We start from the raw sequence: 57,671 nt of genomic DNA on the forward strand, positions 1-57,671 counted from the left end.
AAAGTTGATAGTAATTGTCCTTAAAGAACAAATAAGGTTTACATATTTGTGATTTTACCTTATTTGAACTTCCTATTCTCAAAGCTTTAAGCTTACAAAACTTTTGTGGCTTTTGTGGTTGAATTTTAACTGAAACAGTTGTAACCGCAAAAGAAACAAAAGCTTTATTTCTAAATTTAAAGTTGATAGTAATTGTCCTTAAAGAACAAATAAGGTTTACATATTTGTGATTTTACCTTATTTGAACTTCCTATTCTCAAAGCTTTAAGCTTACAAAACTTTTGTGGCTTTTGTGGTTGAATTTTCAAATCAAAGAGTTTTTGTAAATTCAAATCAGCAAAAACCTTATCCTCAACCTACTTTAAAAGCTTGTCAATCGTCAGCTGAATTTCCGGATCTTCAGGAGAAATTGCGTAATATTTTGCAATACCAGATTTTTGATCGATTACCATATATCTCGGAATCCAATTCAAATCAATGTAATTGTTGAAATCATTTTTCCAGCCTGAAGCAAACCAGTAATTTTCTTTTTCTTTCATGTTGAATCTTTCCAGACTGCTGTCGAATTTCTCTTTTGATCTTTCTAAAGAAAAAAAGACAAAATCAATATTGGGATTATTTTTCTCCAGTTCTTCAGCTTTGGGCAAAGCTTTCAGACAATCTCTGCACCATCCTGCCCAAAAATCAATCACCAAAATTTTACCTTTATGTTGGTCTAATATTTCCTGAACGCTGATGTTTTTACCTTTTTCATCTTCCAATTTCTGATGTAATGCCTCTTTTGAAAACTGAGTTTTTAAAACTTTAGGTGTTTCCTGCGCGCAGCCTAAAGTAAAAATACTCAACATCATGATCATCATACTCTGCTTCATATCTAAATTTTTTACAAATCTAAACAATGAAACGTGAAATTTGAACAAAATAATATGAATTAGCAGAAATTTAAAAAATTGAAATAATCTATATTGGAATTTTCAAGCTAAGAGCGCAAAAGGATTTTAAATGATAGATAATATTTTCCGTTCGCAATGGCGTTTGAATTCGTCGAATCATCGATTTCACTCAGCAATAAAAAACTGTCATTTGTTAAACGAAGTGCCTTTGTGAACGGAAAAATATGCTGGATTTAGGAAAATATTTGCGATCATAGCGTTTAATTAAGCAATATATCAAAGCAAAAAAATCTGCAACAACTGCTGCAGATTTTCTTACTTTTTGTTGACATAGTTCATAATCACCTGATTAAACTCTTCCTTCTTATCAAGAATGACATTGATTGGCCAATAATAAACCAAATCACGCAAATAATCGAAAGTTTTTAATCGAACGTAATCTTTTTCTGTGGTAAGAATTAATTTGTATTCACCGAGTTTTTTATATTCTGCAATGATGTTTTTAATGTCTGCATCAGAAAAGTTATGATGATCTCTGAATTTCAAATGTTTTACGCGCTGAGAAAATTTAGCCAAATGATTTAGCAGTGGTTTCGGATTGGCAATTCCTGTAATTAAAAGAATGTCGTAATAATTCAAGTTGTTATCAGGAAGCATCTTGTCTCTTGTACCGTAAATATTTTCATCATAACCGATTGATGAGAAAAAAACTTTCTGAGTTCTCGTCGGTCTTATTCTTGAAATATAATATTGTTTTGTTTCTTCAGTCAGTTCATCCGGACATTTGCTGACCATAATAATGTCTGCTCTCTGAGATCCCGCTCTGGATTCTCTTAAATCTCCCGCCGGAAGAAGATGATCTTTAAAATAAGGATCGTTAAAATCTGTCATCAGAATATTGAATCCAGGTTTGATCGCTCTGTGCTGCATCGCATCATCAAGAATCAAAACATCAAGATCCATATCATCAATCACTTTTCTGGCTCCTGGAACCCGATCTTCAGAAACGGCAATCACAAAACGGTTTTTGAAACGTTCGAAAAGCTGCATCGCTTCGTCGCCCACAGTTTTATAATTACTGTCGTAATTGGTGACATCATATCCTTTCGTTAATCTTCCGTAACCTCTGGAAAGTACGCCGGTTCGGTAATGCTTAGACAGAGATTTTGCGAGATACATCACCATTGGCGATTTTCCGCTTCCACCCACAGAAAGATTACCGACATTGATAATCGGAGTCTTGAATTTCGTAGATTTAAACATTCCCAGATCATACAATGTATTTCGGACACCCGTAACCATGTGATAACCTAAAGAAAAAGGATAGAGATACCATCTTTTCATATGTTGGCAAAAATAATAATTTTAAAACCTTAAAAGGATGTTTTTAGTCAGTTTTCAAAATAAATCTGTAATTTTTTTGTCATAAATTAAAGTATTTTTGCAGGAACGTTTAAGAACTGAAATTAAAGGATCATTTTTCTTGAAATTCAGAGTTTGTTGTTTTTAAATAAACATTTATTTACATTGAGATATTTTATTGAATTTTCATACAACGGAAAGAATTATTTTGGCTATCAGATTCAGCCAAAAGATATTTCTGTGCAGGAAGTACTGGAAAAAGCACTGTCAACAATTTTAAGAGAAAAGATTAAAACAACAGGAGCGGGAAGAACCGATACCGGAGTTCATGCAAAAAAAATGTTTGCCCATTTTGAAACCGAACAGGAGTTGAACAACCAATTTCCTCGTAAACTCAACAGTTTTCTTCCGGCAGATATTTCAGTTAAGAGAATATTTAAAGTAAAAGATGATTTTCACGCCCGTTTTAATGCGACTTTCAGAACGTATGAATATTATATTTCTTTAGAGAAAAATCCGTTTTCGCAGGATTCTGCTTGGCAACACTGGAGAAAACCTTTAGATATCCATAAAATGAATGATGCCTGTAAGATTTTATTTGAATATGAAGATTTTACAAGTTTTGCAAAACTCCACACCGACAACAAAACCAATTTGTGCAAAATATACAAAGCAGAATGGGAGCAAAACGGAACTGAGTTGAAATTCACCGTTTCGGCCAATCGATTTTTAAGAAATATGGTCCGGGCAATTGTCGGAACGATGGTTGAAGTGGGTTTAGGGAAAATTCAGCCTGAAGATGTAAGGAAAGTAATAGAAAATAAAAACCGAAATTCTGCCGGAACTTCCGCTCCGGCTCATGCGCTTTATTTGGTGGATGTTGGCTATGAATTTGATTGATATTTAAACACAAATTTTACGAATATCAACACCAATCTTCACAAATAATTTCGTGCTTTTGTGCCAGTTTGTGAAAAATATTTGTGTAATTTGTCTTTAATTCAAAAAATATTAAAAAACTAAAAACTATGATGTCAATTATTATTCTTGTAGGAGCTTATCGTTATTATGCTGGTTTAGCCGAAAGATTTGGTAAAATAAAATGGCAGCTCGGGCTTTTGGCGATTGGTATTTATTTAGGTTTTCAGGTTTTATTTATCTTTTCTTATGGGTTTTACGTAGCGTTGACAAATCCAAATGCTTTAAATGACAACAATTATGCGGGTTTTTCAGGCATCAACATCATCAGTTGGATATTTGCAATCGGTGCAGTCTATGGAGTATACAGAATTCTTGAAAATAGATTTGAAAAAGAAGCTTCTAAAACTCCCATTTTGGAAATTGAAGAAATAGGAGTTGAGCAGGATAAAAATATTCACCTTTAACCTGTTGTGCATTTAAGGGGGAAGTAATAAAGTAAAAATCAATCACTTGTATTTCTTTGATAAACGAAGTGCCCTTATTTTACTTAGTTCAGCATAGTTTTGGAGTTTCTTTCGTTTAACCTCGCGTTTATTTTATCGCAAAAGAAAACAAAGAATTTAAATCAAAAAAGCTTTTTAAAGATAAACAAAGGCGTTTCACTTACTGCAGTAAAACAAATTTGTAAATACACAACAGGTATCTTTAAATAATAGATATCTGAAATATTCTGTCTTAGTTTTTCAGTCTCTAAAATTATAAAGCCGTATTTTTGCAGAGAATTTTTTAAAAATTAATTCTTTACGTCAATTTCTATAATGAAAAAGCAAGATACGTGGGCAATTGTAAAGAGGCTGTTCTTCATTGGAATGAAGTTTCGCAGCTGGTTTATTTTTACTCTTATTATTTCCGTTTTACTTTCCGTTGTTTCTACTTACCGACCTTATCTTACGATGCAGATTGTGGATAATGATATCACAAAGCTGAAAGACAAAGCCTTAATGATGAAGCATATTTATGCTTTGGTAGGATTGGTTTTTGCGGAAACGATTTTAAATTTCTTTTTGGTTTATTTTTCCAATTATATTTCGCAGAATGTCATCAGAGATATTCGAGAAAGGCTGTATAATAAGCTTATTTATTTCAGAACTTCTTTTTTCGATAAAACTCCGCTTGGTCAGTTGGTGACAAGAGCGGTTGGTGATGTGGAAACCATTGCCACCGTTTATACAGATGGTTTTTTAATGGTTTTCGGAGATGTTCTTAGGATTATTTTCGTGCTTTTTATGATGTTTCAGGTTGATGTACATCTCAGTTACATTTCTCTTGCGATTTTGCCTTTAATGGTTGTTATTACCAGGTTTTTTCAGAAAAGATTAAAAAAAGCTTTTGGCGATGAGAGAGCATGGACTTCCAATCAAAACTCATTTGTACAGGAAAGATTGGCAGGAATGCCGATTATTCAGGTGTTTAACAGACAGAAAGCTGAGTTTGAAAAATTTGATGAAATTAATATCACCCTTAAAGCAGCTTTACTAAGAACTGTTTTTATTTTCTCACTGTTTTTTCCTGTTGTGGAACTGATTTCCTCCTTGTTTATAGGATTTGTCCTTTTCTATGGAGGTTATATCACGATTAGTGCGGGTGTTGTGATTGCGTTTATTCAGTTTATTTCAATGTTGATTCGTCCTTTGAGACAGATTGCAGACCGTTTTAATAATATTCAGCGTGGAATTGTCGGTGCTGAAAGAGTTTTAGGCGTAATGGATGAAGATTACGCGATGCCAAATACAGGAATTGTAAAAAAAGATCATTTCGAAGGGAAAATAGAATTTAAAAATGTACGCTTTGCTTATGACGAAAAGCAGGAAGTTTTAAAAGGAATCAATTTTAAAGTAAATCCGGGAGAAACTGTAGCCATTGTCGGTGCAACCGGAGCGGGAAAATCTACTATTATCAGTTTAATTACGAGACTGTATGATATTAATTCAGGTGAAATATTTATTGACGATGTTGAATTAAAAGAGTACGAACTTTATAATCTTAGAAGTCATATTGGTGTTGTTTTACAGGATGTTTTTCTGTTCCATGGAAGTATTTATGAAAACCTGGCTTTTGGTGACGAAGATGTGACTTTAGAAAAAATAAAAGCAGGAGCAAAAGAAATTGAAGTTGATGAATTTATTGAGCAACTCCCGGGAGGTTATGAATATGTGGTGAGAGAAAGAGGATCGTCTATTTCGCTTGGACAAAGGCAGTTGTTATCGTTTTTAAGAGCTTATTTATCTGATCCGAAAATTCTTATTCTGGATGAAGCCACCTCATCAATTGACCATGAAAGTGAAAAATTAATTCAGAGAGCAACCGAAAAAATTACCAAAAACAGAACCTCTATTATCATCGCACACCGACTTTCAACCATCGAAAAGGCTGATAAAATCATCGTAATGGAGCATGGTAAAATCGTGGAAGAAGGAAAACATCTTGAACTTCTTGATAAAAACGGTTATTACTCTACATTATACAAAGCTCAGGTGAGACATGAAGTTGAGGTGGACGAAAAGCAGAATTCATAATCCGAAAGGAGTAATTTCTAAATCTTTTTTCCAGCTTTCACCGTATTTATTTGTTAAATATAGGGCAACTTCCTGATTGTTCTTTTTTGCTTTTTCAGACATATAAGCAGTAATTACACAGTTTTCGTATGCGACATAAACTCCATATTTTTCTTTAAAACTTTCATGAGTTCGAGACATAATTCCAAACTGTATAAAATGCCTTACTTTTTCATTTTTATCTGAAATACGCTTATTGTCATTTTCCTTTTTAGCTTCGATAATTATCGGCTCATTATTCTGGGCATAATTGAATGTTGAAAATGTAATTAATCCTAAAATAAAAGTAGTTTTGAAGAATTTCATGGTTTTTATTTTTCTTTTGATGCTTTAAATAGTTTTAGGTTAAAAAAAACATTTTGGACTTATCTGATTTTTCTTTCATACCAATCAAATATGTTCATCGTTTTCTTAAATGATTCAAAGAGAATCAATTATTTAAAGTGCCTCTAAATCCGTATTTGTTAACATTTGGTTAATATTAAATTCACTTTTAGTTCACAATTATTGAGTTAGGTATAGTTTTTGCAAGTTGTTGTAAATGCAAATTATTCCCAAAACCCTGTTGTTAATTCAGATATAATTGCTAAATTTATTAAAAATTTAACCAATCGTTGTTTTTAATGGGGGTTGATCGAGTAAAAGTTGCTGTTTTTTTAACTTAACAAAAAATATAAAGATGAATAATATTCAAGACGAATTTCAGGTCTTAAAAGATGAATTGAAAAAATTGAACATAGACGTTCAAAAAATTGTAAAAGTTGGTAACGGAAGTATGGATTTCCATGAAGTATTTTATAAATCTCCGAGATATGAAGATATAAAGACTGTTTTTGTACAGCGTCACACAATGGATAATTTGATTTCCAGATTCAAAGAATGCTACACTAGCTAACAATAAAAATCGCCTCAGAAAACTCTGAGGCGATTTTGTTTATATTTTTAAAAAAAATCAGAATCTATAACCCAGAGAAAATCCACTTCTGAATCCTGCCCATGGTCCGTCCACTTTTATTTTTGCACCATTTGAATTGGTTTCTACAGTATAATCTACGAATGGAATGTCAAGATTTTCGATTTCCTTTTTCAACTGAGCCTGCATTTCCGGAGTTAAAATAACATTTCCCGTTAAATTGAAATCTCCTTTTCCTGATCCATAATGTGCACCCGCAATCCAAAAATCTAGAACAAAACTGTGTTGCTTATTCAGGAAAAACTGCGCACCAATCATTAAACCACCGCTATTTCCGTTGGCGTCGCCGTTTCCTTTCAGCGGAATCGGGATAGTCGTGTTTAATGCCGTGTAATCATATGTAAAATCGAAAGTGTTTGAAGAAACTTTTGAATACCTGTAATAAGGAGCAAAATAAAATCCTTTACCATAACCTTCCCCAATATAAAATCTGGGCTCGATGGTAAAATTAGTGGCTTTAATTCTCAGATTCTGAAATCTTCTTTCATCTTCCTCATTTAAAAAAGCATTCATAAAAGGAACTTTGCCTTCTGCAACAGTTCCAAAACCGATATTCACGGCAAACCAGCGGTTGATCGATCTTTCGTATGACAGATTGATATTTCTGAAGGCATAACCTGTAACATTGGTTTTAATAATATTCATTTTTTCTACATGGAATGTTTGGTCAGTAGAAGAAATATTTTGCTGAGCATAAGCCTCCGAAAGCAAAATACACGGAGCTAATAAAAGTAGTTTTTTCATGGCTGTAAATTTTAGTCTAAAATAAATATAAATGTGATTGGCAAACGTAACCAATAAAAGAACATTTGATTACAAAAACGTTAAATCAAAAACCGTTCTAAAATCTCAGAACGGTTGTAAATTTTATAAAAATAATTTTATTTCTTTATGAATTTAATAGTTTCTTTTGGTTTATCTGAATTTAAAACCTCAATAAAATAAGCTGAAGGGGGTAATTCGGAAATTTCAACCTTTCCTGAATTTAAATCAGTAGCTTTAATTAATTTTCCGTCTAATCCGTAAATCTTAACTTTTGAATTATCGGAGATTTCGCCTTTGATGTGAATAAAATCCTGAGCCGGATTAGGATAAAGACTTAGTTTTTCTTTTAATTTTATATCTGAAACCGCTAAAAATGCTTCGTTTAAAGCAGTCGCTCCGCCTGTAGATTGATTGATGCTTAAAAGAGGAACGCTGATGTTTCCGCTTGTAGAAGTTAAAACGGCAAATTTATTTGTAGCACTGTAATAACTGTAAGAAGTGTTGGTTACAGTTCCGATAGAAAAGATGAAAAATGTATCTGTAGATTGATAAAGATTAAAATTCTGTACCGATTTTATTCTTAAAACATTCGTGTAGACTTTGTTTCCGATAAGAAGAGTTCCTGCTGCATCTGCGGTATTTACAATAGTACCTTTAAATAATCCGGAAGCAGCTGTTGAAGTAAAAGTTCCCTGTGCCTGATCTGTCTCATTATATCCGAAACTTGCAGGATAGGTGATGATTGTACCGTTGTTTGCCGAAAAATTTAATGTTGCATCGGGAGTTATCAAGCCTGTGATTTCAAGTTTTGTTGCTGTCTGTTTATAAAGAGCAGTATTTCCGTCACCTATCATTTTTATGGTTGATCCCGGAAAAATAGAAATTTCGGAAGTGGTGGGTGCAGAATATGTTGTTAAAGTTGCTGCCCCTGCTGTTAAACTCGTATTTGTGAAAGTTGCACTGTTTCCTGTTGCAGAATTATTCACAGTTCCGTTAACGGTTACATTATTCACAGTTTCACCAATTACAGGGTCATTAAAAGCTTTTGTAATGGTTTGGGCAGACAAAAATCCTGTCGCTGAAATTAAAATTAGTAGAGTTTTTTTCATTTTTTATTTTTTATAAAGATATATCATTTATGAAAATCTTTTCATAATTATTTGATTGTAAATGAAAAAATGTTACATCAAGTTATTGAGTTCTGATATTGATATATTTTCTATTTTAAATTCAATCAATCTTTGTTTTCATCAAAGGTGTTGCCATTACATTGATTTTGCCTTTTCGGGTTGGATAGTATAAATTTCTACCTTTTAAAATGAAGAATTCATCTTTAATGGTCTGTCCGTCATCAGGAATATTTTCAATTTCAAATTCGAAAAAATTAGAATCGTTATTTTTCTTTGTGAAAACAATATAATCTTTCAGGTGATACGTCATAAAACCTATTTGCGAAAAATCTTTTTTTGAAATGGTGACAGAGTTATTGCTATTAAGAATATGCTGTTTTCGGATCCGCGGAGCCCAGCCGCAAGTTCTGACGTAAGGGTTTTTTAGGATATTAATGTAATTTTTCTTTTGATCAAAATAAACGGTTGCCATTCTGAATTCCTGATTTTTAGATGAATCAGAAACTGTATTTGCAGGAATGAAATTGATTTTAATGGTAATTGAATCTGATTTAATCATTGATTCCTTCATCGTAATCTTTGCAAACTCTTTTTTAATCTTTGGATTTAGCAATACTTTACCATCTGAAAACTCCCAATTTCCATGATTTATTTTTCCGTAGTTGTGGAAAGTAAATGTAGAATCAGATTTTAATTCGAGGTAATTTGCATTAGGATTTAATTTTACATTTTCACTGTAAATTCCTGTAATGTCTTTATTCTGAGCGCAAAGAACAGAAGTAATTGAAATCAGTATAATTAGAAAAAACTTTTTCATCAATACAAATTAAATTATTGTGATTATTTTAGAGGAAATGAAAGTTTAATTAATAATTTCCGCATCCGGATTTTCCCGAAGCTTCGCTATTCTTTCTCTCCAGTTTTGAAGTTCTTCATCGGTAAGTCTAACCCAATCTGTTAGTTCTCCGACAATTTTCAACGGTTCTGTACTTCGGTAAGATCGGGTAGGATTTCCCGGAAATTTTTTGTCGGTTACGTTGGGGTCATTTTCAAATGCGCCGGTCGGTTCTACAATGTAAATTCGGTCATGACCATCACCTTCCGCCAATGCAGCAGCCAATCCTGCTCCGTTTTGTAAAGCTGTAAAGTAAATGTGATTCATAATAATTTCAGATTTATAGTTTGAATTGAAACCTGCTTTAAGCAAATCTCCAATCTTCAAATCAGCTTTTGTACCGTGATAGAATGGGCCGTTATCCAGAATTTGTTCGTCTTTTTTGTTTTCCATTGGGGGAAGTGTTTTGAGGTTGAAAGTACTTGTAAACTTAGGAATTTGTTTTGATTTTATTTAGCGGAAAGCACTTCTTCGCTAATATCCGCAACCTGAACGCTCTTAATCGCTGATTTGGTGGAGGATGCTGTACTTCCACCTATGATGTATAACTTGTTGTTATGTATTTCCGCAGCAGCATGTCTTCTGGGAATCATATTGGATGATAACTTATGTAACGTATTGGTTTCTGTATCAAAATAGGCCAGAAAATTTTGATTATTATAACCGCCTGCGATAAAGATCTTAGTTCCGGATACCGCTAATGAATGACCCGATATCGCAGCCGGCATCGTATATTGCTCAGTCCAGAGATTTTTTTTGAGATCGAAAACATTGACCAGACGCGATGATGTACCGTTAAAACCACCGATGACATAGAGCTTATCATTCACGATTTTGCCTCTTGCTTCTCTGGCTGTCGGCATATCGGGTAAAGTATTCCAGGTATTTAAAGCTATGTCGTAATATTGAAATCTATTAGAAAATACGGTCGTTGCAGTATTGTTTAATCCACTTCCGCCGAACGTATAAATTCTTCCGTTATGAATGGCAGAACCTGCATTTCCTGTATAGGCACGGTTAACAGCGCCCTTCGTTTTTTGATGAGTGTCAAGGTCTATAATTTCCAGATGGCTGTTTCCCCAACCGTTAAAAATATAAATTTTATTACCATAAGTCTCCGAATTGGCAAATCTTTTAGGAACCAGACTGGAGTTGATGATACTCCAACGGTTGTCTTTAATGCTGTACTTCTCAATAATAGTAGCATTGCCATCCGAATCTTTATACCCATTGCTTAAATAAATATTGTCACCTGCAATGGCACTGGTTACAGCTCCTCTGCGAACAGACATATCCGAAAGATGTTTAAAATTCAGGGTCTGTGCATTCGCTAAACATAAACCGAAAAGTGAAAGGAGGAATGATTTTGTTTTCAAGGTGCGGAGGTTTGGGTTGAAAAATATGTTTTAAATATAGGGAAAAGTTGTGGATTGGAAATAGAGGACGTTGGGCTAAAGATATTTTTTAACAAAAAGCCACACGAAGGGATTCGTGGGGCAGCGGTGGGTTTTTAATTATAGATTTATTGAAATGTCAAAACCGATCGGATGCGAGCGGTTTTTTATGTTTTAGGGTACGAGAGGCGGAGAATTATATCACGAATTTAAGTTGTTAAGATTTATAAATTTTATCGATAGTCCGTAATTTTACGTTTTTATTTTTTAAACGATACTTTTGATATTGGTCAGATGTTCTTTTTTTATCGATTAGTACAATAATTATATTATCAATATTTGGATTATTTGATAAAACATAGAAATCAAGAAGTTTCTCAAAACTACCATCACGAACAAAAAAATAGACGCGATTGTTTTTTAGGTGATCTAATATCTCTTTTTCAGTTACACCATTTTCAATAATTTTATCATAAACCTCAACAAAATTTTCGTAACCAGCCGATTCAATACAATTAATCAAAAATATATTAAAGGCATCAATTCTAGTTACATTTGTGCGATGATGAAATTTTTGTTCAATAAAAATACTTTTGACTCCAAAGTATTTAATTTGATTAATAATTACTTCTGGATGGCTTATTTTTAAATCTTTCTTTACTGTCAATTCAAGTAAACTATATAAGAATAAATTTTGAGTAGAAAGTTCTTTAGTTTTTAAAATATTTTTAAGGTGAAGTGGATGTTCATTTGCCTTGGAAAAAGTTCCCATTTCGAAGAATAAGATATAAAGTTCTACTAAATCCTTTTTTAAAGTAATACTATTCTCTAAGTCATTAAAAACCTGCTGAATAATGATTTTGGTGTTAGTAATTTCAGTTAATTTATAAAGTTTTGATAGTAAACTGTCTTCCTCAAAAGTAAATTTGTTTTTCTTCCCAATAATTTTTTCACCTTTAACACATAATAAAATTGTTTTTTTTATAATTTCATATTTAATTGATTCGCTTACATTTGTCAGGCGTGGTATATTAGATACTAAAAAAAAGAATACATTCATTGAATCCGTTTCAATTTGTTTTGTTAATATCTCATCAAGTAGTTCTTCATCTGCCTGTTCGCTGTCAACTCTCAGTAATAATAGTTCGAAAACAATATACCAGAAGGGATTTGGTAAATACTGTGTAATTATAGAAATCACGTGTAGTCGTGCAGAGTCGCTAGCTTTCGTAAAGTAATTTATATATAGATAGTCTGCTGTGTAGTATTCTAAGAACGTTTTATGAGTGAAGTTATCTTCGAAATATATTGATCTTTTCTCGGCATATTCTAAGAATTTCTTGGCTATTTCTTCTGCATCCTCATACTCTTTCACTTCATCTTTTTAAAGCAAAAAATCTGCAAGTGATTTCACAGTTTTATCGTAACTGATTATTTGATTTTTAGTTAACTCTTTATATTGCCAATAAGCTAGATGAGCAAAAGTTAATCGCTTATGTTTTACTGGCATTTCAAATTTTAATTCTTTTTCTCTTAAATCAATTGTTTCAACTAAGGTTTTAGTACATGCTTCGTATATTTCTAACTTTGAATCTGGGATTACGATATTGTTACTAGATAGAATTAAAATAAGAGTCATTATTAAAGGATTGCTTTTTAAATCACTATCTACATCATTTTCAATTTGAGTAAGACATTGATTAATACTCGATTTCCTTTTTTCAATATTTATAATTTGTGTGCTATAAAATTTATTTACTAACTCGTTAATTTGTTTGTTCTCAAATTTTTGTATGGCAAATTCTTCAAAATTGCTTGAATTGAACTTTATATCGTGATAACCTATAAAACGAGATGTAACAATACATTTAGATTTTGTGAAATTTGTCGAAAAAGCTTCAATCATTTCCTTAATTTTTATCTTGTGAGAAATGTCAAAAATTTCATCTAACCCGTCGAAAAAAATTATTGATTCTTTTGTTTTCAAAATTTCATATAAAATTTCACGAGATGCATTTATTTGCATTTCTCTGCTAATTAAATCGCAGACATAATCAATGATACTTTTAGTTTCTCTCACTTCATTGTATTTTCTTAATTCCACTCTGAATGGAATATGCTTTACATATTTTCTCAGTCCTTGAGAGAATACTTCTCCATTACAAATTGTTGTAATAAGATATTTTACAAGCAATGATTTACCAGCTCCAGGATCTCCAAGAATAATCAAATTTTTGTCCGATTTAAAGATATCTTGTATTTTTAGGTCAGTCTGTCTAGCATTCTCAATTTTTCTACTTTTATCATTATGAATTTTGTAAAAAAAAAGTTTAACAAACAAATCAGTTAATCTAATGTCAGTAGGTCGCTGTCTATATTTGTGCAAATCGAACCCTATGAAATTTATAGTGTTTAATTTTTCCACTGAAACATTTCTATATTGAATTAAAAATGTTTCAATTAAGTTATTGAAATCAATATTATTCTTAGTTTCCATTTTTGCTAAGATTTCATTTGTTCTTTTTTCAATTAAAGAATTGTCAGTGACTTTTTTAATTGAAAAAAAAGTGGAAATTATTTCTGGAAACTTATTAATCCAAAGATTATAGTCACTGGGCGTAATTAGTTTATAAGAAAAATTGTTAATAATGTTTTGAATTTCTATCTCAATATCACCTGAGTCCAGACCATTAAATTCCACATATTTATTTATATTTTGTTCTATGTAATGCTTGAGATCTATCTGTTTAATAAGCGTTTTATCTACAAGCTTATCAAAAAGGTTTAGTGCTTTTGATGTAAAACCAGTAGATGTAGCTGTAAAATATGTAAATTTTGTAGAACTGTTATAGATATTTTTATTTAGATAGAAATGTAAGGAGAACTTGGTGAGTTCTAAAAGAATTTGCGAGTCTGACAAATTTTTCGAATATTTTTTACATTGAATAAATGCTGAAAATTTATTTTCTTTAGTTAATACAGAATCCACACCTTTATCTCCAACACCTTGCATAAGAAGTACATCGTCGTAGATTGGATAAATTTCTGTATCTTTTTCTGATATTCTCTTTTTAAAAATAGAATAAGTTAGTATTTCAAATACTCTGTCATCCAAGGAATTAAGTGGATAAGGACTGTTTGATATTGCTATAGGTTTATTCGCAGTTAAAATAGTAGTTTCAATTGTGTCTTGATTAATTTGGATCATTTATTAGTTTTTTATAAATGTAGTATAATTTTTTTTAAACAAAAAACCGCTCAGAAAAATCTGAACGGTTTTAAATTTATATTGTCTCAGCGTCGCAATACTACATCATTCCCGGCATTCCACCACCCATTGGCATAGCTGGTTCTGCACTCTTCACTTCAGTGATTACACATTCAGTTGTTAAAAGCATTCCAGAAACAGAAGCTGCATTTTCAAGGGCAACTCTAGTTACTTTTGTAGGGTCGATGATACCCGCTTCAAGCATATTTACATACTCGTCAGTTTTTGCGTTGTAACCGAAATCTTCAGTTCCTTCTGCCACTTTAGCAACGATTACAGAACCTTCACCTCCTGCGTTGGCAACGATTTGTCTTAATGGCTCTTCGATCGCTCTTTTTACGATTTTAATCCCTGTAGTTTCGTCAGCATTGATTCCTGTTAGGTTTTGTAAAGCGTCAACTGCTCTTACCAAAGCAACACCACCACCTGCAACGATACCTTCTTCAACCGCTGCTCTCGTAGCGTTTAATGCATCGTCAACTCTGTCTTTTTTCTCTTTCATTTCAACTTCAGAAGCTGCACCTACGTAAAGTACGGCAACACCACCCGCTAATTTAGCCAGTCTTTCCTGAAGTTTTTCTCTGTCGTAGTCAGAAGTAGTAGTTTCCATCTGAGCTTTGATCTGGTTTACTCTACCTTTGATTTTAGATTCTTCACCACCACCATTTACTACAGTCGTGTTGTCTTTATCGATAGATACTTTCTCAGCAGTTCCCAACATATCCAGAGAGATATTTTCCATTGTGAAACCTTGCTCTTCAGAGATTACCTGTCCGCCAGTTAAGATAGCGATATCTTCCAACATTGCTTTTCTTCTGTCACCAAACCCAGGAGCTTTTACAGCAGCAATTTTAAGAGAACCTCTTAATTTATTTACTACTAAAGTTGCCAAAGCTTCACCTTCAACTTCCTCAGAAATGATCAATAGAGATTTTCCACCCTGTGCGATAGGTTCAAGAACCGGAAGGATTTCTTTCATAGAAGAGATTTTTTTCTCTACTAATAAGATATATGGATTTTCAAGTTCAGTTAACATTTTCTCAGGATTCGTCACAAAATACGGCGACTGGTATCCTCTGTCAAACTGCATCCCTTCTACAACGTCAACTGTTGTATCGATACCTTTTGCTTCTTCTACAGTGATAACCCCTTCTTTACCAACTTTTCCGAAAGCCTCAGCGATAAGAGAACCGATCGTTTCGTCGTTATTTGCAGAAACTGAAGCTACCTGCTGTACCATTTCTGTAGAATCACCTACTTCTTTAGATTGTTCTTTAAGGTTAGCAACAACAGCACTTACCGCTTTGTCGATTCCTCTCTTAAGATCCATTGGATTTGCACCTGCAGCTACGTTTTTAAGGCCTTCTCTTACGATAGCCTGAGCCAAAACAGTTGCGGTAGTAGTACCGTCACCTGCAATATCATTGGTTTTGGAAGCAACTTCTTTTACCATCTGTGCTCCCATGTTTTCTACTCTGTCTTCAAGTTCGATTTCTTTAGCTACAGAAACACCGTCTTTAGTAACGTGAGGTGCACCGAAAGATTTTTCGATGACAACGTTTCTACCTTTTGGTCCTAAAGTTACTTTTACTGCATTAGCCAATGCGTCAACACCTCTTTTTAAAGCGTCTCTTGACTCGATATCGAATTTTATTTCTTTTGCCATAATGTTTAGCTTTTGGCGAATTGCTTTTGGCTTTTGGCTTTAGCGATTCGCTGTTTTATTTTATAATTTGATTTTTAATTTCCGTTGAGCCTGTTCCAAAGGGTTACAAGCTTCTTTTTTAGTATTATTAATTCTTCTGAAAGTTGTTGAAAATCGTTTTCAGAAAGATATCCTAAATCTTTAGAAAGAATTAACTGGTTTTCAGCTTCGTTGGATGACCCTAGTGCGATGTTAATGAAATTAGCAAATTCTTTATCTGAATTTCTACCGCTTCCCTCGGAAATATTATATCCGATCGAGGCAAATGATCTTCTGATTTGAGAGGTTATACCGAACAGTTCTTCTTTTGGGAAATCTCTGGTCGATTTATAAATTTTTAAAGTCAGTTGATGACTCAATTGCCAGACTTCAAACTTTTTAAAATCTCTCATTTTGCTATTTTCAACGTTGGAAAGCCATCTGCCAGAAGCAAATAGCTATTAGCCAATTACTCCCAATAAATCTCCTTCTTTTACAATTAAGAAATCTTTTCCGTCTAATTTTAATTCAGAACCTGAATATTTTCCGTAAAGAACTTTGTCACCTACTTTTACAGTTGTTGGCTCATCTACTTTACCAGGACCAACTGCTACTACAGTACCTTCTTGTGGTTTTTCTTTTGCGGTGTCTGGAATAATAATACCTGAAGCTGTTTTAGTTTCTGCAGCAATCGGTTCGATCAAAACTCTGTCTGCTAATGGTTTAAAGTTTACTGACATAATATTTTTATTTTTTAATTATTTCTGTGTTGTAGCTCTCTAAATTTATGCCATTGCTATTAATTGACTGAAATGGCAGATTTTTATTCATAATATGAAATTTTGACACTTTTTTAATTGAGTTCAACATATTTGTAAGTTAAGGTTAAAATATTTAATGATAAATATAAAGTGTTACAACTGGTGTTCAGGTTAAGGTTTTGTAAGAGATATATCAATAATAAAATGTACTATAGTATTAATAGAGCTGGAAAAAATCAATTGCTGTATTTAAATCTACACATATTGAAGCAACGGTAAGATAGTTTTGGTAAGAAAAAAGAACTTGAGAGACGAAATTTGCTTCATTTACGAGTATAATAATTTAATTTTTGAATATAATAATTTGTGAGACTTTCATCTAATGTTCAATTGTTATTATTCTAAAATTAAAAATTAATTTTGGCAGATTTATTTTTATCAGACAGTTTTTATTTGGCAGATTTTATTCTAGATTTTGATTCATCTTAGAAATAATCGCTCCAGAAACCGAAATGCCTATAAAGTTGGTAACGGCTCTGGCTTCATTCATAAAACGGTCGACGCTGTATAGTAACGCAAGATCTGTTAATGGAATTTTTCCAAATCTATTTAACGTGAATATTAAAGCAAGAAATCCTGATCCGGGAACTCCTGAAGCGGTTTTAGATGTTAAGGATATAATAATAAATAGCCAAATATAATCATAAGTTTCCAGATGAATGTTATAAAACTGGATCAAAAAAACAGTGGATACAGAAATATAAATACATGCTCCCGCAAGATTAAACGTGTAGCCCAAAGGAATAATAAAGGTAAGCAGTTTTTTATCGTAACCCTGGCTTTCCATCTTGTCAAAAATCATTGGGAAAGAGGTTTTTGATGCAGATGTTGTGATGACGAGTAAAATTTCTTCTTTTATTTTTATCAGAAAATCCCAAAGATTGATCTTAAAAAAGTGGCATAAACTTCCTAAAATCCCAAAGATAAAAACCAAATCTGCAAGATAAACCGTAGCAACAATTTTGCTCAGCGGTAAAAGTGTGTTGATGCCATACATAGAAATCCCGAACGAGATATTGCAAAAAATAATAACAGGTAAGAGAATGTAAATGTATTTTATTGCTTTATAAAAAAAATTGATTCCTGTGTTTATGGTCTTTAAAAACACCAATCGCTTTGGAGATAAATTCATAAAAACCCCGGTAACTATAGATAACACCAGAAGAATTCCGTGTTTGTTGAAAAGCAAATCTGATGTCCAGGAATGTTCCTCAACCTTGAAATGAGAAGGGAGCTTACTCACTTTAGAAATTTCAATTCCAGTACTGGATCCGGGTTTGAGGACTAGTGCAAATGCAAATCCTAAAATAATGCAAATACTCGTAATGATTAAAAAATACAGAATGGTTTGAAGAACAATTCGGTTAGAGTTTTTGATGTCGGAAATACTGCAGATCCCATAAATTATTGCCCCAAAAATAACCGGAAAAATAAGAATTTCAATGATAGAGAAAAAATACTGACTTACATGACCGAGTTGCAAACCTGTCTGCGGAAAATAATTACCCACCAAAACTCCCGCAATAATCGATACGAAAATATAGAGGGTGAGATTCCTAAGATAGGCATTGGTGAAGGTTTTTTTGTCTTCGGAAACTGTCATTACAATGAAGAGTGTTTTTGTAAAAATACAATTATTTATTGTACTTGAATGCCATAAATTTTGATATACAAATTTTGCTTTTATTAGAAGTGTTTTTACTGATATTTCTGCTGAATTTTATCTTCAAAATTATAATTGGCTTTTTGTATATTTTGGAAGCTCACACTTCTGAAATAAATAAAATCAAAGACTTGATAGAATCAAAATACACTTTTTAGCTTGTTTCTAAACAAAATAAACAACAGCAATCCCATTTTAAAAAAATAAGAAAAAAGTGTAAGTGTTGAACATTCAAAGTATTGCAGAAATTATATACAAAAAACCCTTTAAGGAAGACCTGAAAGGGTTTGAAAGAATGCATGGTATACGTGCGATAACACTCTTTAAATAGTTTTTGTAGCATCAATTTTTAACCACATCAATCCGCTGCATATTGTTATTATACCTATGAAAAATATTGGCAAATTCCAATCTCCGGTTGTTTGAACTAAATATCCGAATCCTAAAGACATTACAGTAGAGCCAATTTGTCCGAACATATGCATACTTCCGCTTATTGCACCTGCATGTTTTCCTCCGATATCTCCTGCAACCGTCCAAGAAACCGGCAATGTGAAATCTTTGAAAAATAATCCGAAAGAAAGTAACACAATGCAAATGATATTACTGTCTGCATAAGAAGCAAAAATCAAACAAATTCCAGCTGTAATAAGCCCTGTAAGAGCAACAGCTCTCCGTCCCCATTTTACACCAATTCGTTTTGAAAGATAATCGGTGAGCCATCCTCCGATTAAACATCCTAAAGCACCTAAAATGAAAGGTAAGGAAATAAGTCCCGCTTGCTTCAAATCAAAATCTCGTCCCTGTCTAAGGAATTTTGGCATCCACGAAAGATAAAAATAGGCGCCGAACATATAAAGAAAATACATAATCATCAATGCCCAAAGATTACTGTTTTTTGCTAATTCTTTGAATGACAATAAAGAATGTGAAGTTTTTATTTTTCTGTTGGCTTCTATTTCCTCGACTTCTTTTTTAGAAATTCCAGGCATTTCTGACGGGTTTTCTCTGAAAAACTTATACCAAACAATTGCCCAAACAAAACCTAGCCCACCGAACGAATAAAATACCCATCTCCAACCGTGGTGTTCCATAATCGGAAGAATAATTAATGGAGCAAGTGCGCCACCTAATCTTGTACACATCCAAACGAAAGATTGTGCTCTGGCTCTACTTTCTGCGGGAAACCATTTGGATAAGGCAATTGCGATATTCGGGAATGCTCCGGCTTCTCCGGAAGCAAAAAGGAAGCGAACGACTAGCAAAATGGTAAATGTTTCTGATAATCCTGTGAAGATTGTGAAAACACTCCACCAGATTACGATGAACAGCAAAACCTTTTTAGCTCCAAATCTGTCACCTAATGTTCCTGCCGGAATTTGAAAAATCCCATACGCTATTGAAAACACTGCATGAAGCCACCCAAATTGAGATTCGGTAAGGTTGAATGTATGGGTAATTCCTTCTTCTGCTACTGAGGCAGCGGTTCTGTCAAGATAAGTGATTATCGCAAGAAAGCATAGAATAAGTAAAACCTGATATCGCTTCTTGAACCAACCGCCTGGTTCTAGCGTTTCTATTTGTGCATTCATAATTTTAATTTTTTAAAAATGCAGATTTTACCTGGCTTTAATAATTATAAGCTCATTGTAAATCTGCATTTTAAACATTTATTTTACTTAGAAGTTCACCTTTACAGAAGTATAATAATAGCTTCCCATAAAACCGAATTGATTTGTAAATCTTGTGTAAGGAGTTTGCCCAACACTTGTAAGTGCAGGTAAATCAATTCTGTCAGGATAGGTATTGAAAACATTGTTTGCCCCAAAAGACCAGCTGATTTTAGAATTTACATTCCAGGTAAGAGATGCATCTGCAATAGTTTTTCCTGCAAATGTTTGATCTTGGATCTCGGTATTTTGTCTCGCAGTTACCGATCCAAATTTGGTAGCTCTTATCATTGCTTCAAACATTTTGAATTTGTAGTTGGCAGATAAAATTAGCTTTTGTCTCGGTTGCGCCACCTCGATAAGACCAATCATATTTCTGTCAATAAAAGTACTTTTATCCCCTGTAAATCCTGCCGGAACTCTGGTTTCTCCTTTCTGTTTAGTCTCGTTGTACATAAATGCTGCTGATAGAGTAAGGGCATTATTGTCATTAAATTTTTCGTTGTAATTTGCTACTATGTCTACACCTTTTGTTCTGGTATCAATCGCATTAGAGAAAAACTGAACGAGCGGATATTGAGATAATCCCAAAACACTACCTCTAAGCTGAGAAGAGATGACAATACGATTTTTAATATCAATCTGGTACGCATCTACAGTCATTAAGAATTTTTTGTTGAAGAGTTGTAATGTAGCCCCCAAATTAAAATCCCAAGAAGTTTCAGCTTTTAAGTTTCCAACCAAATTATTAATTGTAGGATTATCATTTCTTAGGTGAGCGATTGGATAAGCGTCAAAAACATTATTTATAGTTAGCCATTGTGCATCTACATCACTGCTGTAATACAATTGATGTAAAGAAGGTGCTCTAAAGCCTCTGTTGATAGATCCTCTTAAAGAAAATTCTTCGATGACTTTATATCTCGTAGATAATTTCCCGGATAAGTTAGACCCAAAACCGGAATAATTTTCAAATCTACCTGCTAAACCTACCAAAAATTTATCGCTGAAATCTGTTTCTGTATCTACATAAACTCCAACGTTGTTTCTTGTTTTATTAACCTCATTCCCGGGATTGAAACCTTCTCTTCCATTTGCGCCAACATCTGTATTCTGAAGAGATCCTTTTGCCCATGAAGCGTAATCTCCCTGCAGAATTTGGTAACCATCTGTTCTGTATTCTGCACCCATTGCAAGATTTATAGATTTTGCAAAACTTAAATCATCAAAAGTTTTATCAACATCCACATTTATAGAATTTTGCCAGAAAGAAAGTGTTCCTCCGTAGAAGCTTGTTGGTGAGGCTATTCCAAAAGAGGGGTTGACTGTATTATTAGAGAATAGATTTATTTTATTTTTTCCGTACGTATTACTGAAGTCAAGAGACCAGCCTTCTTTATTTGTTTTCTTGATACCTGCTGTCACAGAGCCATCATATAAATTGGCAGGGAAAACCGGCGAATAACCATTTGGATAAATACCAAGTACGGCTCTTTTGGAGTTTACCGGCGGTCTGAAAAACCCATAGGCTGTAATTGCCTTGTAAGTGTACCCTCCGTTTCCGTAAAGTGCCCAGTCGTCTCCCAAAGGAATTTCGGAGTTCAAAAATAAAGTTCCGTTGGTGTTTTTAGCGATCCCGTATTTCGTACCTTTTATTTGTCGGTTAAAATTATGTTCGGCAATCATTTGATTATCTATCGCTTCGTTTGAGTTATAAACTCTTCCGGTAAAAGGCTCTGATCTATCGGTAGGATCATTGTGGTGCATTTGAAGTGTAGTATTCAAAAAACCTCCTTTTTTACCTAAAGGTAAACCAAAGTTTATGCTTTGCTCATAAGTTTTTCCGTCGCCTTCTTTGGTAAGACCAACATGTGCAGAATAAGAACCGCCTTTCGAATTACGTTTTAACTGTACATTGATAACGCCGGCAATTGCATCAGACCCATATTGCGCAGCAGCTCCATCTCTCAAAATTTCTACTCTTTCTATTGCTGCCGTCGGGATAATGTTCAGATCGGTACCTACCGTACCTCTTCCTACCACATTATTTACATTAAGCGCAGCAGATTGATGGCGTCTTTTTCCATTAACCAAAACCAAAGTCTGGTCAGGACCAAGCCCTCTCAAAGTTGCAGGATCTACATAAGAACTCACATTACTAATTCCGAATTTTACAGAATTAAATGAAGGTGCAGAGAAGTGAATCATTTGCCCAAGTTCAGTTTGCCCTGTTTTTTGAATGTCTTTTGCGGAAAACACATCGATAGGAACCGGTCTTTCTACATCAGTTCTGGGTTTTCCTCTAGAGCCAATTACCGTTACAGTTTCTATTTTGTTTTCTCTGACATCGTTGGACTTAAGTGTAAAATTAATAACGGAATCATCTTCAACTATAATGGTTTCATCTGCGAATTCGGATGATTTTACAAGTAATGTTTGTCCTTTGGATGCTTGTATAGAGAATTTTCCTTCAGCATCAGTTGTCGTCGTTGCGCCAGTTTCTTTTACCGTTACCGTTGCACCGGCAACAGGATTTCCGGAACTGTCTGAAACAACACCTGTAACAGGATTTTCTTGAAAATAAACCGAAGAAATTATTGAATTGCTGTGTGGAAACAAAGATTCTGCGTACAAATTTTCAGAAGCGGTTGCAGTGATAAAACAAATTACTGCAACTGAAAGAAGTTTGCGTCTCAAAAAAATAGATTCTTTTTTCATAGTATTTTTCTGTTAATAAAATTATTATATAGTAGATTAATTGTTTAACATTTGGTTAACATTTCAAATATAAAAATTAACAATGCTGGGTATGAAGATTTTCAATCAATTGCAGTTTTTATCAGTAAATGACATTTCGGCATAGAAAAGTTGTTATATTTACAAACGCGAAAAATATATTTTAAGGATGTTTTTGATCATCAATATTGTTGTTATATTATTGATTTTCAGGATTTTATTTGTAGATAAAATTTTGAAAAGGCTAATGAAATACCCTTGGAAGGTCTTATTGTTCAGTCAGCACATTTTATTCTTTATTATCTTCTTTTTCCTTGTTTTTTTTACCCAAAATTTCTATCTGGACTTCCCGGAATTGATTTGGAATATGATTTTTGTCATATTTTTAAGTTTTGGAATCTATTATTTGGTGTACTATTATCTCGTCCCGCTGTTTTATTTATCCAATAAATATCCTGAGTTCATATTATATGCATTAATCTGTTTTTTGGTTTCAACATTATTGAGGATTTTAGTAGAACCGCAGATTTTTAAGATGAATTTTAATGAGGTTTTATCCAACAAGAAGTTTATATATAATGTTTATACCACGCAGGGAATCGTAATTTTGGTTGCCACATTTTTAGGAATTACGAAAGATAAATTCTTAAAAGAACAGGATTTAAAAGAACTCGGGGAAGAAAAAGACCAAATGTATATTGATCTTTTAAAATCCAAATTGAGTCCGCATTTTTTACTTAATACGCTGAATAATATATATGTTAACAGTTTTGTGTCGTCCGATAAAACCTCCAATTCTATTCTTCAGCTTTCCAAGCTGTTGCAGTATATTATCTATGATAGTGGAAAAGAAAAAATAACCGTCAATCAGGAATTTTCTTCTATAAAATCTCTTGCAGAGCTGTATCAATTAAAATACAACAATCAACTCAATATAATTTTTGAAATTGAGAATACCGATGTTTGGGATGTTATCGAGATTCCGCCCTCTGTTTTTCTCACACTTTTCGAGAATTCTTTGAAACATTCATCCATTGGGATTGCTGATAAAAGTTTTGTAAAACTATCTTGCAAACTGCAGGATTATGAGATGATTCTGGAAATTGATAATTCGGTTGCAGAAAACAAGAATTTTACTTTGGATGAAGCCTATCACGGACTTGGAAACGTCGCTATCAAAGGGATTTTAGACAAATTTTATCCCAAAAGATATAATTTATTTTCCGGAAATCAAGCAGACGAAAAATATAAAACCATTTTGAAAATAAAATATTATGAGTAATCTCACGATTGTAAGTATTGATGATGAATTTCCGGCTTTGCAGCTGGTGAAACATTACTGCACGAAAATTGAAGGTATTGAGCTCTTAAAAACATTTCAAAATCCCAAAGAAGCATTAGAATATTTGAAAAAAAACGAAGTAGATCTTGTGATTTTGGATATCAATATGCCTTTTATTAACGGGATTGAGCTTTTGCAGAGTCTTCCGCACAAACCGTTGTGCATTTTTCTTACATTAGAAACGCAGCATGCTGTAAAAGCCTTTGAATTAGATGTTCTTCATTATATGGTAAAACCAGTTGATTTTGAAACTTTTGAGAAGGCGATCAATAAAGCCAAAGACTTTTTCAGATTCAAAAATTCTGCACAGGAAAAAGCGCAGGAAGATTTTATTATGTTCAAATCCAATTACGTGATCAATAAAGTGTTGTTGAAAGACATTCTTTGGGTAGAAGGTTTTGGCGAATATATTGTTTTGGTGACGACTTTTAAAAAATATATGATTCTTGATAGAATGACCAATTTTGAAAAGAAATTTCAGAATTTTGGCTTCATCAGAATTCATAAATCTTACATAGTTTTAAAAGATAAAATTGAATCTTATGATGCTAATAACGTTTTTCTTTCAGATTCTAATAAACTTCCGTTAGGAAGAACGTATAAAAAAATATTAAGCCAGAATTTTCTTAATCAAAATTAGTTTCATAAAAAAATCAGTTCAAAAAAAATTGAACTGATTTTTTAAAAATGTTGAACGTATTAATAAGAACAAATTTTTATTTTTTCATTTCTGATGCCTGCATCGGATTCACTTTTCCGTTCGCACCGCCCCTTACTGCTGCTTTTTGTTTCTCTTTAAACACCTGAAATTTCGAAGTTTCAGATGAGCCAGAATCACTGCTCCAAAAGTTATTTGAAGTGTCAATATCTGCCGTTTCTTTCATCGGATCGAGCTGAATAGATTTTAATTTTTTGTCGAAATAAAAAGTTTTAGACACTTTCTTTTCATTTTGTCTCCAGATTTGTGCAGAAGATTTATCTTTTAATTTTGAACCGTCTTCGAAGGTAAATTCTAAAATAACCGGCATTGCCAAACCTCCTTTATTCACGAAATCGATTTGATAAGCATTGATATTTTTCAGTTTTTCCTGGTCTTTTTTGTCTAAAGCAGAGTTTGCTTCTGCATTCAAAGTATATTCTTTATCGGTATCAATTTTCTCCTGACCTCTGTCGTAACGGTAATAAAAATCCTGAAGGTTTTTATCTTTTTCTACCTCAAAAGTAATGGTTTTATCTTCTTTGTTTCTGATTTTCGATATATCTACAAACTCATTCTGCAGAGGTTTATCAACTTTATATTTTGTGTCGTTTGAAGAAGCTGTAACCTCAAAATCAGGATTTGCAACGGTTACTTTATCGATGGCAATATCTACAGGATCTGTTCCGTAAAACCAGCCTCTCCAAAACCAGTCAAGATCTTCTCCGCTTGCATCTTCCATAGTTCTGAAAAAATCTGCCGGTTCGGGATGCTTAAATGCCCATCTTTTAGAATATGTTTTAAAAGCTTTGTCGAAAAGCTCTCTTCCCATAATGGTTTCACGGAGAATGTTTAATCCTGTTGCAGGTTTTGCATATGCATTCGGGCCAAACTGAATAATATTTTCAGAATTACTCATAATCGGTTCCAACTGGTCTTTCGGAAGTTTCATATAATCAACAATCGTCCAGGCAGGGCCACGTTTTGAGGGGAATTTATTATCCCATTTTTCTTCCGTTAAATATTCTGTAAATGTATTTAAACCTTCGTCCATCCAGCTCCATTGCCTTTCGTCTGAATTGATAATCATCGGGAAAAAATTGTGTCCCACTTCATGAATAATTACTCCGATCATTCCGTTTTTTACACCTTCAGAATAGGTTCCGTCTTTTTCTGTTCTTCCAAAATTAAAACAAATCATCGGATATTCCATTCCGTTGGAAGCTTCCACAGACTGCGCCACAGGATAAGGATAAGGAATTGTAAATTCTGAGTACGTTTTTATTGTATGTGCAACGGCTTTTGTAGAGAATTTTCTATATAAACCATAGGCTTCTTTAGGATAGAAACTCATCGCCATTACTTTATTGTTGTTTTCAGGAATGGTAACGCCCATTGCATCCCAAACGAATTTTCTTGAAGCCGTCCATGCAAAATCTCTTACATCTTTTGCTTCAAAAACCCACGTCTTTCTCTGTTTTGAATGATTTTTTTCTGCTTTTTTAGCTTCATCCAACGTCACGATTTCTACAGGCTCACTTGAAGTCTGTGCTTTTTTATACCGTGCAAATTGGTCTGAACTTAAAACCTGCTCGTAATTTTTACATTCGCCGGTTCCGCCAATGATATGATCTGCCGGAACGTTCATCGAAACTTTATAATTTCCGAAAACCAAAGCAAATTCACCTCTTCCCGTAAACTGATGATTCTGCCATCCCTGAAAGTCGCTGTAAACACACATTCTAGGAAACCATTGTGTAATTGTATACAGATCGTTTCCGTCTTCTGCAAAATTTTCATAACCACCACGACCACCCATCTTTATACGATTTGGAATATTGTAATTCCAATCGATTTTAAAAATGAATTTTTCACCTTTTTTTAAGACTTTAGGCAAATCTATACGCATCATTGTTTTGTTGACGGTGTATTTCAAAGGATTTCCTGAAATGTCGGTTACTTTTTCTAAATTAACTCCGTAACCGTTGTCTTTCACAGGCAGTTCTGAAACTTTTAATTGCTGATCATTCAAAGATTTGGGCAGGGTAGAAGAGAACTGATAATCTGCTTTTTTTACCGTTGACTGCTGGTTTTCATCCAACTGAAGCCAGATATAATCCAGATCATCCGGAGAATTATTGTGATAAGTTACGGTTTCCGATCCTTTTAAATTTCTTTTATCTTCATCTAAATAAGCGGTAATATCATAATCGGCTCTGTTTTGCCAGTACGCCTGTCCCGGAGCACCCGAAGCTGTTCTGTAAACATTTGGTGTAGGCAAAATTGTTCCCAACTGCTCAAATCTGTTTCCGTGGTTACTCCCCGGATTGTTCTGAATGTTTTGGGCAAAAGCACTGGTGAAGAATACTATTGAAAGTGCAGAAATTGTAAATTTCATTTCGGATATTTTAATAATGTTCAAAGATAATAATAAGATGCTGAAAAATAGATAAAAACGGCTAGAAAGGTAAACGCTCTAAAGTCATTTTTAAAGCCAACGCAAAAACTCCCGATGATACAAAGAGAATCCAGTCTTTTTTGTTGACTTTAAATATATTTAAAAGAATAAATAATAAAACTAAAATAATGATAACAATTACAATCTGGCCGACTTCCAAACCAATATTAAAACCTAAAAGCGGAACGGCGATGCTCTGGCTTTTCGCAATCATGACTCTTGCAGTATTGGCAAAACCTAATCCGTGAATCAATCCGAAAAATAAGGCTAAATAGTAATTGGTCTTATTTTGCGACTGCTTTTTATTTTTTAGTAAAATATTTCCCAATGCAGTTAAAACAATTGTCAAAGGAATCAAAAATTCAACCCAAGCTGAAGGAACTCTTACAATATCTAATATGCTCAACGCCAAAGTAACAGAATGTCCGATGGTAAAAGCCGTGACCAAAACCAAAATTTTCTTCCAGTCGGAGTAAGAATAAATCGCAATTAAAGCCAATACAAAAAGTTGATGATCGAGTGCGTCTAATGAAATAATGTGTTCCCAGCCTAGGTTTAAGTAAAATAGAAAATCCTGCATTTTTGATATTTAATTTGGAAATGCGATGATACAAAATTTATTTTAACTTTGTTGAAAATTCAACGTCATGATTGTTAATATAGAACTGGAAAATTCTGAAGATTTTGTATTCATTAAACAACTTTTAGAGAAAATAAAAGGGATGAAATCGGTCTCTTTGCAGAAAGAAGAGTATGAAATGATCGAAGGAGTTCCTACTCATGTTTATGAAGCGATTGAAGAATATGGTAAATCTTTGAAAGAAGAAGATATGATTTCTCAGAAGGTTTTTTTAAAATTTATTGACGAGGAAATATGCAGGTTGAATTCTCAGAAGTAGCCAAACAAACATTAGCGGAAAATATTCAATTTCTAAGAAAAATGTGGACGAATCGAGAAGTCATAAATTTCTTGCAAGATGTGAAAAAAGTTACTGTTGAACTTAAAAACAGAAATTACAACCAGTTTCAGAACACATTAAATTTTACTAGGAGTGTACTCATCGGCAAAAAGCATTTCAGAATGTACTTCCAACAAGAAAATGAAAACCAAATAAAAGTTCTGTTATTCTTTGATATGAGACAAAATCCCGAAAAAATTATTGACTTACTAAAATGAAAAAACTATTTGTCTTTTTTATTTCCTTGATGTTTATATTCTCATTCAGTGGAAAACATCCTTATCACGTTGGTTCGGTAGACATCAATTACAATTCAAAATCTAAAAACTTTGAGATTACAGGACGTTTTTTTCTTGATGATTTAGAGAACGGATTGTCGAAAAAATACGGAAAGCCTTTTCATTTTAATGATGCAAAATATAAAGTTCAGCTGAATGAAGCACTGAAAAACTATACCGAAGAATATTTCAAACTGAAAACCAATAATCAGTTTTTAAAAGTAAATTACATAGGTTATGAAGAAGATAATGAATCTGTGAATGTTTACCTTGAATCTGAATCTGTGTTAAATCCGAAAAAAATAGAAGCTGCGGTAAGTTTTCTATATAATTTGTTTGATGATCAGATCAATATTGTCCATATTACCGTTAACGGAGATCGTAAAAGTGAAAAACTGACGTATCCTAATCGGTATTTATATCAGCAGTTTTAAATTACGTGTTGTGCATTTACAAATTTGTTTTCCTTTGCGATAAAATAAACGCAAGGTTAAACGAAAGAAACTCCAAAACTATGCTGAACTAAGTAAAACAAGGGTACTTCGTTTATCAAAGAAATACAAGTAATTGATTTTTACTTTATTTAATATTTCCCCCTTAAATAAATTATCTTTCTGAATGTAAAAGCGCATTTTCTGCTTCTGCATGAGCTAATAAATCAGGAAAAAAGTCATCATAACATTTCTGCAAAAAATCTTTATTATCTAAAAATACTTCAAAAACAGGAATGTTTTTGTCTAAATATTTCGCCTTATTCAACACGTTTTTCATACTGAAACCAATGCTTCGGTCTGTCCGGTAATTATAAAGCCAATCTTCAGCTTCCATTCTGGAAAGCATGAGCCTGAAGTTTTCAGGGAAAAACCTGATGTTTTGATTTAAAACCCGATAAACTCTCTGAGAATGGTTTTTCCAGCCTTTTAAGGAGTTTAAAGTAAGATCATTTGCCAAAAAATAATCCATCGAAACATCTACAAAAGCTCCTGCATACAATCTCACAAGCGGACTGAAAACTTTTTTTGCCTCATGAATTGCAGGATGAGAATCGGTAAATGTATCAATCGCTCTGTGCATTGTGATTCCGTCCTGAATATCTTTCGGAAAAGAAAAACGCTCTTTATTTCGGATGTGATCTTCTAAAAATTGTCCGACAATTTGTCCGTCGGAAAAAGAAAGAAAAGTGTGAGCGAGATAGTTCATATTACAACTTAAAATTTAAAACAGAAAACCTCCAAAAATATAATTTAAGGAGGATTAATTTACAATTTTAAAATTAGATATTTTTATTTTTTAATGAACTTTTTGGTAGCAATTAATGAATTTCCGTCTGAGTATACACTTATAAAATATTCTCCCGCAGGAATTCCTGTAAGATTAATTGTTTTTTTATCTGTGGTTAAAATAACCTGCCCTAAAACATTGATAACTTTGAAAATATGTGCTTCATCATTTTTAATCCAAATGTTAATTTCGTCTTTTGCGGGATTTGGAAAAACGGTAAAATCTTTTACATCTGTGTTTTTAATTTCAACAGTACCTAAATTTGCAGTTGGCATAAATTGAGATACGACACAGGCAAAACGAGCAAAACCAAAAGCTTCATTGGAAGGGTTAGGATTTCCGATAGCTATTCCTGTTGGTTCGGAATTGTAGTTTACAGCAGGATTTGCCCATCTGTTGATTCTCGTACACGAAATTCCGGAGTTGACACATTCATCATTATAAGCCATAATCGTTCTCCATCTTTGCGAATTTGTGCTGGAAGTTCCCAAACTTATCGCAGTCTGATTGGTATAGCCGTGATGATTTTCACATGGTGTTGTGCTTGTAGAGACAAACCAATCGTGATTTAAGCCCATATTGTGGCCCATTTCGTGTGCTAAACTGTAATTTGAAACTACGCAGTTAAATAAAGTTACTGTAAAAGCACTGTTTGCAGTATAATTGGTAGGGTTTGTATTTAAATAGCCTAATCCGCAAGTGTTTGTAGGAGTAGCTGTTACCAAAGCGCAGAGATCTGCTCCATATGTGGTTCTTAATGTCTGAACGACATCCAAAAATCCGTCATTGGCTGTTCTGAATCTTGAAAGATCGGTAGAAATATTTCCAGATTCTGTATAATTTATTTCACCTGAATAAACCAGATTTATTGTGGTGTTTGAAACTCCTGAATTTATTAAAGCCGTGTTAAAATTGGTAATAGAAGTTGCTGCAAAAGAATTACTCTGTGCAACACCTCCCCATGCTGCTCTGGCTGCAGAAGTATATACGATCAAAACGTCAATTGTTGTTGCGGGACAAACTGCTGTAGCTTGCAAACAAACATTAGGATTTACCTTTTGTGAAGCCGAAGAATTATTCAAAACAAAATCTGTTGCTGAATCTTTACTGATTAATGCGGCTTCACTTACTGTAGAGACTGCAAATAAATTGTTTTCAAGCTGATGGAAAATTACTTTTTCACCTAAAACAGAAGTGTACATTCCTGTGATTGCATTTCCGGCTTTAGACAAAACCAATTCAGATTTTGGTTCATTTTCAATGTTGAAAACTGAAGATTCAGCTTTGTTGGTATACAAAAAAGATTTAGAAAATTTAGCTTTAATAATTCTGCTGCTTGGTAAAATAATTTCAAAATCAGATTTTAAATCAAATGAAGATTGAGTATAATATTTAGTAAGAATATATGTCGCAGATAAAGTTTTATCAAGCTTTTGTTGCTCACTTAAATTATTTTCACTGATTGTATTTTGAAATACCCTGTTTTGAGCAAAAATGACGATACTGCAAAACAGTACGAAAAAGGTAATTTTAATTTTCATAATCATTTGAAGTTAAAAGTTTTGTGGTGTAAATATAATATTTTAATGAATTGTTTTCATAATTATATTTAATTAAAAAAGTCTCTCATGAAAATCCTCAACTTTGCTCACTTCTTCAATTTTGATTCCGAATTTTTTCTTTGGAAGTTTATTTAAATTAGAAATAAAAATCGTCTCATAACCCAACTTTTCAGCTTCGGTAATTCTCTGTTCGGCTTGTGCAATCGGACGAATTTCTCCGCTCAGACCAATTTCTCCCGCAAAACAAAAATGTTCAGAAATAGCAATATCTTCATTGGACGAAAGAATGGATGCTACAACAGCCAGATCTAAAGCCGGATCATCCGTTTTAATTCCGCCTGTAATATTGAGGAAAACGTCTTTTGCTCCCAACTGAAAACCTGCTCTTTTTTCTAAAACAGCCAAAAGCATATTTAATCTTTTTGAGTCAAAACCAGTGCAGCTTCTTTGTGGAGTTCCATAAACTGCGGTACTTACCAATGCTTGAATTTCTAACAACATCGGTCGGTTTCCTTCCAACGTTACGGCAACTGAATTTCCTGAAAGTTCTTCAGATTTTTTAGTAATTAAAATTTCGGATGGATTTTTTATTTCCTTTAAACCCTGTGAAACCATTTCATAAATTCCAATTTCAGAAGTAGATCCGAAACGGTTTTTATTGGCTCTCAACAGTCGGAAAAGGTGATTTCTGTCTCCGTCAAAATTTAAGACAACGTCCACCATGTGTTCCAAAACTTTCGGGCCGGCAATTTGTCCGTCTTTGGTGATGTGACCCACCAAAAATACGGGAACATTATTTTCTTTGGCGTATTTAATAATTTCATTCGAGCATTCACGAATTTGTGAAACCGTTCCGGGTGAACTTTCAATTAACTGTGACTGCAATGTCTGAATAGAATCAATAATGACAAAATCCGGTTCTAATTTTTTAGCTTCATGAAGAATTTTTTCTAATGAAGTTTCGGTATAAAGAAAACAGTTCGGATTTTTAATTTCAGCCAAACGGTCGGCTCTCATTTTAATTTGCGACGCACTTTCTTCTCCCGACACGTAAAATATTCTTTTCTTCATTTTCAAGGCAAGTTGAAGAAGTAATGTAGACTTTCCGATTCCCGGTTCACCACCGATTAAAGTGACAGATCCTAAGACAATTCCGCCTCCTAAAACTCTATTAAGTTCGTCAGACGGAGTTTTTATTCTCGGTTCTTCAATTGCTTCAACTTCGATAATGTTGATGACGTGTTGTTTTGATTTTGAAAATGGTGGAGTTTTAGATGAGGTTTTTTCTACGACTTCTTCCACTAAAGTATTCCATTCGAGACAGTTTTTACATTGCCCGGTCCATTGAGGATATTGCGAACCACAGTTTTGACAGAAATATGCTGTTTTAAGTTTTGCCATACTGCGAAGTTGAAGATTTTTTTTGAAATTTTCTTAATTTTAATATATGAAAAATGTTTTGCTGAAAAGTTTGGGGATTTTTATTGTAATGAGCCTTTTGAATGCTCAATTTACAGAATGGACTTTACAACAAACGCATCTTCCTGTTGGAAATTACGGAATGTTACCTATTTTAATCATTATAGAATGTGCAATAGTTTCAGTTGTAGGATTTGTAACGGTCTTGATTTTTAAAAAGCATTATAATTCAATATTCAGAATTGCCATGTTATTTGAAATTCTCTATTTGCTTTTGCTTATAATTTCAGGAGTTAATCCTTTTCTATACTTTTTTGAAAGGATTGAGGATAATTTATTAAACCTATTTCTTTACCTAAATTCTTTTTTGATTTTCATTATTATATTAATTTTTGAAAAGTGTTTGAAACTTATTTCATCTAAAAATCAGAACTTACCATAAGTCAATGATTCATATCGAATCTTTATTTAAATTTGTTTAGAATTAAAGATTAAGATTTTGTTTTTGAAAATTTAACTTCCGGCAGAATTGTTAATCTATAAAAATGTAAAAGGATATGATTCTATAATTTTCATATATAATTTGGTTTAGGTAAAGGTTTCTCAAAGTTTTTTTGGGAAACCTTTTTCTTTTTAACAGGGAACTTTTCACTTAAAATAAACTTAAAATCAGAATTTAAAAGGGAAACAAAATTGCTTTGCTTTTCTTTTTGTCCTAACTTTGCACAAACCTAATCTAATGAGTAAAAAGAATACAAAGTATATCTTTGTGACAGGAGGTGTAACTTCATCTTTGGGAAAGGGAATCGTTTCTGCTTCTCTGGGACTTCTGCTAAAATCACGCGGATTTAATGTAACGATTCAAAAACTGGATCCTTATATTAACATCGACCCGGGAACATTAAACCCTTATGAACACGGAGAATGCTATGTAACCGAAGATGGCGCGGAAACTGATCTGGATTTAGGGCACTACGAGCGTTATCTTGACTCTCCAACTTCTCAGAACAACAACGTTACGACAGGAAAAATCTACCAGACAGTAATTGAAAAAGAAAGAAAAGGAGATTTTCTTGGAAAAACAGTTCAGGTAATTCCTCATATTACGAACGAAATCAAGCGTAGAATTAAAATTTTATCTAAACAGAATTACGATATCATTATTACTGAAATCGGTGGAACTGTTGGTGATATTGAATCTTTACCTTACATTGAAACTGTTCGTCAGCTGAAATGGGAATTGGGTGAGAAAAATTCTATGGTAATTCACCTTACTTTATTGCCATATTTGGCATCAAGTGGAGAATTAAAAACAAAACCTTCTCAGCATTCTGTTCGTCAATTAATGGAAAGCGGAATTATGGCAGATGTTTTAGTTTGTCGTACAGAGCATAAAATTCCGAAAGATCAGAGAGCAAAATTAGCTCAGTTCTGTAATGTTTCTCTGGACAATGTGATAGAATGTAAAGATTTGGAAACCATTTATGAAGTTCCGATGTATCTTCAAAAGCAAAACTTTGATGATGTAGTTCTTAAAGAATTAGATCTGAAAAGTGACAAAGAAGCAGATCTTAAAGACTGGAAAACTTTCCTTAAAAAATTCCAAAATCCAAAGAGAACAGTAGAGATTGCCTTAGTTGGGAAATATATTTCTCTTCAGGATTCTTATATTTCAATTGCGGAAGCTTTCAAGCATGCAGGTGCAGATCTTGAAACGGAAGTGAAGATCAGATGGGTTTACAGTGGTGATTTAACCAAAGAAAATATTAAAGAATCGTTAGACGGAGTCTGCGGTATTTTGGTTGCTCCAGGATTTGGTGACAGAGGTATTGAAGGTAAAATTCTTACAGCTCAATATGCAAGAGAAAATAAAGTTCCGATGTTGGGAATCTGTTTGGGAATGCAGATCATGACTGTAGAATTTGCAAGAAATGTTTTAGGATATACAAAAGCCAATTCAATGGAATTTGATACTTCTACGGAACATCCTGTAATTTCTTTAATGGAAGAGCAGAAAAATGTAGTCGATAAAGGTGGTACAATGCGTCTTGGAGCCTGGAAATGTGCTTTGAAAAACGGTTCAAAATTAAATGAAATCTACGGAAGCAAAAATATTTCTGAAAGACACCGTCACCGTTATGAATTTAACAGCGAATATATTCAGGAATTTGAAAGCAATGGTTTCATCGCAACAGGTACAAACCCGGAAACTGGCTTGGTGGAAGCGTTAGAAATGACAGATCATCCTTTCTATGTTGGGGTACAATATCATCCTGAATACAAGAGTACGGTTGCAACACCGCATCCTTTGTTCAGAGCTTTCATTAAAGCTTGTTCAGGGAAATAATTTTAAGTTATTAAACCTTCAAGGTTTTCAAAACCTTGAAGGTTTGAATGAATATAAGGTAATTAATAAATTATAAACGTTATATATAAACTCAGACTGATTATTCTCAGCCTGAGTTTATTATATAGTAACATATTATAGTATAGAGTTTTGATAAAAAAACAGTATTTTTGTCGACTCTAAAATGTATAATATTTTGATATACATTTTAAATGAAAATTTGAACCACAAAAGAAACAAAAGCTTTTGGCCTAAAAACTCGAAGTATTTCACTTTTTAGTAAATAAAACTTCTCAAAATAAGAAAATCAAAGATTTTCAAAAACTTTAATGTTCTTTTAAAAGAATTGAGATGCTTTGGAAGAATTATTAAAAAAACGTTTGTGGCTTTTGGGGTTAATTAAAGAAAAATATTTAAAAAATTTTAATAAAAATAAAATGCAACAGAACAACGGACTCGATAAAAGTCAGATTATTAGTTTTGCGGTTTTATGTTTGGTTCTTATGGGATTCATGTTTTATTTCCAAAGAAATAACGCTGAAGAAGAAAAACTAAAAGCTGAACATCAGAAAACAGAACAGGCTAAAACAGCCGTAAAACCAACTCCGGCAGCAGATATCAATCCCAATGTAACTCCGAATTCTATTCAGATTTCCAATTTGGCAAATAACGAATTGAAGCTTGAATTTTCAAGTCTGGGAGGTCAGGTTTCAAAAGTAGAGCTTCTTAAATATAAAGCTTACGATCACAAAACCGATAAGGCAGATCTTCCGCTTAATCTGATTACTAAAAATAATTCGAGCTACGGTTTTCAGTTTAAAGATAAAACAGGAAAAACAGTTAATACTAAAGATTTGGTGTTCTCTCCGGTTGTTAACGGTAATGTTGCAACTTTAACGGCAAACTATAACGGAGCTTCAATTCAGTTTATTTATACATTAAATAACAATCCAAAAGCAGAACTTAAAGATCAGTATACTTTAGATTTTAAAGTAAGAACTCAGGGTTTAGCGAATGTTACTTCTGAAAACAAAGCAGATTTTATCTGGGATTACAGTGTAAGAAACCTTGAAAAGGGTAGAGCGCAGGAACAGTCGCATTCAGAATTCTCATATGCTTTTAATAATTATAAAGATTATGATTATGATGGAAGAACGACAATGGAGGAAGAAAAAGAAACGCTTAACTGGATTGGTGTAAAACAACAGTTTTTTTCTTCAGTAATTGAATCTAAAACAGGTTTTACCAACAGTAAAGGAAATCAGGAAACAATTGAGGAAGGGGAATATTTGAAAAAATTAAACTTCGAAGGCTTTGTTTCTATGAACGGAGGAGAATTGAATCAGGATTTCACATGGTATTTTATGCCATTAGATTTACCATTATTAAAATCATACGATAAAAACTTTGATGAAATTCTTCCGTTAGGATGGGCATTTATCGGAGGAATGAACCGTTATTTCTTCATGCCGATGTACAATATGATTGCAGGTTGGGGAATTACAGCGGGTTGGGTAATTTTCCTGATGACGATTATTGTGAAATTGATCTTATCACCAATTATGTACAAACAGCATAAATTGAGTGCAATGATGAAAGTAATCCGTCCGGAAATTGATGAAGCGAATGCTAAATTTAAGGATGCGGATCCGATGAAAAAGCAACAGGCTACCATGGAAATCTACAGAAAAGCAGGAGTAAATCAAATGGCGGGATGTCTTCCGGCGTTGGTGCAGATTCCTATTTTCTATGCATTATTCAGATTTTTCCCAAATTTTATCGATTTGAGAGGACAGGGGTTCTGGTTTGCAAAAGATTTAACGGCTTATGATGATTTGATTAAATTACCATTTAAAATTCCTTTCCTGGGAGATCATTTAAGTGTTTTTGCGCTGGCTTGTACCGTTGTAATCTTGATTTACACAGTAATGACTTCAGGAAATATGCAGCAACCTCAACAGGAAGGTATGCCGAATATGAAAGTAATTATGTATATTTTCCCTATCACATTCTTATTCTTCCTGAATACTTCTGCATCAGGCCTATCTTGGTATTATTTTGTTTCGAATGCGATTAACATTTTAATTATCCTCGTCATTAAATATGTAATTTTGGATGAAAAGAAAATTCATGCTCAGATTCAGGCAAATAAAGAAAAGCCAAAATCGGAAGGTAAATTCCAAAAGAAAATGAGAGAAATGATGGAAAAAGCTCAGGATGCGCAGAAAATTCAGGAGCAGCAAAAAGGTAAAAAGAAATAAAAACTTTTTATAAAAGTAATAAAAGAGGGAAGCAAAATATTGCTTCCCTCTTTTATTTTAAGATTAAAATCTTCTTGTTAATATTTTAACAATGAAGAAAAACTTATTAAAAATACGCTGATATGAACCTTAAAGAATTTTTATAACCTCAATAGATTGAAATTGTCCAGGTGGTCTCATCTCATTGATAAAGAATTAATCTTAATATTTTTTATCATCTATGATCAATATTATTAAAATAATTCAATAATTAATGTTTATTAACAAAATAAATTCTCAGATATTTAAAATATGGAATTTATTTGATAATTTGGATATATTGTTTAGAAGTATTTTAAATTAGACTATGAGTTTTTTTCAGAATGATAATTTAAGTGAATTGTTTTAATCATATTTTAGACGAAATGATTGACGATGATATTTTGTTATGCCATGCTTTATCAAAGCTTCCTGATGCTTTTTTGTTGCATATCCGAAGTTGGTATTCCAGCCATATTCAGGATGCTCTTCATGAAGCTCAATCATCAGTTTATCACGATAATTTTTTGCTAAAATAGAAGCTGCTGCAATTGATAAAAATTTAGAATCTCCTTTAATTACACATTGATGCGGAATGAAATTATAGGGATGGAATTTATTTCCATCAACTAAAATAAATTCGGGTGTTATCAACAGCTTATCTAATGCCTTGTGCATTGCATGAATACTGGCGTTCAGTATATTATGCTCATCAATAAATGCTGGAGGAAGCTCAGCAATCGCAAAACTTTTTACATGATCTTTAATGTAGATATCTAAATCCATTCTGGTTTTAAAACTCAATTTTTTGGAATCATTGACGAGATTTTGTTCAAAATTTTCGTCTAAAATAACGGCTGCGGCAACTACTGGTCCGCACAAGCAACCTCTCCCTACCTCATCACATCCTGCTTCAATGTAATTTTCCGACCATTTCTTTAATAGATTCATAATTTTTTAACATTTGAAAGTTGTAAATCAGTAGTAATTTGTAGATATTATGTTAAAAATAATAATATTTCAAAATTTTAACAGTTTTATATCAGAAGTTTTTACAACTTTGTTAACGCAAAATTAATGTATTAATATGAAAAAATTAACATCAGGTGTACTACTTGTAGTACTTTCCTCGTCTTTTGTGGTTGCCCAGGCCCAACAAACAAAACCGAGTGATACCTTAAAAACACAGGAAATAGAAGGTGTAGTTGTTACTGCAATGGGAATTAAAAGAGAGAAAAAATCTCTTGGTTATGCCACGCAAGAAGTAAAAGGGGAGGATGTGAATAAAAATCCCACACCAAATTTTTTAAATAACTTATCTGGGCAAGTAGCTGGACTGGATATTAAGCAAAGTACTAATTTCGGAGGTTCTATAAACGTAGTTCTAAGAGGTCTTAAATCATTTTCTCAAACCAATCAACCTTTATTTGTAATAGATGGGGTTCCTATTATTAATGGGAATGTAAATAATACAAATCAAACTACGGGAAGATATGGTTTTGATTATGGAAATACAGCGTCTGATATTAACCCTAATGACATAGAAACTATAAATGTACTGAAAGGAGCTACTGCTGCTGCTTTGTATGGATCTCGTGCTGCTAACGGAGCTATAATTATCACTACCAAAAAAGGCAAAAAAAATGGGAAAGGCATTGGAGTGGAATTTTCTAGTTCTGTGACGGTTTCGTCTATAGATAAAACCACTTTTCCAAAATATCAGACTGAGTATGGACAAGGGTATGTGGGAGAAGATGAATGGGGAAGTTATAATGGAGGGCTTGCTGCTGGATTTGGAAGTGACGCTTCTTATGGACCTAAATATGATCCTAATTTGATGGTATATCAGTACGATGCGTTTATTCCGGGGTCTCCCAATTTTGGTAAAAAAACTCCTTGGGTTGCAGCTAAAAATGGGCCTCTTTCTTTTTTTAATAAAGGAACCAATTATACCAACAGCATTTCTTTCAGTGGTGGAAATGAAACAGCAACTTATCGGTTAAGCTACACTAATATGGATGCTTCTGATATTATGCCAAATAGTGAGTTGATAAAAAATAATTTTGGTGGTAATGCTTCTTATAAAATATCAGATAAATTAACAGCAAGCTTATATGCAAATTATATTACCCAAAAAACAGTAGGAAGAAACGGAACTGGTTACACGGGCAATATTATGGGTAATTTCAGACAATGGTGGCCCACAAATATTGATTTAAAACAACAGCAGAGTTTATATAACCTTAATCATAAAAATAATTCTTGGAATATTACCGATACCGATAATCTTACTCCTCAGTATTGGGATAATGTTTATTTTCAGAGATACGAAAGTTATCAAAATGATAGCAGAGACAGATTTAATGGGAATTTCAGCCTAAGCTATGATGTAACTCCTGAAATAAATTTATTAGCAAGATTAACTACAGACAGTTATGTTTTAACTACTGAAGAAAGATTAGCTGCTGGTTCGGTTCCTGTCATTTTCGGACAGAGTATTAATACAGAGCAACCTTCGGGTTATGCTACCAATCTTTACAAATTTGCAGAAAGAAATTATGACTTTATAGCAACTTATAAAAAAAATATTACAGAAGATTTTAATATTAATGGTTTAGTAGGAACCAATATTAGACATGAAAGTAATTATTCGATACAACAATCAACTTCAGGAGGATTATTGATTCCGAATTTATATACAATTTCAAATTCTGCAGGAAGACCATTTGATGCGTTGATTACAGATACCAATAAGCAAGTTGTCGGATTTTTTGCACAAGCTAGCTTAGGATATAAAAATACATACTATTTAGAAGGTACTGTTAGGAGAGACCAGACAACTGCTTTAGCACCTGGACATAATGTTTATTGGTATCCTTCTGTTTCAGGAAGTATAATTTTCTCTAATTTAATAAAGGAAAATTGGTTAAGTTTTGGTAAAATAAGAGCAAACTACTCCGAAGTAGGTAATGACACTGCAGCAAATCAGTTACGAGATTTTTACACAGTAGGTCAGGCTTTTGGAACGCAACCAGCTTATTCTTTTAATACACTAAAGAAAAATCCTGATTTGGTATCCGAAAGATTAAAAAGTACAGAATTTGGATTGGAAACCTCTTACTTGAAAAATAGATTAGGTTTTGATGTTACTTGGTATAGAAATGATGCCAATAATTTGATTTCTAACGTTAGCGTTTCTTCTGCTACGGGTTCATTATTGCAAAAACAAAATATAGGGAATCTAAGAACGGAAGCTTTTGAAATTTCATTAAGATTAACTCCTATAAAATCTCAAAATTTCTCTTGGAATATGACAGCGAACTGGTCAAATCCTGTAACAAAAGTAACGCAACTTAAAGATGGGCTTTCCAATATAGCACTGCAAACAAATACTTCCAGTGGTGGAGTAACTATTAATGCGCCTTTAGGACAAGCTTATGGACAGATTTGGGGGTCAGATTTTGTCTATGCTCCAGATGGGCAAAAAATTATTAATCCCGATACAGGAGCTTATTTAGTAACTACAACAACAAATAATAATTTAGGTACATACCAAGCAAAATGGTTCGGTGGATTGAGAAATACATTTACATATAAAAATTTATCTTTAGCTTTTTTGATTGATATGAAAAAAGGAGGAAGCGTTTACTCGCTAGATCAATCTTATGGCTATGGAACAGGTATTTATGCAAATTCTGTTGGGCTTAATGATTTGGGAAATCCGATTAGAAATACATTAGATAACGGTGGAGGAATTATTCAGCAGGGCGTTATTCCTGATCCAAATAATCCGGGACAATACATTCAGAATAATGTGAGATTAGATAGGTCAATGTCTAGTCAAGTGTTAGGAACTGATCTACCAGCAGCTGCTTATGTTTATGATGCGAGTTATGTGAAATTAAGAGAAGCTTCGGTTACATATAACCTTTCAAAAGAAGCGTTAGGTTCCAAATTCATTCAAGGGATGTCATTTAGTTTGATTGGAGGAAATTTATGGATAATTCATAAAAACCTACCTGATGCAGATCCAGAAGCAGGATTGTCATCCGGAAACCTTCAAGGTTATCAATCAGGTGTAATGCCAACTACAAGAAACATTTCTTTTAATGTAAAAGTAAATTTTTAAAAAATTAAACAATGAAAAAATATATAATATCCTCACTTGTAGGTTTTCTTTTCGTCGGTTGTACAGCAGATGATATAAACGATGATTCTAATGTTGCATATACTACACTTCCTACTACTTTACTTACTTATTCTCAAAAAGAATTAAGTGATTATGTAAATACTTGCAGTGTAAACGAAAATAACTTTAGATTGACCATGCAATATTGGCAGGAAACAACTTATATTAACGAAAGTATTTATGATTTTACAAACAGAAATGTTTCTAACACCATATTTATAAATAACTACGTTAATGTTTTGAATAATTTGACCAAAGCAAAAGAAATCATCAATGCTTATGCTCCTGAACCTTCGGAAGTAAATGAATGGCCGGCTATAAAGCAAAACCAATTGGCAATTATAGATATCATGCAGGTTTACACTTATCAAAATTTAGTTGATACTTTTGGAAATGTACCGTACAGCCAATCCAATCAGTTAGCTACAATTATTAACCCTGTTTATGATGATGCTTCCACTATTTATACAAATTTAATTTCAAGACTGGATACAGATATACAAAATCTTGATGCTTCCACTACAAGCTTTAAGCCTGCTGGTGCAGATTTATATTATAATGGTTCTGTATCCAAATGGAAAACCTTCGGAAGTTCTTTAATGCTAAAACTAGGAATTACATTAGCGGATTCTAATCCAAGTTTAGCCCAATCTACAGTTACAAAAGCTATAGGTTATGGAGTAATGACTTCTTCAGCAGATAATTGTATTTTACAATATTTAGGATCTTCTCCTAATTGGAGTCCGGTTTATGAAAATGTAAAAGCCAGTAATAGAAATGATTTTGTTGGAGGAAAAACATTAATTGATTATATGAACACTAACGCTGATCCAAGAATTTCTAAGTACTTTAAACCAGTTGGAACTACAGGTAATTATATAGGTCAAGCAATTGGTTCTCCAGCTACGTTTTCCAACTTTTCAGCACCTGGAACTTTTGCTTATACAACTACTACTCCAGGTATTTTACTGAATTATACAGAAGTAGCATTTTATTTAACCGAAGCCAGCGCAAGATGGGGAATTGGAGGAACTCCTGCGGTAAACTATGCAAATGCTATTACTTCATCATTTACAGATTGGGATATGGCTTCCAGCGCTGCTGCATATATCGTAGCACATCCTTATAATGCGACCAACTGGAAACAGTCCGTAGGTGAGCAAGCTTGGGTTGCCATGTATAATCAGCCATTAACTTCTTGGAACTTTTGGAGAAGATTAGATTATCCTGCATTATCTGCACCTCCAGCAGCATCACCTATTACAACGGTTCCTGTGAGAATGATGTATCCAATTAGTGAATCTACCACAAACGGTGTAAATTGGGCCGCTGCAGGAACTGCAATCGGTGGAGACAAATTATCAACAAAAATATTTTGGGATAAAAATTAATACACCCTTACTTTAACATTCATATTAAAACCGCCTTAGTGCGGTTTTTTTATTTCCGTATATTTGCAAATCAAATTAGAATAATGAATATTAAAGACATCATAGAACAAAAACTGGCGGAGGTTATCCTTAATGTCTATCAGTTGAAAGATATAAACCTCGAAATTCAGGAGAATAAAACTGAGTTTGAAGGAGATTTTACGATTGTAACGTTTCCTTTGGTAAAGCAGTTGAAGAAAAATCCTGAAAGTATTGGGGTAGAATTGGGTGAAGCTTTAACGACGCAAACTGAATTGCTCGAAAATTTTAACGTCATAAAAGGATTTTTAAATGTAAAAGTTAAAAATCAGTTTTTTGTAGATCAGTTAAAAACAGTTACAGAGGATTTTGCAACAATTGAAAAGAAAAATGCAACCGTAATGGTTGAATATTCTTCACCCAATACCAACAAACCACTTCATTTAGGACACGTTAGAAATAACTTATTAGGTTTCTCAGTAGCTCAGATTCTTGAGGAAGCAGGATATGATGTGTTGAAGGCGCAGATTATCAACGACAGAGGAATTCACATCTGTAAGTCGATGTTGGCTTGGGAAAAATTTGGAAACGGTGAAACTCCGGAAACTGATCTTATAAAGGGTGATAAGTTTGTAGGAAACTATTATGTAAAGTTCGATCAGGAGTACAAAAAAGAAATTGCAGCTTTAGTTGAGCAGGGAATTCCTGAAGATCAGGCTAAAAAAGATGCTCCTTTAATGAAAGAAGCTCAACAGATGCTTCTCGACTGGGAAAATGGAGACGAAAAAGTAAGAAATCTTTGGAATGAAATGAATTCTTGGGTTTACGAGGGTTTCAATCAGACCTACAAAAGATTGGGCGTAAGTTTCGACCAGATTCAGTATGAAAGCAATACTTATATTTTAGGAAAAGACCTTATTCAGGAAGGTTTGGATAAAGGGGTTTTATATCAGAAAGAAGATGGTTCGGTTTGGTGTGACCTGACGGAGGAAGGTTTAGACCAGAAATTATTGCTTCGTTCAGACGGAACTTCGGTATACATGACCCAGGATTTGGGAACTGCGGTAGAACGTTTTAAAGAAAACAATATTCAGAAATTAATTTATACAGTTGGAAACGAGCAGGATTATCATTTCCAGGTCTTATTCAAAATCTTAGGAAAATTAGGATATGAATGGGCAAATCAATTATTCCACTTATCTTACGGAATGGTAGAGCTTCCGAACGGAAAAATGAAATCCCGGGAAGGAACTGTTGTAGATGCTGATGAATTAATGCAGGATATGTTTGATATTGCTAAATCTAAATCTGAAGAATTAGGAAAGTTAGAAAACTTTTCGGAAGAAGAAAAAAATATCAACTACGAAAGTATCGGAATTGGAGCTTTAAAGTATTTTATGCTGAAAGTAGATCCGAAGAAAAAAATGCTTTTCAATCCTGAAGAAAGCATTGATTTTAATGGAAACACAGGTCCGTTTATTCAATATACTTATGCACGTATTCAATCGTTGTTGGTGAAGGCAAATTATATGAACAGAGAAATTAAAGATGTTGAATTAAATCAGTTTGAAAAAGAATTGATCATGCAGCTTGCCAATTATAAAACTGTTGTAGAAAAAGCGGCAGAGGTTTTAAGTCCGGCTTTAGTGGCAAACTATCTTTATGATTTAGTAAAATCTTACAATTCATTCTATCAAAGCAATATTATTTTGAAGCTTGAGGATGAGAATTTAAAGCAATTCCGGTTAAATTTATCAAATCTCACAGCTCAGACGATAAAAAAATCATTAAGCTTATTGGGAATAGAAACCGTAAACAGAATGTAAAAAGTAATCCTCCTGAAAATTTCGGGAGGATTTTTTATTTAAACTGATGGCTCTTTATTAGGAAGTTGACTGTCCTGATATAATTTTGAACTGTTCCATTTTGCATGTTTGGAGGGTGCAATTTTATAACCTCTTTTGTAAGTGTAAACTTTTGTAAATTCGGCGCCAAAGAAAATCATCATACACGAATAGTTGATCCAAAGCATCACCAAAATAATTGTTCCCGCAGTTCCAAAGGCAGAAGTAGGCTTCAGCTCACTAAAATATAAGCTAAGTAAATATTTCCCAAGAGTAAATAAAACCGATGTGAGAATTGCTCCTTTCCAGACTGATTTCCAGCTAATTTCTACATCCGGAAGTACCTTAAACATTAATGCAAACAATAAAACGGTAATCGCAAAACCTACCGAGAAATTAATGATTTCTACAATGTAATAAGTCTCTAAACCAAAATATTTTGTAATAAAATTATTCAGAATACTGATGATAAGCGTCATAATCATTGTTGTCATCAACAAAAAACCCAAAATTAAAATCATCCCAAGTGAATTGGCGCGGTCTAAAAGAAATTTAACTAAAGCTTTTTTGGGTGCAGCTTCTACATCCCAAAGATTATTTAAGGATTTCTGCAACTGGAAAAATAAGGTTGTAGAACCAAATACAAGTGATCCTACTCCTATAATTTTCATGAAAATGTTTTCTTTATCTATCAATGCACCTGCAATCATTTCTTCGACGCTTTTTGCCGCATCTGCTCCCATCATCCCCATAATCTGAGTGCTGATTTGCCCGCGAATAGCTTCTTCTCCGAAAAAATATCCGGCAAGCCAGATGATGATAATCAGTAAACCGGGAATTGAAAATATCGCATAATACGCCAGACTCGCAGAATCGTTGGAAGCATTTGAATTATTCCATTCTTTGAATGTTTCTTTTACAGTTTCCCAGAAAAATTTTAATTCTTTTAGCATGATAGAAATATTAATAGTTATGATTTGAAAATGATTGATTATCCTTCGAATGGGAATTTTGTTTCTGAATTTTAAGGCAAAGATTATTCCTTTAGAGGTTTTCAAACAATATTTTTTAAAGGTGTGGTATCAGTCATTTCTTAATCAACTCAGTCTTTTATATCTGATTTTTCGAAATGCATTCAAAAATAATATCAAATATAAGTTTTGGCTAAAGCCGTTTGAATCCTGGATAAAGAAAAACGGGCTAAAGCCCGTTCCTGTTGATAAGTTATCTGTTTTATTCTTAATACTGTAAGCTAAAAGCCATAAACCATTCGCAAAAAGCCTCCTAAAATGGATATCCAATTGCAATATTCAGAATAAGATTATCTCTTCTCCAGCTTCCGTCACCAAATTTTACACGGTCTAAAATCCAACGGTCGCCTTTTTCATAATAAGGAACTCTCAACGGCATTGCTAAATCCAGTCTCAGAATTAAAATTGAAAAGTCTAATCTTAAACCAACTCCGGCTCCGACAGCGACTTCACTAAGAAAATCTTTAGAGAATTTCCCGCCTGGGCGTAAATTGACTCCATTTTCGTCTATATCGTCGTTTATAAGCCAGATATTTCCTGCATCAACAAATGCAGCAACATTCAGAAATTTGTAAAGATTAGCTCTGTATTCGGCATTGAATTCTAATTTTATATCTCCGGCCTGGTCAAAAATAGCTCTCGTATCTGTTGCCGTTCTTGGATCATAACTTCCGGGACCCAAAGTTCTTGCACGGAAAGCTCTGATACTGTTACTTCCACCCACGAAAAACTGTCGTGAAAACGGAATATGTTCTGAATTTCCATAAGGTATCGCAACTCCCGCAATTAATCTTGTCGCTACTGAATTTTTGTCAGAAAACTTGTGGTAAAATCTTAGATCATTTTCAATTTTTGCATACTGACTGAAAGGGATACCGAAAATATTTTTTTCTTTTCCGTCTTTTGCATTGGCTCCTGTTACAAGACCTGTAATATTTCCGGCTAAATCTAACATTCCTTTATAATAGAACGTATTTTTTTTCGGAAGCATCGTAGTAGAATAAGTATAAGAGTAGGTAGGGCCAAAAATTAACTGTTCTGTAGTTACCCTCTTCAAATAGGGATTGCCATCAGCAAGTGCAACGAATTTTGGTGTTACATCAGCCGGACGAATCAATGAGATATCAATTACATTAAGTTCATGTTCCTTCCTTACATTTTCTTTCCATTGATAACCAAAAGTAGCGTTGAATGTATTTAAAGAATATAAAGTCGTTCGGTTTTGAAATTCATATCCCAGTTTAATATTGGTTCTTGGCACAAAAGCACTTGAAGAATTAAATCGGAATGGTGCTACGATTCTCGGAATCGAAAGTTGTGCATTGGCTCCCGCTCTGAAAATGTTTTCTGCTTCTGCAGGCCCGCCAATCTGAACGTCAAAAGCACCATAAACAGAAGCTTTAAACTGTTCTGCCCCACGGAAAAAGTTTCTCTGAGTCCAGTTTAAATTCAATTCACTTCCGGCATAATTGGCAGAATTGGTTCTTCCCAAAGCTTCCAGACGCAACGACTGAAGCTCTCTCGGTGTTAAAATATAATAGGCATCAAACTTATGATTCAAAGAATCTGAAACAATAAATTCATTTTTTACAAATTTAAAAACACCTAAACTGATCAGTCTGTTTAAAGAAAGATTATGATCTTTTCGGTTATAAATATCTCCTTTGTCAAAATATAATGCACGGTCGAAAACTCTGGGCTTAAATTTTTTATCAGGATCAACAACGTATATGTCTTTGTATTCATAACCTTTCAAAGAGTCCTGATTCATCGGAATGCTATATTTTCCCCTTTTCGCATCCCGAAGGTTATAATTAGGAAAAACAACCACTTTATCAATGGTAAACTGCTCTTTTGCCAGTTTCGGAGTGTTGTCTTTTAGCTTTACAATCATCTCCACTTTATGATTTTTACTTACCGTACTGTCTGCCTGAACGATAATATTATCCGGATTGAAATAATAAAAGCCTTTGTCTTTCAGCCCGTCATCGATTCTCTGTCTTTCTGCTTTAATGACATCAAGGTCAAAAGGATTTCCCGCTTTAAGTAAAGTTTTGTCTTTTAGCAACTGAATCTCCTGATTGACCAAACTAGAATCTGCAGGGAACTTAACGTTGCTGATTAAATATCTTTCACCCGGCTTTAAAGTATAAATAACCTGGGCTTTTTTATTCTTAGAAACCGTATCGTACTTGGCTTTAGCATTAAAATATCCTTTATTTTCAGAATAATTTACGATAATGTCTTTATTAAATTCGCGGTCAACATCACCCAGCAAAACGGGTTCTTCTCCGAATTTATATTTCAGCCAATACCTGATTCCTTTTTCTTTCTTCGGTTCTTTGGTCGCATTATAAGCGTATAATTTTGGTCTTAAACCTAAAAATGAAGAGTTCGGTTTTGGCGTAAGATTTTCTTCTAAAGCTGATTGTAGTGCAGATTTTTCTTTCTTGGTCAGAGAATCGCTCTCTACTTTTACTTCTGCTCCGGTGTAAAGGAGCTGTCCGTCTTTCAAAAACTTCGTGTTGCTGCACGAAACGATTGTCGCAGTAATTCCTGAAACCAAAAAATATTTACAGTATATATTAAGTTTGTTTTTCATGTATATTATTTGAATTCTACGACTTCTTTATCTTTATTTCTTTTATTCTGAACACCTTCACGGTTACGGTTATTTCTCGATTTTCTGAAAATATCTCTGAATTTATCATAATCCAAAGTGATTACAAAACCAAGACCTGTCTCAACAATTTGTCCTTGCAATGCAACCTGATATTCGTTTTTACGATAGGCTCTCAACGTATATCTTCCATCTCTGGAAAGGCTGTAATCGATGGTGACGTCTCCTGCAATGTTGGTTGTATTTTCATCGGGTCTTGCTTCACCTTCAACTCCGAAATTGCTTCCTACAGAGACTTTCAGTCTATCATTCAATAATCTTTTGCTTAAACCGACATTCAGATCAGTTCGTGTATTCTGAGTTCCTGTGGAGTAGTCTTCGGTAGATTCCAGATCAAAATTCAGATCAACTCCTTTTATTAAATCTGAAGCCAGATTATTCAGCTGTTGAGAGAGAATTTTACTCACACTCTGTCTCGCCATCGTTTCCGCAGAAACTCCCGAATTACTTTGGAAAGGATTTTCCCCAATAAATCTGTTGAGCAGAAGCAATGCAAAAACCTGTTTGTTCATCTCATTCGGGTCCTGTCTCAGCTGAGCAAGTTTTCCATCAATCGTTTCGGTAACAGCAGAAGAAACAGCATTGTTTTTCTCGTCTGTTGTGATATCAAATGAGATTTCAGGCTTCAACAGTTCTCCTTTCAAAATCAATAAAGTATTGAAAGGAATTCTTTGTTTATACTGATTCAGCTCATCCTGATTTACTTGTTGCTCTACCAAATCAATTGGTGCAGTCTGTGTTTTGTAAATGGCAGTAATGTTCAGATTGGCAGTTGTCGGTTCGCCGGTCCAGGTAATTGTACTTCCTTTTTGAATATCAAATTTTCTTTTCAGAACACTTACAGACATTTCGTAGCTTCCTTTTTCAACCTGATAAACGCCGACCAACGTGATCTTTCCTGAAGGATCAATTCCTCCTGTTAAATCTGCTTCACCCTGAAGTTTTACAAAATCTCCTGCAGCTTTATCAATCACGATCGACATTTTTGCTTCTTTATTCAATTCAATATTCACATTCACATCCAAACCTTTTATCGGACTTTGAGCGTCGATAGAATCTGCTTTGATGGTTTTATTTAAAGCAATCTGATCCTGGTCAATAAATTCTACAATCCCGTCTCTTTCCTGTAATGATGGGCTTGATTGTGGTAATACAAAAGTAAAATCTGTTGTTTTTGAAACAGACAATCTTCCGTCAACTTTTGGTAAATCCAGGTTTCCACGAACTTTCAATGCTGCATCAATTGCCAAAATTCCATACATCATCGCATCATTCGATTTTTCTGAATTTACAACTTTAAAATCTTTGGCATTTAGGTCTAAGTTAAATTTAAAGTCTTTGTAGGTTTGCGTTAAAACCTGTCCGTCAATGTTAAGAGAATTTCCGTCTTTGTCTTTGATTTTGAAATTATCAAACTCAATTCCACGATTGGTAAATCCTATTTTATCATCAATTCCTCGGAAGTCACTTCCGGTCTGTGCAATCATCAGTCCTACATTATTCATTTTTACATCACCCAAAATCTTTGGTGCAGTCGTCGTTCCAGTAATTTTTAAATCTCCTGAGAGATAACCTTCCGTATTGGTAATCGCATTTGCCGTGAAACCCTGCAACGTTTTCATCTGAAGCTGATTCATGTTTAAATTCAAATCAAAACTGCTTGATGAAGTGTTGTAATTTCCTAATATTTTTACATCATTATTATTACCCGAAAGTGCAATATCTGCATTCAGAAGATTTGCTGACTGATTGTTTACTTTAATATCTAAATTACCAACCGGACTTCCGAAAACAAATAAATCGGTCACATCAATATCAGAAGTGAAGGTCATTTTTTTAGTTAAATCTCTCAGCTGAGCAGTTCCGTTGATCGTTCCTTTGGCTAAAAGTGAATCTTTTTTAATGATTTCTGTGATGGTTTCAATTTTAAAATCTTTCAAAGAAACGTTTAGCGGACTGTTTGGAGAGTTGCTTTCAGACTGTAAAGAAATTTCCGCTCCGGAATTGGAAAGTCTGAAATTATCTGCTACAATTCCCTGGCTGAAAATCTGGATTTTGTTGTTTTCAGCAACCGCCCAATCCATGTAATTCAGTTTTAAACCATTCCGATTTAATGAGATTTCCGTAATGTCGTTCATTGATTTTGCATTTCCTGCAATCAGGAACTGCGTTGCATCTTTATCATCTTTTGTTGTAATATTATAATTGATAATATTGTTGGCAACATCACCATTGATATTCACTTTATTGATGGCAAAACTTTCACTCTGCAAAGCCGCAACACTTAAATCATACTGTAAAGCCTGATTTTGATTGGTAATTTTCAGATTTGTATTTTCAAAAGTGTTGGCTCCGTATAAAACCTGTGGAATTTTAGCGTCTAGCTCAATAACTTGCGAATCTGCGTTGTAATTTCCGTTAATATTAATGGTTTCAAAGCTTTTCAGTTCAGGAACAAATTTTCTTATGAGATCGTCATTTTTAATCGTTGCGTTGACTGTGAAAAACTGTCCGGCATCAATTTTCTGGGCTTTTCCGGGTTTCTGAAACTGATAATACTGATTAACAGTCTGAGTTAAGGCTCCAAAAATCTGCGTTAGTTTATATTTTCCGTTTAATTCTATATCTGCAATCTGAGAATTGAATTTTATTAATGTTGAATCTTTTGTAGAAACAGCATTCAGCTTAATTTCCTGAATAGGATATACTTCTTTAGTATCTGAAATGGCAAAGTTCTGTAGATTCAAATATCCGTTCAAATTATCGGGGTCAAGACTTTTAAAATCTCCGTCAATTGCACCGGCGATAATCATTGGCGAACTGTAAAATCCAAGTTTATTTAAATCTAATTTGTTGATATTTCCATTAATTTTTACTGTCGGATTATCGTTAAAAACTCCTGATGCAGCAAGTTGTAAATTGGCATTCGGATCTTTTGAATTCAAATCAATATCATAAGCGCCACGGTTAATTTTCCCTTTCAGATTCATGTTCTGATAGGTGTAACCTTTGTAAGTCGCAGATTTTACATCACCCAAAAGATTGGCAGACATTGTTTTCGGATCAAAACCTTGTCCTTTTGCATTGATTTGTGCGGTAATGCTTCCTACATCTTTATTCTGAATAATCTTCCCGACCTGTAAACTTTGAAGATTGGCTTTTACATCAAAACTTTCTCTGTTTTTTCTTCTTAAATCAGCCTTCGCAATGATGGCAGCATTTCCTAATGTGGAAGTCAGTCGTAAATTGGTATCAACAACCTGAGTTGTACCTTTCGCTGTTCCACGAACCGTCATGAAAGAAGGTAAAGTAATAGTATTAGGAATCGTATTTTTCGGAACTAAATTGTAGATCGTTTTCGAAGCGGTGGAAAGTTCGGCAACATTCAGATCATAATACAACAATTTAGGATTCATCGCATTTTTGATTTTTCCTGAAGCTAAAACTTTCAACTGATCTAAACCTGAAACTTTCAGATTCTGAATCGCCAAATCGTTCACCGTTCCTCTCACAAAAGCATTTACATTTAAAGTGGCATTCGGATATTTGTTGAATGGTGCAGTGTTTCGTAACGTGGGAACAATGTTTAAAATATCGGCAAAACCAATTTTAGAATCACGGATATCGGCAGAAATCTGTACCGCTCCAAGATTTGAAGAAAGTTGCTCGAGAGAGTTATAATTTAAAATCACTTCGTCTCTCAAAATTGTTTTTGGAGTTTGCAGGTAAAGGTTTTTAAGATAGGCTGCTTTTTCAGAGTAGACAAAATCGGTATTGAATTTTTGTACATTCAAACCTCTAGCTTCCTGAATTTCTGCTGATTTTACCGATCCTGCAAAACCGTTATTTTCCATTTTAAAATTTCGGACATCGAGATTTAACTTGTCAAAATTAAGATGATTAAAATTCATTCCGGATTGGGTAGGAGCAACGGCTGTGTTGTTGTACGCAATTTTTACATCATCCAAAATAAGTTTTCCCAACAAAACTTTCATCGCTTTTTCCTTTGCGGAATTTTTTGCAACATCGTCTTTCGTTTCGTTCTCAGAATTGGCATTTTTGGTTGGAAGGAATAAATTGGCATTGATATTTGCTCCTGTTAAAAATATATTTCCAACGTTGTAATCGTTGTTTTCTAGGTCGATGCTGTTTACTTTTGTGCTTAATTCTTTAAAGAGAACTTTTGCAAAAGTTTTAGAATTATCATCACCATAATCAATATCAAAATTGGTCAGTTTGATTCCGCTTAAACCTAATTTCATTGGCTTTTTCTGATTGAGAGAATCTACTTTTTGTTCTACATTTTTGGCAACTTCTTGTACCAAATCTTGTTTTAGCTTTAATTTTAATCCATCAAGATTAATATCGTTAACGGCATAATTATTATTTTGAAGGTCAAATGTTTTTACTCTTGTATCAAACGATTTAAAATAAACTTTAATATCATTTTTAGACTGTTGATCATTGAAGGTAACGCCAATATCTTTCAGTTTGATTTTGTCCAAAGAAATAATGAAAGGTTTTGAAGGCTTCTGCTCCTGCTCTTTATCAGACGTTGCAAAAGCATCGATGATGTAATCGAAATTGAATTTTCCCTTCGGATCTCTCACAACATTTGCACGAACGCCTTCCAAATCAATGGAAGTAAGGTCTGCTTTAGATTTCATCAATTGCCACATATCTAAGCCAACATCGAATTTTTTTACTGCTAAAAGGGTATCGATATTCTGACCTTTCAGATAAAGATTTTCCATTACCAAACTGTTGGGAAAGCCGATATATACTTTATCAAGGGTGACTTTGGTCTTAATTTTTTTCTCTAAGTAGACAATCAGCTTATCTTTTACAAAATTCTGAACAGCAGGAAGTCTTAAACTTAGTATAAGCAGAATAAGTAAAACAATGATAGAGATAATTGTAATAACAATACCTCTGAGAATTTTTCGTTTGTTGAATTTCAGTTTCAAAATTTTCGTGATTTAGACAAATATACAATTCGTTTTTTGGGTTGGCAAATCCTGGATTTTGCCGATTTTTATTATATTCTTTATGTCTTTAGATCTTAAAAACCTGAAATTTGATGAGTTTTACCATGATTGTGTGATATGAAAAAGTCTTTAGAAGGAGACTTTATCTCCAAATATCAGCAATATGTTTGCCAACCACTCTAAATGGTGTGAATTTAATGTATATGTGGTATATTTTGTAATGACCAAAACCTGCTCAGTGAACAGGTTTTAGGTTGATGAATGTCTCAGTTGATATTAAATATTATGGAATATTTAAAGTGAATAGGTTTTCAGATGTTAGTTGAGTTACAACCGCGACATTCATCTGATGGAGATTCAATTCATAGTTTATATATTTAGATGAGTTATTATTCTTGCCATTTTGCGATTTCGCCTTTTGGAGCTGCTCCGCCTTGTTTTTCGGTAATCGGCGCTTTTTCCTGATTGATATGATAGATATAGGAAGCAATTTTTTCGGCATCTCTTCCGGTAATTGTTCCTTCTTTAATGAATGGACGCATCGTTGGGTTTTTGGGTGAGCCGTTTTCAAGCATCCAGAAAACATTTTTAAATAAGCTTTTCTCTTTAATGTTAATCCAGTGTGTATCGGTTAAATTGGGACCGATGCCGCCTTTTCCGTCATTTCCGTGACAGGTTACACAATTGGTTTTAAATAATTGTTCACCTTCTGCAATATAATCTGAACTGTATTTTGCGGTTTCTAAATTAATTTGTGGAGCATTTTTTTCATATTCTTCGATGGAAGCTAATTGAATTTTGGTTTCTTTGTCATATTCAATATCGGGATGGGCATAATCTGTGAAAGCAAATGCAATGATGTAGACAGCGCAGAAAATAATTCCGAAATAGAAAAGTCCGATCCACCATTTTGGTAAAGAATTGTCGAGTTCTGTAATTCCGTCAAAACCATGATCAATTAAAATATCTTTTTCTTCACTCTGCGATTGCTTTTTAAAAGCTGAATTCCAAAGTTTTTGATAATATGGAGTTGATTTTTCAGTGATGTATTCCTGCTTTTCTTTATCGGTCAGTCTGCTGAATCTTTCGTTTTCAACCAAATCTCCTATAGAATTCATAATAAGCAGTAAAATCGTAATGATTATCAGCAACGCCCAGAAAAACGGTGTTGAAAAATAGTTGGAATCCTGTGTGAACATTTCGAACGTCATTGTCGTAATTCCTACCGTTATGACAATATATATAGATATGGGGGTTCTCTTTTTCATTTTAATGATGATTTAAAATTAATCTACACGTGCTGTTTTTATTTCCGTGGTCTTGATATCAGTTCCCAATCTTTGCAAGTAAGCAATCAATGCGATAATTTCTCTCTGATCCATTGGAACAAAACTGTTTCCTTTGGAAGTTTTCTCTTTATCCATTTGGTCTTTTACATCGGTTGCTTCAGCATAAATTCTTTTCACAATTGCCTTAGATTGATTATCTGCCCATTTGTCGGCTGAATCGATTTGTGCTTTTGTATAAGTAACATCAAATGTGTTTTTCATCAGTTTCATTTTATCAATCATTTGAGAACGATCCAATTTATTTGTAATCAACCAAGGGAAACGTGGCATAATAGAACCTGCAGAAGTGATTCTTGGGTTGTACATGTGTTTGAAGTGCCAAGAGTCCGGGTTTCTTTCGCCTTCTCTGTGCAAATCTGGTCCCGTTCTTTTTGAACCCCATAAAAATGGTCTGTCATAAATGAATTCTCCGGCTTTGGAATACTGTCCGTTTTTCCCGTCAAATCTGTTAACTTCATCACGGAAAGGTCTGATCATTTGTGAGTGACAGGAATTACAGCCTTCTCTTATATAGAGATCCCGTCCTTCCAATTCTAAAGGTGAATAAGGTTTCACCGCAGATATTGTTGGCAAGTTGCTTTTTACAGTCAGAGTAGGTACAATTTCTACTAATCCGCCGATGGCAATGGCGACGAAAGCTAGTATTGATAGTAAATGAGGAGTTCTTTCAAGCCAAAGATGTACACCTTCACCTTCTTTTCTTGCGCTTCCAACATTCGCTAAAGCAGGAGCTTCCGCAGGAACGTTTTTCTGGAATTTTCCGGCTTTTACTGTTTTGTAAACATTTACGACCATTAAAATTCCTCCTCCCAAATACAATAATCCGCCTAAGAATCTTAATTTAAAGTAAGGAATAATCGCGGTGACGGTATCCAGCCAGTTTTTCCACAATAAAGTTCCGTCCGGATTAAACTGTTTCCACATTAAACCTTGCGTAAATCCTGCAATATACATCGGAACAGCATAAAAAATTATTCCTAAAGTTCCCAACCAGAAATGCCAGTTGGCTAATTTTTTAGACCAGAGTTCGGTTCTCCACATGATTGGAACTAAATAATAAACCACTCCGAATGCCATAAAACCATTCCATCCTAAAGCTCCCAAATGAACGTGACCAATTACCCAATCGGTGTAATGCCCAATTTTATTTAAAGATTTCGTAGCTAAGAGCGGACCTTCGAAAGTTGCCATTCCGTAACAGGTTACAGCCACTACGAAGAATTTAAGAATAGGATTTTCTCTTACTTTATCCCATGCTCCTCTTAAAGTTAATAATCCATTCAGCATTCCGCCCCAAGATGGCGCAATCAGCATGATGGAGAAGCCTGTTCCCACCGCTTGAGCCCAAGCTGGAAGCGCGGTATATTGAAGATGATGAGGTCCTGCCCAAAGGTAAACGAAGATTAATGACCAGAAGTGAATGATGGAAAGCTTATATGAAAATACAGGTCTGTTTGCTGCTTTAGGCATAAAATAATACATCAAGCCTAAAACCGGAGTTGTTAAAACAAATGCAACTGCATTGTGACCGTACCACCATTGAACCAATGCATCTTTCACTCCTGAATAAGCAGAGTAGGATTTCCAGCTTGTGAATGATAATGGGACTTCAAGATTATTGAATATATGAAGCATCGCAACCGCAATCCATGTGGCAATGTAAAACCAGATGGCTACATATAAATGACGCACTCTTCTTTTGGCAATCGTTCCGAACATATTGATTCCGAAAATGACCCATGAAACTGTAATCAAAATATCAATCGGCCATTCGTGTTCTGCATATTCTTTTGAAGTATTGATTCCCATCAGAAAAGTAATCACTACGGCAATAATCATAATTTGCCAGCTCCAGAAATGAATCCATGAAAGAGTATCACTGTACATTCTTGTTTTAAGTAATCTCTGCATACTGTAATAAGCACCGCAGAAAAATGAGTTGCAGACAAAAGCGAAAATAACGGCACTCGTATGAAGCATTCTGATTCTCCCGAAGCCTAAAGCTCCCTGAGAATTGATTAATCCTTGGATATTTCCACTTCGTAAACTTTGAATGGTCGTATCATCGGTTCCGAATAAAAATTCTGGCAACTCCGGATAAAAAAGCATCAAAGCGGCAGTTAAGCCTAAAATAAATCCAATAATTCCAAATACAACAGTGGCATAGAGGAATGCTCTGACAATATTATTGTCATAATTAAATTTTTGCGTCTCCATAAGTCTTGTGTCTTGCAGCGGACAATATTTTTCGTTGAAATTTCTTTCAGTAAAGGTTTTCTTACCCGAAAATAAATATCATGCTGCGTGTGTAATGTTTTGACAAAGGTATTTACTAACTTTGTCTGAGGCTATTAGATATACTTCTAAAATATACCGAAAACTACTAAAGCAATTGTGAGATGAAGATTTGTGGACAAAATATCAGAAAAATAAGACGTGACAAAGATCTTACTCAGGAATACATGGCGTTCGAAATGGGAATTTCACAGAAAGCTTATTCCGATATCGAAAACGCTAAAGTAAAAATCAATCTTGATATTCTCACCAAAATTTCAGACATCCTCAATATAAAGCCGTCCGATATTTGCGGCATCTCTCACAAATGTTCAACAGACGACTATGAAGTTAAATATAATGAGCTATTAGAATACCTGAAAAAAAATAATATTTCTTTACCCCAAGATTTCCAGTGACATCTATATATATATACTACCTCAGAAATTTTCTGGGGTATTTTTCATGAGCTTCCACCCGCTCTCCCCTTTATCT

41 protein-coding genes are annotated in these 57,671 nt (G+C 33.7%); 14 read left to right on the forward strand and 27 right to left on the reverse strand.

From position 1 onward, the window contains the following. Positions 1-356: 356 nt before the first annotated feature. Both ACOOWA_RS09620 and lpxK read right to left on the reverse strand, forming a co-directional pair. Positions 357-872 carry a TlpA family protein disulfide reductase gene (locus tag ACOOWA_RS09620; protein WP_421374885.1) on the reverse strand — a complete coding sequence of 172 codons (516 nt, stop codon included), beginning with the start codon at positions 870-872 and terminating at the stop codon, positions 357-359. Positions 873-1,208: 336 nt separating this feature from the next. Then, positions 1,209-2,237: a tetraacyldisaccharide 4'-kinase gene (gene lpxK, locus ACOOWA_RS09625; protein WP_421374886.1), complete on the reverse strand. Its 1,029-nt coding sequence runs from the start codon at positions 2,235-2,237 to the stop codon at positions 1,209-1,211. Between the two features lie 183 nt (positions 2,238-2,420). Here lpxK and truA point away from each other — a divergent pair, with 183 nt between their 5' ends. From truA to ACOOWA_RS09640, 3 genes are all read left to right on the forward strand, one after another. Further along, a complete protein-coding gene (gene truA / locus ACOOWA_RS09630) occupies positions 2,421-3,155 on the forward strand; it encodes a tRNA pseudouridine(38-40) synthase TruA (protein WP_421374887.1) in 735 nt (244 codons plus the stop codon). A gap of 128 nt (positions 3,156-3,283) precedes the next feature. Continuing rightward, on the forward strand, positions 3,284-3,640 hold the full coding sequence (locus ACOOWA_RS09635; RefSeq protein ID WP_421374888.1) for a hypothetical protein: 357 nt from the start codon (positions 3,284-3,286) through the stop codon (positions 3,638-3,640). A 354-nt stretch (positions 3,641-3,994) separates the two neighbouring features. Further along, positions 3,995-5,752: an ABC transporter ATP-binding protein gene (locus ACOOWA_RS09640; protein WP_421374889.1), complete on the forward strand. Its 1,758-nt coding sequence runs from the start codon at positions 3,995-3,997 to the stop codon at positions 5,750-5,752. Here ACOOWA_RS09640 and ACOOWA_RS09645 read toward each other — a convergent pair. Continuing rightward, positions 5,747-6,097 carry a hypothetical protein gene (locus ACOOWA_RS09645; protein WP_421374890.1) on the reverse strand — a complete coding sequence of 117 codons (351 nt, stop codon included), beginning with the start codon at positions 6,095-6,097 and terminating at the stop codon, positions 5,747-5,749. The genes ACOOWA_RS09640 and ACOOWA_RS09645 overlap by 6 nt on opposite strands. Before the next feature lie 373 nt (positions 6,098-6,470). Between ACOOWA_RS09645 and ACOOWA_RS09650 the strand changes: the two genes are divergently transcribed. Beyond that, the gene (locus ACOOWA_RS09650) at positions 6,471-6,686 is read left to right on the forward strand and encodes a hypothetical protein (RefSeq protein WP_421374891.1); all 216 of its coding nucleotides are present in this window, start codon (positions 6,471-6,473) and stop codon (positions 6,684-6,686) included. A 57-nt stretch (positions 6,687-6,743) separates the two neighbouring features. On the opposite strand, the gene ACOOWA_RS09655 is transcribed toward ACOOWA_RS09650, so the two are convergent. The 13 genes from ACOOWA_RS09655 to ACOOWA_RS09715 form a co-directional block, all read right to left on the reverse strand. Beyond that, a complete protein-coding gene (locus ACOOWA_RS09655) occupies positions 6,744-7,508 on the reverse strand; it encodes a DUF3575 domain-containing protein (RefSeq protein WP_421374892.1) in 765 nt (254 codons plus the stop codon). Positions 7,509-7,645: 137 nt separating this feature from the next. Next, positions 7,646-8,638, reverse strand: a complete 993-nt coding sequence (locus ACOOWA_RS09660; RefSeq protein WP_421374893.1) for a T9SS type A sorting domain-containing protein — start codon at positions 8,636-8,638, stop codon at positions 7,646-7,648. Between the two features lie 121 nt (positions 8,639-8,759). After that, positions 8,760-9,476, reverse strand: a complete 717-nt coding sequence (locus ACOOWA_RS09665; RefSeq protein ID WP_421374894.1) for a hypothetical protein — start codon at positions 9,474-9,476, stop codon at positions 8,760-8,762. A gap of 45 nt (positions 9,477-9,521) precedes the next feature. After that, positions 9,522-9,947 carry an NAD(+)--rifampin ADP-ribosyltransferase gene (gene arr / locus ACOOWA_RS09670; protein WP_421374895.1) on the reverse strand — a complete coding sequence of 142 codons (426 nt, stop codon included), beginning with the start codon at positions 9,945-9,947 and terminating at the stop codon, positions 9,522-9,524. Positions 9,948-10,003: 56 nt separating this feature from the next. Next, on the reverse strand, positions 10,004-10,930 hold the full coding sequence (locus ACOOWA_RS09675; RefSeq protein ID WP_421374896.1) for a Kelch repeat-containing protein: 927 nt from the start codon (positions 10,928-10,930) through the stop codon (positions 10,004-10,006). Positions 10,931-11,165: 235 nt separating this feature from the next. Then, positions 11,166-12,323, reverse strand: coding sequence for a hypothetical protein (locus ACOOWA_RS09680; protein ID WP_421374897.1), 1,158 nt, complete (start codon positions 12,321-12,323; stop codon positions 11,166-11,168). Positions 12,324-12,332: 9 nt separating this feature from the next. Then, positions 12,333-14,156 carry an NACHT domain-containing protein gene (locus ACOOWA_RS09685; protein ID WP_421374898.1) on the reverse strand — a complete coding sequence of 608 codons (1,824 nt, stop codon included), beginning with the start codon at positions 14,154-14,156 and terminating at the stop codon, positions 12,333-12,335. A 100-nt stretch (positions 14,157-14,256) separates the two neighbouring features. Beyond that, positions 14,257-15,882, reverse strand: a complete 1,626-nt coding sequence (gene groL / locus ACOOWA_RS09690; protein ID WP_421374899.1) for a chaperonin GroEL — start codon at positions 15,880-15,882, stop codon at positions 14,257-14,259. Positions 15,883-15,956: 74 nt separating this feature from the next. Continuing rightward, positions 15,957-16,313 (reverse strand): four helix bundle protein, encoded by a 357-nt coding sequence (locus ACOOWA_RS09695; protein WP_421374900.1) that lies wholly within the window; start codon positions 16,311-16,313, stop codon positions 15,957-15,959. Between the two features lie 48 nt (positions 16,314-16,361). Continuing rightward, positions 16,362-16,640, reverse strand: a complete 279-nt coding sequence (locus ACOOWA_RS09700; RefSeq protein WP_047444781.1) for a co-chaperone GroES — start codon at positions 16,638-16,640, stop codon at positions 16,362-16,364. Between the two features lie 484 nt (positions 16,641-17,124). Further along, positions 17,125-18,324, reverse strand: coding sequence for a cation:dicarboxylate symporter family transporter (locus ACOOWA_RS09705; RefSeq protein ID WP_421374901.1), 1,200 nt, complete (start codon positions 18,322-18,324; stop codon positions 17,125-17,127). A gap of 383 nt (positions 18,325-18,707) precedes the next feature. Further along, on the reverse strand, positions 18,708-19,976 hold the full coding sequence (locus tag ACOOWA_RS09710; RefSeq protein ID WP_421374902.1) for an MFS transporter: 1,269 nt from the start codon (positions 19,974-19,976) through the stop codon (positions 18,708-18,710). An 87-nt stretch (positions 19,977-20,063) separates the two neighbouring features. After that, positions 20,064-22,772, reverse strand: coding sequence for a TonB-dependent receptor (locus tag ACOOWA_RS09715; protein ID WP_421374903.1), 2,709 nt, complete (start codon positions 22,770-22,772; stop codon positions 20,064-20,066). 265 nt (positions 22,773-23,037) lie between these two features. On the opposite strand from ACOOWA_RS09715, the gene ACOOWA_RS09720 reads away from it, so the two are divergent. Next, on the forward strand, positions 23,038-24,072 hold the full coding sequence (locus ACOOWA_RS09720) for a sensor histidine kinase (protein WP_421374904.1): 1,035 nt from the start codon (positions 23,038-23,040) through the stop codon (positions 24,070-24,072). Further along, complete coding sequence (locus ACOOWA_RS09725; protein WP_421374905.1) at positions 24,065-24,772, forward strand: LytR/AlgR family response regulator transcription factor; 708 nt, start codon at positions 24,065-24,067, stop codon at positions 24,770-24,772. The genes ACOOWA_RS09720 and ACOOWA_RS09725 overlap by 8 nt, the downstream gene beginning before the upstream one ends. Before the next feature lie 76 nt (positions 24,773-24,848). On the opposite strand, the gene ACOOWA_RS09730 is transcribed toward ACOOWA_RS09725, so the two are convergent. Together ACOOWA_RS09730 and ACOOWA_RS09735 are read right to left on the reverse strand one after the other, a co-directional pair. Next, positions 24,849-27,227: a M1 family metallopeptidase gene (locus ACOOWA_RS09730; RefSeq protein ID WP_421374906.1), complete on the reverse strand. Its 2,379-nt coding sequence runs from the start codon at positions 27,225-27,227 to the stop codon at positions 24,849-24,851. Positions 27,228-27,288: 61 nt separating this feature from the next. After that, a complete protein-coding gene (locus ACOOWA_RS09735) occupies positions 27,289-27,867 on the reverse strand; it encodes a HupE/UreJ family protein (RefSeq protein ID WP_421374907.1) in 579 nt (192 codons plus the stop codon). A gap of 67 nt (positions 27,868-27,934) precedes the next feature. Here ACOOWA_RS09735 and ACOOWA_RS09740 point away from each other — a divergent pair, with 67 nt between their 5' ends. After that, positions 27,935-28,186: a hypothetical protein gene (locus ACOOWA_RS09740; RefSeq protein WP_421374908.1), complete on the forward strand. Its 252-nt coding sequence runs from the start codon at positions 27,935-27,937 to the stop codon at positions 28,184-28,186. 274 nt (positions 28,187-28,460) lie between these two features. Continuing rightward, the gene (locus tag ACOOWA_RS09745) at positions 28,461-28,958 is read left to right on the forward strand and encodes a DUF6702 family protein (protein ID WP_421374909.1); all 498 of its coding nucleotides are present in this window, start codon (positions 28,461-28,463) and stop codon (positions 28,956-28,958) included. Between the two features lie 172 nt (positions 28,959-29,130). On the opposite strand, the gene ACOOWA_RS09750 is transcribed toward ACOOWA_RS09745, so the two are convergent. The 3 genes from ACOOWA_RS09750 to radA form a co-directional block, all read right to left on the reverse strand. After that, on the reverse strand, positions 29,131-29,724 hold the full coding sequence (locus ACOOWA_RS09750; protein ID WP_421374910.1) for an ACP phosphodiesterase: 594 nt from the start codon (positions 29,722-29,724) through the stop codon (positions 29,131-29,133). A gap of 83 nt (positions 29,725-29,807) precedes the next feature. Next, positions 29,808-31,346, reverse strand: coding sequence for a M12 family metallo-peptidase (locus ACOOWA_RS09755; RefSeq protein ID WP_421374911.1), 1,539 nt, complete (start codon positions 31,344-31,346; stop codon positions 29,808-29,810). A 72-nt stretch (positions 31,347-31,418) separates the two neighbouring features. Next, the gene (gene radA, locus ACOOWA_RS09760) at positions 31,419-32,768 is read right to left on the reverse strand and encodes a DNA repair protein RadA (RefSeq protein WP_421374912.1); all 1,350 of its coding nucleotides are present in this window, start codon (positions 32,766-32,768) and stop codon (positions 31,419-31,421) included. A gap of 757 nt (positions 32,769-33,525) precedes the next feature. On the opposite strand from radA, the gene ACOOWA_RS09765 reads away from it, so the two are divergent. After that, positions 33,526-35,133 carry a CTP synthase gene (locus ACOOWA_RS09765; protein WP_421374913.1) on the forward strand — a complete coding sequence of 536 codons (1,608 nt, stop codon included), beginning with the start codon at positions 33,526-33,528 and terminating at the stop codon, positions 35,131-35,133. 437 nt (positions 35,134-35,570) lie between these two features. After that, positions 35,571-37,394 carry a membrane protein insertase YidC gene (yidC, locus tag ACOOWA_RS09770; protein WP_421374914.1) on the forward strand — a complete coding sequence of 608 codons (1,824 nt, stop codon included), beginning with the start codon at positions 35,571-35,573 and terminating at the stop codon, positions 37,392-37,394. Between the two features lie 384 nt (positions 37,395-37,778). Here the strand turns inward: yidC and ACOOWA_RS09775 are convergent, their stop codons facing one another. Continuing rightward, positions 37,779-38,363: a ribonuclease HII gene (locus ACOOWA_RS09775; protein ID WP_421374915.1), complete on the reverse strand. Its 585-nt coding sequence runs from the start codon at positions 38,361-38,363 to the stop codon at positions 37,779-37,781. A gap of 136 nt (positions 38,364-38,499) precedes the next feature. Between ACOOWA_RS09775 and ACOOWA_RS09780 the strand changes: the two genes are divergently transcribed. The 3 genes from ACOOWA_RS09780 (at position 38,500) to argS (ending at position 44,836) form a co-directional block, all read left to right on the forward strand. Further along, positions 38,500-41,541, forward strand: coding sequence for a SusC/RagA family TonB-linked outer membrane protein (locus tag ACOOWA_RS09780; RefSeq protein ID WP_421374916.1), 3,042 nt, complete (start codon positions 38,500-38,502; stop codon positions 41,539-41,541). Positions 41,542-41,552: 11 nt separating this feature from the next. Next, positions 41,553-42,992, forward strand: a complete 1,440-nt coding sequence (locus tag ACOOWA_RS09785) for a SusD/RagB family nutrient-binding outer membrane lipoprotein (RefSeq protein ID WP_421374917.1) — start codon at positions 41,553-41,555, stop codon at positions 42,990-42,992. 83 nt (positions 42,993-43,075) lie between these two features. Continuing rightward, complete coding sequence (argS, locus tag ACOOWA_RS09790) at positions 43,076-44,836, forward strand: arginine--tRNA ligase (RefSeq protein ID WP_421374918.1); 1,761 nt, start codon at positions 43,076-43,078, stop codon at positions 44,834-44,836. A gap of 38 nt (positions 44,837-44,874) precedes the next feature. Here the strand turns inward: argS and ACOOWA_RS09795 are convergent, their stop codons facing one another. The 5 genes from ACOOWA_RS09795 to ccoN all read right to left on the reverse strand — a co-directional run bounded on the left by ACOOWA_RS09795 (position 44,875) and on the right by ccoN (position 57,119). Next, a complete protein-coding gene (locus ACOOWA_RS09795) occupies positions 44,875-45,807 on the reverse strand; it encodes a YihY/virulence factor BrkB family protein (protein ID WP_421374919.1) in 933 nt (310 codons plus the stop codon). A gap of 331 nt (positions 45,808-46,138) precedes the next feature. Then, entirely contained in the window at positions 46,139-48,487 is a 2,349-nt protein-coding gene (locus tag ACOOWA_RS09800; protein WP_421374920.1) for a BamA/TamA family outer membrane protein, read from the reverse strand. A gap of 5 nt (positions 48,488-48,492) precedes the next feature. Continuing rightward, positions 48,493-53,532, reverse strand: coding sequence for a translocation/assembly module TamB domain-containing protein (locus ACOOWA_RS09805; protein ID WP_421374921.1), 5,040 nt, complete (start codon positions 53,530-53,532; stop codon positions 48,493-48,495). A gap of 410 nt (positions 53,533-53,942) precedes the next feature. Further along, the gene (locus ACOOWA_RS09810) at positions 53,943-54,821 is read right to left on the reverse strand and encodes a cytochrome c (protein WP_421374922.1); all 879 of its coding nucleotides are present in this window, start codon (positions 54,819-54,821) and stop codon (positions 53,943-53,945) included. An 18-nt stretch (positions 54,822-54,839) separates the two neighbouring features. Continuing rightward, the gene (gene ccoN, locus ACOOWA_RS09815; protein WP_421374923.1) at positions 54,840-57,119 is read right to left on the reverse strand and encodes a cytochrome-c oxidase, cbb3-type subunit I; all 2,280 of its coding nucleotides are present in this window, start codon (positions 57,117-57,119) and stop codon (positions 54,840-54,842) included. A 182-nt stretch (positions 57,120-57,301) separates the two neighbouring features. Between ccoN and ACOOWA_RS09820 the strand changes: the two genes are divergently transcribed. Next, on the forward strand, positions 57,302-57,595 hold the full coding sequence (locus tag ACOOWA_RS09820) for a helix-turn-helix domain-containing protein (protein WP_421374924.1): 294 nt from the start codon (positions 57,302-57,304) through the stop codon (positions 57,593-57,595). The last annotated feature ends 76 nt before the right edge of the window (positions 57,596-57,671 follow it).

This window comes from Chryseobacterium sp. GP-SGM7 (assembly GCF_049166575.1).
GTDB lineage: Bacteria > Bacteroidota > Bacteroidia > Flavobacteriales > Weeksellaceae > Chryseobacterium.

Excerpts from the sequence above, each read along its gene's own strand:
- ACOOWA_RS09620 (WP_421374885.1), bottom strand. The coding sequence starts at position 872 with ATGAAGCAGAGTATGATGATCATGATGTTGAGTATTTTTACTTTAGGC.
- lpxK (WP_421374886.1), bottom strand. The coding sequence starts at position 2,237 with ATGAAAAGATGGTATCTCTATCCTTTTTCTTTAGGTTATCACATGGTT.
- ACOOWA_RS09635 (WP_421374888.1), top strand. The coding sequence starts at position 3,284 with ATGATGTCAATTATTATTCTTGTAGGAGCTTATCGTTATTATGCTGGT.
- ACOOWA_RS09640 (WP_421374889.1), top strand. The coding sequence starts at position 3,995 with ATGAAAAAGCAAGATACGTGGGCAATTGTAAAGAGGCTGTTCTTCATT.
- ACOOWA_RS09645 (WP_421374890.1), bottom strand. The coding sequence starts at position 6,097 with ATGAAATTCTTCAAAACTACTTTTATTTTAGGATTAATTACATTTTCA.
- ACOOWA_RS09650 (WP_421374891.1), top strand. The coding sequence starts at position 6,471 with ATGAATAATATTCAAGACGAATTTCAGGTCTTAAAAGATGAATTGAAA.
- ACOOWA_RS09655 (WP_421374892.1), bottom strand. The coding sequence starts at position 7,508 with ATGAAAAAACTACTTTTATTAGCTCCGTGTATTTTGCTTTCGGAGGCT.
- ACOOWA_RS09660 (WP_421374893.1), bottom strand. The coding sequence starts at position 8,638 with ATGAAAAAAACTCTACTAATTTTAATTTCAGCGACAGGATTTTTGTCT.
- ACOOWA_RS09665 (WP_421374894.1), bottom strand. The coding sequence starts at position 9,476 with ATGAAAAAGTTTTTTCTAATTATACTGATTTCAATTACTTCTGTTCTT.
- arr (WP_421374895.1), bottom strand. The coding sequence starts at position 9,947 with ATGGAAAACAAAAAAGACGAACAAATTCTGGATAACGGCCCATTCTAT.
- ACOOWA_RS09685 (WP_421374898.1), bottom strand. The coding sequence starts at position 14,156 with ATGATCCAAATTAATCAAGACACAATTGAAACTACTATTTTAACTGCG.
- groL (WP_421374899.1), bottom strand. The coding sequence starts at position 15,882 with ATGGCAAAAGAAATAAAATTCGATATCGAGTCAAGAGACGCTTTAAAA.
- ACOOWA_RS09695 (WP_421374900.1), bottom strand. The coding sequence starts at position 16,313 with ATGAGAGATTTTAAAAAGTTTGAAGTCTGGCAATTGAGTCATCAACTG.
- ACOOWA_RS09700 (WP_047444781.1), bottom strand. The coding sequence starts at position 16,640 with ATGTCAGTAAACTTTAAACCATTAGCAGACAGAGTTTTGATCGAACCG.
- ACOOWA_RS09705 (WP_421374901.1), bottom strand. The coding sequence starts at position 18,324 with ATGACAGTTTCCGAAGACAAAAAAACCTTCACCAATGCCTATCTTAGG.
- ACOOWA_RS09710 (WP_421374902.1), bottom strand. The coding sequence starts at position 19,976 with ATGAATGCACAAATAGAAACGCTAGAACCAGGCGGTTGGTTCAAGAAG.
- ACOOWA_RS09715 (WP_421374903.1), bottom strand. The coding sequence starts at position 22,772 with ATGAAAAAAGAATCTATTTTTTTGAGACGCAAACTTCTTTCAGTTGCA.
- ACOOWA_RS09720 (WP_421374904.1), top strand. The coding sequence starts at position 23,038 with ATGAAATACCCTTGGAAGGTCTTATTGTTCAGTCAGCACATTTTATTC.
- ACOOWA_RS09725 (WP_421374905.1), top strand. The coding sequence starts at position 24,065 with ATGAGTAATCTCACGATTGTAAGTATTGATGATGAATTTCCGGCTTTG.
- ACOOWA_RS09730 (WP_421374906.1), bottom strand. The coding sequence starts at position 27,227 with ATGAAATTTACAATTTCTGCACTTTCAATAGTATTCTTCACCAGTGCT.
- ACOOWA_RS09735 (WP_421374907.1), bottom strand. The coding sequence starts at position 27,867 with ATGCAGGATTTTCTATTTTACTTAAACCTAGGCTGGGAACACATTATT.
- ACOOWA_RS09740 (WP_421374908.1), top strand. The coding sequence starts at position 27,935 with ATGATTGTTAATATAGAACTGGAAAATTCTGAAGATTTTGTATTCATT.
- ACOOWA_RS09745 (WP_421374909.1), top strand. The coding sequence starts at position 28,461 with ATGAAAAAACTATTTGTCTTTTTTATTTCCTTGATGTTTATATTCTCA.
- ACOOWA_RS09750 (WP_421374910.1), bottom strand. The coding sequence starts at position 29,724 with ATGAACTATCTCGCTCACACTTTTCTTTCTTTTTCCGACGGACAAATT.
- ACOOWA_RS09755 (WP_421374911.1), bottom strand. The coding sequence starts at position 31,346 with ATGAAAATTAAAATTACCTTTTTCGTACTGTTTTGCAGTATCGTCATT.
- radA (WP_421374912.1), bottom strand. The coding sequence starts at position 32,768 with ATGGCAAAACTTAAAACAGCATATTTCTGTCAAAACTGTGGTTCGCAA.
- ACOOWA_RS09765 (WP_421374913.1), top strand. The coding sequence starts at position 33,526 with ATGAGTAAAAAGAATACAAAGTATATCTTTGTGACAGGAGGTGTAACT.
- yidC (WP_421374914.1), top strand. The coding sequence starts at position 35,571 with ATGCAACAGAACAACGGACTCGATAAAAGTCAGATTATTAGTTTTGCG.
- ACOOWA_RS09775 (WP_421374915.1), bottom strand. The coding sequence starts at position 38,363 with ATGAATCTATTAAAGAAATGGTCGGAAAATTACATTGAAGCAGGATGT.
- ACOOWA_RS09780 (WP_421374916.1), top strand. The coding sequence starts at position 38,500 with ATGAAAAAATTAACATCAGGTGTACTACTTGTAGTACTTTCCTCGTCT.
- ACOOWA_RS09785 (WP_421374917.1), top strand. The coding sequence starts at position 41,553 with ATGAAAAAATATATAATATCCTCACTTGTAGGTTTTCTTTTCGTCGGT.
- argS (WP_421374918.1), top strand. The coding sequence starts at position 43,076 with ATGAATATTAAAGACATCATAGAACAAAAACTGGCGGAGGTTATCCTT.
- ACOOWA_RS09795 (WP_421374919.1), bottom strand. The coding sequence starts at position 45,807 with ATGCTAAAAGAATTAAAATTTTTCTGGGAAACTGTAAAAGAAACATTC.
- ACOOWA_RS09800 (WP_421374920.1), bottom strand. The coding sequence starts at position 48,487 with ATGAAAAACAAACTTAATATATACTGTAAATATTTTTTGGTTTCAGGA.
- ACOOWA_RS09810 (WP_421374922.1), bottom strand. The coding sequence starts at position 54,821 with ATGAAAAAGAGAACCCCCATATCTATATATATTGTCATAACGGTAGGA.
- ccoN (WP_421374923.1), bottom strand. The coding sequence starts at position 57,119 with ATGGAGACGCAAAAATTTAATTATGACAATAATATTGTCAGAGCATTC.
- ACOOWA_RS09820 (WP_421374924.1), top strand. The coding sequence starts at position 57,302 with ATGAAGATTTGTGGACAAAATATCAGAAAAATAAGACGTGACAAAGAT.